45 protein-coding genes are annotated in these 55,691 nt (G+C 66.0%); 26 read left to right on the top strand and 19 right to left on the bottom strand.

From position 1 onward, the window contains the following. Nucleotides 1-64 precede the first annotated feature (64 nt). Nucleotides 65-460, bottom strand: coding sequence for a DUF6404 family protein (locus tag J8847_RS17775; RefSeq protein ID WP_211526042.1), 396 nt, complete (start codon nucleotides 458-460; stop codon nucleotides 65-67). A 156-nt stretch (nucleotides 461-616) separates the two neighbouring features. Between J8847_RS17775 and J8847_RS17770 the strand changes: the two genes are divergently transcribed. Beyond that, nucleotides 617-1,135, top strand: coding sequence for a DUF1203 domain-containing protein (locus J8847_RS17770; protein ID WP_211526041.1), 519 nt, complete (start codon nucleotides 617-619; stop codon nucleotides 1,133-1,135). On the opposite strand, the gene J8847_RS17765 is transcribed toward J8847_RS17770, so the two are convergent. The 3 genes from J8847_RS17765 to J8847_RS17755 all read right to left on the bottom strand — a co-directional run bounded on the left by J8847_RS17765 (nucleotide 1,075) and on the right by J8847_RS17755 (nucleotide 3,964). Beyond that, a complete protein-coding gene (locus J8847_RS17765) occupies nucleotides 1,075-2,118 on the bottom strand; it encodes a MerR family transcriptional regulator (RefSeq protein WP_211526040.1) in 1,044 nt (347 codons plus the stop codon). The genes J8847_RS17770 and J8847_RS17765 overlap by 61 nt on opposite strands. 94 nt (nucleotides 2,119-2,212) lie before the next feature. Further along, nucleotides 2,213-3,214 (bottom strand): peptidoglycan-binding protein, encoded by a 1,002-nt coding sequence (locus J8847_RS17760; protein ID WP_211526039.1) that lies wholly within the window; start codon nucleotides 3,212-3,214, stop codon nucleotides 2,213-2,215. A 24-nt stretch (nucleotides 3,215-3,238) separates the two neighbouring features. Beyond that, complete coding sequence (locus J8847_RS17755; RefSeq protein WP_211526038.1) at nucleotides 3,239-3,964, bottom strand: transglycosylase SLT domain-containing protein; 726 nt, start codon at nucleotides 3,962-3,964, stop codon at nucleotides 3,239-3,241. Between the two features lie 436 nt (nucleotides 3,965-4,400). On the opposite strand from J8847_RS17755, the gene J8847_RS17750 reads away from it, so the two are divergent. The 7 genes from J8847_RS17750 (at nucleotide 4,401) to J8847_RS17720 (ending at nucleotide 11,516) form a co-directional block, all read left to right on the top strand. Then, nucleotides 4,401-5,267 carry a PEP-CTERM sorting domain-containing protein gene (locus J8847_RS17750; RefSeq protein ID WP_211526037.1) on the top strand — a complete coding sequence of 289 codons (867 nt, stop codon included), beginning with the start codon at nucleotides 4,401-4,403 and terminating at the stop codon, nucleotides 5,265-5,267. Nucleotides 5,268-5,276: 9 nt separating this feature from the next. Continuing rightward, entirely contained in the window at nucleotides 5,277-5,957 is a 681-nt protein-coding gene (locus tag J8847_RS17745; protein WP_211526036.1) for a DUF6445 family protein, read from the top strand. A 32-nt stretch (nucleotides 5,958-5,989) separates the two neighbouring features. Continuing rightward, nucleotides 5,990-7,549 carry a tryptophan halogenase family protein gene (locus J8847_RS17740; protein WP_211526035.1) on the top strand — a complete coding sequence of 520 codons (1,560 nt, stop codon included), beginning with the start codon at nucleotides 5,990-5,992 and terminating at the stop codon, nucleotides 7,547-7,549. Between the two features lie 95 nt (nucleotides 7,550-7,644). Then, nucleotides 7,645-8,883 carry a bifunctional glutamate N-acetyltransferase/amino-acid acetyltransferase ArgJ gene (argJ, locus tag J8847_RS17735; RefSeq protein WP_211526034.1) on the top strand — a complete coding sequence of 413 codons (1,239 nt, stop codon included), beginning with the start codon at nucleotides 7,645-7,647 and terminating at the stop codon, nucleotides 8,881-8,883. A 16-nt stretch (nucleotides 8,884-8,899) separates the two neighbouring features. Further along, nucleotides 8,900-9,790 (top strand): ATP-binding protein, encoded by an 891-nt coding sequence (locus J8847_RS17730; RefSeq protein ID WP_211526033.1) that lies wholly within the window; start codon nucleotides 8,900-8,902, stop codon nucleotides 9,788-9,790. Further along, nucleotides 9,783-10,205 (top strand): NUDIX domain-containing protein, encoded by a 423-nt coding sequence (locus J8847_RS17725; protein WP_211526032.1) that lies wholly within the window; start codon nucleotides 9,783-9,785, stop codon nucleotides 10,203-10,205. Before J8847_RS17730 ends, J8847_RS17725 begins: the two co-directional genes overlap by 8 nt. 9 nt (nucleotides 10,206-10,214) lie before the next feature. Next, entirely contained in the window at nucleotides 10,215-11,516 is a 1,302-nt protein-coding gene (locus J8847_RS17720; RefSeq protein WP_211526031.1) for a D-amino acid dehydrogenase, read from the top strand. 182 nt (nucleotides 11,517-11,698) lie between these two features. On the opposite strand, the gene J8847_RS17715 is transcribed toward J8847_RS17720, so the two are convergent. From J8847_RS17715 to J8847_RS17695, 5 genes are all read right to left on the bottom strand, one after another. Then, nucleotides 11,699-12,079: a tautomerase family protein gene (locus tag J8847_RS17715; protein WP_211526030.1), complete on the bottom strand. Its 381-nt coding sequence runs from the start codon at nucleotides 12,077-12,079 to the stop codon at nucleotides 11,699-11,701. A gap of 84 nt (nucleotides 12,080-12,163) precedes the next feature. Further along, the gene (yacG, locus tag J8847_RS17710) at nucleotides 12,164-12,343 is read right to left on the bottom strand and encodes a DNA gyrase inhibitor YacG (protein ID WP_211526029.1); all 180 of its coding nucleotides are present in this window, start codon (nucleotides 12,341-12,343) and stop codon (nucleotides 12,164-12,166) included. 4 nt (nucleotides 12,344-12,347) lie between these two features. Then, nucleotides 12,348-13,103, bottom strand: coding sequence for a cell division protein ZapD (gene zapD / locus J8847_RS17705; RefSeq protein WP_211526028.1), 756 nt, complete (start codon nucleotides 13,101-13,103; stop codon nucleotides 12,348-12,350). Between the two features lie 87 nt (nucleotides 13,104-13,190). Next, entirely contained in the window at nucleotides 13,191-13,802 is a 612-nt protein-coding gene (coaE, locus tag J8847_RS17700) for a dephospho-CoA kinase (RefSeq protein WP_211526044.1), read from the bottom strand. A 1-nt stretch (nucleotide 13,803) separates the two neighbouring features. Continuing rightward, on the bottom strand, nucleotides 13,804-14,673 hold the full coding sequence (locus J8847_RS17695) for an A24 family peptidase (RefSeq protein ID WP_211526027.1): 870 nt from the start codon (nucleotides 14,671-14,673) through the stop codon (nucleotides 13,804-13,806). Between the two features lie 206 nt (nucleotides 14,674-14,879). On the opposite strand from J8847_RS17695, the gene J8847_RS17690 reads away from it, so the two are divergent. The 3 genes from J8847_RS17690 (at nucleotide 14,880) to J8847_RS17680 (ending at nucleotide 17,035) form a co-directional block, all read left to right on the top strand. Continuing rightward, the gene (locus tag J8847_RS17690; protein WP_211526026.1) at nucleotides 14,880-16,250 is read left to right on the top strand and encodes a hypothetical protein; all 1,371 of its coding nucleotides are present in this window, start codon (nucleotides 14,880-14,882) and stop codon (nucleotides 16,248-16,250) included. Nucleotides 16,251-16,317: 67 nt separating this feature from the next. Next, on the top strand, nucleotides 16,318-16,575 hold the full coding sequence (locus tag J8847_RS17685) for an antitoxin Xre/MbcA/ParS toxin-binding domain-containing protein (protein ID WP_229429948.1): 258 nt from the start codon (nucleotides 16,318-16,320) through the stop codon (nucleotides 16,573-16,575). Between the two features lie 316 nt (nucleotides 16,576-16,891). Beyond that, nucleotides 16,892-17,035, top strand: a complete 144-nt coding sequence (locus J8847_RS17680) for a hypothetical protein (RefSeq protein WP_211526025.1) — start codon at nucleotides 16,892-16,894, stop codon at nucleotides 17,033-17,035. Nucleotides 17,036-17,142: 107 nt separating this feature from the next. On the opposite strand, the gene J8847_RS17675 is transcribed toward J8847_RS17680, so the two are convergent. After that, the gene (locus J8847_RS17675) at nucleotides 17,143-18,342 is read right to left on the bottom strand and encodes a transposase (protein ID WP_229512969.1); all 1,200 of its coding nucleotides are present in this window, start codon (nucleotides 18,340-18,342) and stop codon (nucleotides 17,143-17,145) included. Between the two features lie 315 nt (nucleotides 18,343-18,657). Between J8847_RS17675 and J8847_RS17670 the strand changes: the two genes are divergently transcribed. From J8847_RS17670 to J8847_RS24465, 4 genes are all read left to right on the top strand, one after another. Beyond that, nucleotides 18,658-18,948 (top strand): EAL domain-containing protein, encoded by a 291-nt coding sequence (locus tag J8847_RS17670; RefSeq protein ID WP_211526024.1) that lies wholly within the window; start codon nucleotides 18,658-18,660, stop codon nucleotides 18,946-18,948. A 682-nt stretch (nucleotides 18,949-19,630) separates the two neighbouring features. Continuing rightward, nucleotides 19,631-22,255: an EAL domain-containing protein gene (locus tag J8847_RS17665; RefSeq protein WP_211526023.1), complete on the top strand. Its 2,625-nt coding sequence runs from the start codon at nucleotides 19,631-19,633 to the stop codon at nucleotides 22,253-22,255. After that, on the top strand, nucleotides 22,252-24,705 hold the full coding sequence (locus tag J8847_RS17660) for a bifunctional diguanylate cyclase/phosphodiesterase (protein WP_211526022.1): 2,454 nt from the start codon (nucleotides 22,252-22,254) through the stop codon (nucleotides 24,703-24,705). Before J8847_RS17665 ends, J8847_RS17660 begins: the two co-directional genes overlap by 4 nt. A gap of 55 nt (nucleotides 24,706-24,760) precedes the next feature. Continuing rightward, nucleotides 24,761-26,398, top strand: coding sequence for a methyl-accepting chemotaxis protein (locus tag J8847_RS24465; protein ID WP_211526021.1), 1,638 nt, complete (start codon nucleotides 24,761-24,763; stop codon nucleotides 26,396-26,398). A 1-nt stretch (nucleotide 26,399) separates the two neighbouring features. Here J8847_RS24465 and J8847_RS17650 read toward each other — a convergent pair whose 3' ends face one another. From J8847_RS17650 to uraH, 9 genes are all read right to left on the bottom strand, one after another. Next, the gene (locus tag J8847_RS17650) at nucleotides 26,400-27,635 is read right to left on the bottom strand and encodes a type II secretion system F family protein (RefSeq protein ID WP_211526020.1); all 1,236 of its coding nucleotides are present in this window, start codon (nucleotides 27,633-27,635) and stop codon (nucleotides 26,400-26,402) included. Nucleotides 27,636-27,642: 7 nt separating this feature from the next. Beyond that, the gene (gene pilB / locus J8847_RS17645; RefSeq protein WP_211526019.1) at nucleotides 27,643-29,367 is read right to left on the bottom strand and encodes a type IV-A pilus assembly ATPase PilB; all 1,725 of its coding nucleotides are present in this window, start codon (nucleotides 29,365-29,367) and stop codon (nucleotides 27,643-27,645) included. A gap of 181 nt (nucleotides 29,368-29,548) precedes the next feature. After that, nucleotides 29,549-30,844, bottom strand: a complete 1,296-nt coding sequence (locus J8847_RS17640) for an HlyC/CorC family transporter (RefSeq protein ID WP_211526018.1) — start codon at nucleotides 30,842-30,844, stop codon at nucleotides 29,549-29,551. Between the two features lie 161 nt (nucleotides 30,845-31,005). Then, nucleotides 31,006-32,571 (bottom strand): methyl-accepting chemotaxis protein, encoded by a 1,566-nt coding sequence (locus J8847_RS17635; protein WP_211526017.1) that lies wholly within the window; start codon nucleotides 32,569-32,571, stop codon nucleotides 31,006-31,008. A gap of 76 nt (nucleotides 32,572-32,647) precedes the next feature. Further along, nucleotides 32,648-33,055 (bottom strand): hypothetical protein, encoded by a 408-nt coding sequence (locus J8847_RS17630; protein ID WP_211526016.1) that lies wholly within the window; start codon nucleotides 33,053-33,055, stop codon nucleotides 32,648-32,650. A 10-nt stretch (nucleotides 33,056-33,065) separates the two neighbouring features. Then, nucleotides 33,066-34,322, bottom strand: coding sequence for a hypothetical protein (locus J8847_RS17625; protein ID WP_211526015.1), 1,257 nt, complete (start codon nucleotides 34,320-34,322; stop codon nucleotides 33,066-33,068). 196 nt (nucleotides 34,323-34,518) lie between these two features. Next, the gene (locus tag J8847_RS17620; RefSeq protein ID WP_211526014.1) at nucleotides 34,519-35,076 is read right to left on the bottom strand and encodes a ClpP family protease; all 558 of its coding nucleotides are present in this window, start codon (nucleotides 35,074-35,076) and stop codon (nucleotides 34,519-34,521) included. Nucleotides 35,077-35,125: 49 nt separating this feature from the next. Next, nucleotides 35,126-36,964, bottom strand: a complete 1,839-nt coding sequence (locus J8847_RS17615) for a DUF4153 domain-containing protein (RefSeq protein ID WP_211526013.1) — start codon at nucleotides 36,962-36,964, stop codon at nucleotides 35,126-35,128. A 68-nt stretch (nucleotides 36,965-37,032) separates the two neighbouring features. Then, entirely contained in the window at nucleotides 37,033-37,386 is a 354-nt protein-coding gene (gene uraH / locus J8847_RS17610; RefSeq protein WP_211526012.1) for a hydroxyisourate hydrolase, read from the bottom strand. 104 nt (nucleotides 37,387-37,490) lie between these two features. On the opposite strand from uraH, the gene puuE reads away from it, so the two are divergent. From puuE to J8847_RS17555, 11 genes are all read left to right on the top strand, one after another. Next, nucleotides 37,491-38,444: an allantoinase PuuE gene (gene puuE / locus J8847_RS17605; protein ID WP_211526011.1), complete on the top strand. Its 954-nt coding sequence runs from the start codon at nucleotides 37,491-37,493 to the stop codon at nucleotides 38,442-38,444. 129 nt (nucleotides 38,445-38,573) lie between these two features. Continuing rightward, nucleotides 38,574-40,049 carry a xanthine dehydrogenase small subunit gene (gene xdhA, locus J8847_RS17600; protein ID WP_211526010.1) on the top strand — a complete coding sequence of 492 codons (1,476 nt, stop codon included), beginning with the start codon at nucleotides 38,574-38,576 and terminating at the stop codon, nucleotides 40,047-40,049. Beyond that, a complete protein-coding gene (gene xdhB / locus J8847_RS17595; protein WP_211526009.1) occupies nucleotides 40,046-42,379 on the top strand; it encodes a xanthine dehydrogenase molybdopterin binding subunit in 2,334 nt (777 codons plus the stop codon). The genes xdhA and xdhB overlap by 4 nt, the downstream gene beginning before the upstream one ends. Beyond that, the gene (xdhC, locus tag J8847_RS17590) at nucleotides 42,380-43,363 is read left to right on the top strand and encodes a xanthine dehydrogenase accessory protein XdhC (RefSeq protein WP_211526008.1); all 984 of its coding nucleotides are present in this window, start codon (nucleotides 42,380-42,382) and stop codon (nucleotides 43,361-43,363) included. Next, the gene (guaD, locus tag J8847_RS17585) at nucleotides 43,363-44,673 is read left to right on the top strand and encodes a guanine deaminase (protein WP_211526007.1); all 1,311 of its coding nucleotides are present in this window, start codon (nucleotides 43,363-43,365) and stop codon (nucleotides 44,671-44,673) included. The genes xdhC and guaD overlap by 1 nt, the downstream gene beginning before the upstream one ends. A gap of 128 nt (nucleotides 44,674-44,801) precedes the next feature. Beyond that, nucleotides 44,802-46,292, top strand: coding sequence for an adenosine deaminase (locus J8847_RS17580; protein WP_211526006.1), 1,491 nt, complete (start codon nucleotides 44,802-44,804; stop codon nucleotides 46,290-46,292). A gap of 505 nt (nucleotides 46,293-46,797) precedes the next feature. Further along, nucleotides 46,798-50,214 (top strand): TonB-dependent receptor, encoded by a 3,417-nt coding sequence (locus tag J8847_RS17575; RefSeq protein ID WP_211526005.1) that lies wholly within the window; start codon nucleotides 46,798-46,800, stop codon nucleotides 50,212-50,214. Between the two features lie 114 nt (nucleotides 50,215-50,328). Then, nucleotides 50,329-52,020, top strand: coding sequence for a bifunctional UDP-sugar hydrolase/5'-nucleotidase (locus J8847_RS17570; protein ID WP_211526004.1), 1,692 nt, complete (start codon nucleotides 50,329-50,331; stop codon nucleotides 52,018-52,020). A 15-nt stretch (nucleotides 52,021-52,035) separates the two neighbouring features. Continuing rightward, on the top strand, nucleotides 52,036-53,097 hold the full coding sequence (locus J8847_RS17565) for a S1/P1 nuclease (RefSeq protein ID WP_211526003.1): 1,062 nt from the start codon (nucleotides 52,036-52,038) through the stop codon (nucleotides 53,095-53,097). A 101-nt stretch (nucleotides 53,098-53,198) separates the two neighbouring features. Beyond that, complete coding sequence (locus J8847_RS17560; RefSeq protein ID WP_211526002.1) at nucleotides 53,199-55,241, top strand: diguanylate cyclase; 2,043 nt, start codon at nucleotides 53,199-53,201, stop codon at nucleotides 55,239-55,241. Nucleotides 55,242-55,495: 254 nt separating this feature from the next. Further along, nucleotides 55,496-55,691, top strand: a 196-nt coding sequence (locus J8847_RS17555) for a Blp family class II bacteriocin (protein WP_211526001.1), incomplete at its 3' end; no start/stop codon positions are given.

Raw genomic sequence — 55,691 nt, 5'->3', positions numbered from 1 at the left:
AAAAAAGCCGCGGCCCGAATGGATGCCGCGGCAAAAGGGAAGCGGGCCCCAGGACGCTCAGGCTTCAGCGAGGCAGCGCTGTCGTCGGGGATGCATGATCTTGCGGGACGTCGCGCAGCGACTCCCAGCTCGGCAAGTTGTGCTTCAGCCGCTCGCGGCGGTACACGAAAGCCATGAACAAGCCGTAACACAGGCCGGCGCAGAGCGCCGTTGCCGTGCCCCTCAACAAGCTCGTGCCTTCACGGAACCAGACAATCGCCCACATGATCGTGCCCCAGAAAACGGCAAACCAGGCGCCGAACAAGGACGCTGCGGCGGCAAAGTCCATGAAGTGCGGAGGCCGGACCTGGATGCCCAGGTTCCACAGGAGCTGGAACGGAGGAGGGGTAAAGCGGTAGCGCTTGAGGCCGTGGCGCGACAGGACGGTGAAGGCGCGCGCTTTCTGGGTCTGGAAATCCATGGTGTCCAAGGTGGTTCGCAAGCCTCAAGCTTACCAAGCGCCTGGAGCAAGAAAATGCATGCATTGTCACCAAAAGCTATTCGATAGCAATAAGCGAGACGCCTGCGCGACCGCAATCGCCGACGATGGAAGCCTTCATTCGATCACGAGGCCATTATGTACCCGCACCTGGAATCCGCCGCGCTGCGCATCCTCTCCTTACCGCAAGACTTCGTGCGCCGCGCCCGCGCCGGCGTCGACGACCTGGGCCAGCCTGTCGAACCTCATCTCGCACAAGGAGGAGAACCGCTGCGCGACGCGCTGCGGCGCGCCGAGCCGGGCGAAGCGATCCTGCTCGCCAGCTACTGCCCCTTCACCCAGGCCGGACCCTACCGCGAATACGGCCCGGTCTTCCTGGCGGCGCAGGGAGAAGGCGCAGCGCAGCGCGCCTCCCTGCCGGTCGATGGGGAGATCCCCTACCTGGGCGCGAGCTTCGTGCTGCGCGCCTACAGCCGCGACGAGCGCATCGTCGACGCCCGCGTCAGCTCGCCCCAGGCGGCGGCCGCCGACCTGACTGCCTTCTTCGCGCGTGAGGACGTCGCCTTCGTGCTGGCCCGCTTCACCGCCTACGGCTGCTATGCGCTGCGCGTCGAGCGTTCCATGTCCGGCGGCGGCGACATCGCCTTGCGCAGGTAATCGAGCATGTCGTCGCCGATGCCGCTGCCCATGCGCAGCACGGGTTCGCTGGCGCTGGCCCGGCGGAAGGCTTCGACGGCGACCGGGTCGGTACCTACCATGTCCTGGAACATGCTCATCCAGCGCCGCGCCAGCGCCCGCGCCTCGGGGCCGCGCGCGTCGGGATCGCTCCCCATCTGCTCGCGCACCGCGCCGATCAGGCCGGGCCACTCGTGCCCGTGCTCTGCCTGGTGGCGCGCCATGCGCTCCAGGACCTCGGGCGCGAGGTAGCGCGCATACACGTCGCGCCGCAACTCGCCGATGGATGCCATCACATAGCCCATCAGTTCCGGCGAGACGCCGAACTGCTCCTGCATGGCCTGCTGTTCGCGCGCGGCCATCAGGTTGATGCGGCTGGCGAAGGCATCGTTGTGCGCGGTATCGCGCTGGAAGGCGTCCAGCCAGCGCTGGGCGAAGGACTTGGCGGCGCTCGAAGCCGGTGGAACTTGCGAACGCATCAGGCCCGTTCCCTGTTCGACCAATTGCCGCCAGTCGGCCTGCGCATCGGGATTGCTGAAAAAGGGAAGCTGCTCCAGTTCGTCCTTGGTGAAGTATTGTTCGTACACGGTCATCGTCTCCAACGTGGTGAGCCAGTCGGACAGTTCGGGCTTGGCCCCGCGCACCAGCTCGCCGCGCAGGCGCAGCAGCTGCCGGCGCATCTGCGTGGCGTCAAGGATCTGCCGGTCGACGGCGGCGAGCTGGCGCTCGACCACCGCCAGCGGCGAGGCGTCCGGACTGTCCAGGTAAAGGCCGATGTCGGCCAGGCTCATGCCGAGAACGCGCAGGGCCTGGATCTGCTGCAGCCTGGCCACGTCGTCACGGTCGTAGAGCCGGTAGCCGGCATCGGAACGCGCGGAAGGGCGGAGCAGCCCGATGCTGTCGTAATGGTGCAGCGTGCGCACAGTGAGGTGCGCGAGCGCGGCGAGTTCTCCTACTTTCAGCATGGGTCGGCTCCTTTCTTCAGCGTGGCGCCAGTGTCGACCCTCACGCGGCGTGAGGGTCAAGAGGGCGATGAACGCGAGATGATACCGCGCAGGCTTACCAGACCATCTTGTTCCAGGTGTTGTCGCCGACGATGCCGTCCGCGCCCAGGCCCTTGGAGGTCTGGAAGTTCTTGACCGCCGTGGCCGTGGCCGGGCCGAAGGCGCCGTCGACCGCGATGCCGGCGCCGCTTTCGTTCAGCTGGCTCTGCACCGCGCGCACCTTGGCGCCCGAGTCCCCCTGCTGGGTGAGGATGGTCAGCGCCGGCCAGGTCGCGTTGCCGACGATGCCGTCCGCACCCAGGCCGTGCGAGGATTGGAAGTTCTTCACCGCGGTCTGGGTGGCCGTGTCGAAGCTGGCGTTCACGGTGAGCGTATAGCCCCATTGCTGCAGCAGGTACTGGATGCTGCGCACCCGCTCGCCCGTATTGCCGTACTGGACCAGCGGCCAGGTCATGCTCGTGCCGCCGCTGCCGCTGCCCGCGACCAGCGATTTATAGCGCGGCCAGTCCCAGCCCGAACCCGGGTCGGTGTGGCTCTGGTTGGCGTAGTTGACGTGGCCCTTGACGTTGTACAGCGAGTCCGATGGCACCGCATTCCAGCCCGCGCCACCGTCGTAGACCTTCTGCGACAGCGAGCGCGAAGCCAGGATGTCGCGCGTGAGCGCGGCCGAGGCGTTGTACATGGCGCTGGTGTACCAGGTGCCGGGATCGTTGATGTAGCCCTCGTGCTCGATGCCGACAGTGTAGCCGTTCGAGGTCCCCACGTGCCATGCCTTGTCGGCCTCGCGCACCATCTGGGTCACCTGGCCGTCCGACGAACGGATGACGTAGTGGGCGCTGACGCCGGCGCTGCAGTTCTGGAACCAGGAGATCGAGCCCGCGTAGGAGCCCTGAGTGGTGTGCACGGTCACATGGCTGACGGCGGCGGTGCGGGCCGAATAATTGCAGCTGGCGGCCGGGTTCCAGATGGCGGGCGGATAGTCGGTCGAGGCGAGGGCCGGCTGTACGGACGCAGCAAGGCAGAGGCTTGCGAGCAAGCCGCGAAAGATAGTCTTCATGAGATTGTCTCCGTAGATGCTGCTTTATTTTTTATTCGGGGTGTCGGCGAAGTCGGGCGCCGAGATCTTCGGATCCGGCGTGCCGGTTTCGACCGTGATGCGGCGCGCGGACAGCTTCCTGAGCTTGTCCTTGCCGTAGATGCGCTCCATCTCGACATGGCGCTGGTTGATCTTGTACTGGTCGCTGCCGCGTCCCTGGCGGATCGCGGTATAGACCTCGTAGGAATAGATCTGCGCGATCTCGCGCTGCGGGATGCCGCTGTAGCGGGCCACGGCGTCTTCCCAGTCCTCGAGCGGGAAGGCGCGCGTCTTGCGGTTGCCGTACTGGGCGAGCAGGGCGGCGGCGGCGCGGATGTTGCTGCGGGTGTCGGAGGCGGCTTGCTCGGGCGTGACGCGGATCAGCGCCGCGCCTTGCGTCAGCGAGTGGCCGAAGTGCGGATCGTCGCGCAGTCCCATGATGCCGTAGCTGATCGGCATGCCGTGGTGCGATTCGACTTCGACCTCGGGCTCGCCGTTTTTCTTGAGTTGCCCCTTGGGCACGTGCGGGTGCCAGCGCGTCTCGGCATAGGCGATCGATTCGAGCAGCTCGACCGGGACATTGAACTCGTCGGACGCTGCCTTGAAGTACTGCTTGTACTGCTTCGCCGATACGCTCAGCTCGGCGGGTTTGCCGTCGGCGAACGCCAGCGGCGCCCCGGCAAGTCCGGCGCACAGCACGACGAGCAGCCGCGCCTTTACGGTTACCTTCATTGTTGTCTCCTGTTGTTGGTGTGGATGCCGGCCGGCGCACGGCTTGCCTGAACGGCCCGCCGAGTATATGCATGGTTTTCCGCGGGAAATCGTAAGGCTTTGATCCGCAACAAGAAAATGAACTAAGTTCAATTGTGCGCGGCTATAGCGGAAAACGTGCTTATGAACTGGGGTTAACGGCCCAAAAGCTAGAGCTATCGTTTGCACGGCCGTGCGGACAGAAATGCCGGGCGGACGGCACGCATGTCACTTTGGCAAACATGGGATTTCACAATGCGTCGTCATCGAACGACGTTTTCAGGCTCTTGCGGCAGAGAAGGGCGATCCGATGTTGTTATTGCTATTCGCCAAGGATAAATTGATATAACATCGTTAATTAAAAGTGATTAAAGTCAATCGCATTTCCTGTATAACAACATCTAAGATAACAACATCGATGGCAAAACATCTCACCGCCGCGCTTGCCCTGGCTGGCGCCGCCTCGGTCCAGGCCGCCCCGATCACCACCACCCAGACCATCAGCCTGGGAGAGCTGCTGACTTCCGGCCAGTCGGCCAATATCAGCTTCAACCTGAATTCGCAGCTGGCCCAGCTGGGCCGCGGCGCACAGGACATCCTTGAAGCCGACCTGATCGTGTACGGCTACTCGGATGCCCAGTACAACCAGAACAACGCGATGCCGTACAGCGGCTACGAGAACATTGGAACGTCGAGCCACACCGTCTACGTGCCCTATACCTATACCTACTACGTCGGCAACGGCTGTTACTACACCTGGCTCGGCAGCCGCCGGTGCGAAAGCTATTCCCCGGTGACGGGAACCGCCTACTACAGCTTCAATGTGACCGATACCTCCAGCGTGCGCTCGCGCGACATCGCCCATCGCGACACCGTGGCCGACACCATGCTGGTGGACGTTGCAGGCCAGCAGGGCAGCGACAGCGCCTCCACCACGAGTAACTCGGCAGGATCCTACGGCGCGCCGGTCTACGAGCGCACCGACGGCAGCTACCAGAACGGCTACCTCTACCGCTACGTGCGCGAGCGCGACACCTACGAAGCGATCTCGGGCGCGCTCGAAGTCGCGTTCCACCTGAATGCCGACGCGCTCAAGTCGCTCACGTCGGACGGTATCCTCGAGGCGCTGGTGTCCGCCCCGCTCGGCCAGTTCAGGCTGCAGACCGCTTCGCTGACCTATGTGACCGGCGACCCGTCCAGCGAGGTGCCGGAGCCGGGAACGCTGGGCCTGATGGCGGCGGCGGCCTTGGGCGCGGCTGCCGTGCGCCGCCGCAACAAGGCCTAAGGAGCACCGGTGTCCCTGTTCGCGCTGAATCCGGCCGCCACCCTGAGCGTCGAATGTACGCCGGCCGGCACCCAGGTGCTGGTGGTCGACGATTTCTACGCCGATCCGCAGGCGGTGCGGGCGGCTGCGCTCGCCGGCCGCTACGACGCGTCGACGGCCTACTACCCCGGCATGCACAGCGGCATCGACAGGGAAGAGACGGCCGCGCTGTTCGCTACGCTGACACGCATGTTCTCCTTGCTCGGCAACGTGCGTGCCGTGACGGACAGCATCTGGTCCGATTTCTCGATCGTTACGACACCGGCCGCTCAGATGCTGGCCAAGCAGAAGCACCCCCACGTCGATCCGGTGCCGCTCGCCGGGCTGGTCTACCTGAACGACGAGTACGAGGTCGGGACCGGTTTCTTCCGCCACCGGCCGACCGGCCTCGCCACCATGGTATCGCTCGAGGACGCGAAGCGCTACCAGGCCTGGCTGGACGAATTCGGCGAAGCGAGCCAGCCGGAAACCTATGCCGTCGGCGATGACGGTCCATGGGAGCGCGTGTACTCCCTGCGGGGCAAGTTCAACCGGCTGGTCATGTACGCGGGCAATGCCTTTCATGCGATCGACATGCGCGACGTGGCGGCTGCCCCGACCATGCGCCAGGCGCGCCTGACGCAACGCATCTTCGTCGGCGAAGTCGAGTAGCCGGCAGTATTTCTTTCTCAGTAGTTTGCACCATGATCCCCTTCAAGTCCCTCGTGATCGTCGGCGGCGGCACCGCTGGCTGGCTGGCCGCCACCTACCTGCAACGCGCCCTCGGCGCGAACCCGGCCCATCCCGTCAGCATCACCCTGATCGAATCGGAAGACATCTCCAGCATCGGTGTGGGCGAAGCGACCTTGCCATCGCTGCGCCAGACCCTGCGCACCATCGGTATTCCCGAAGCGGACCTGTTCGGACGAGCCGAAGCCACCTTGAAGAACGGCATCCGTTTCGTCGGCTGGCGCGAGGGCGGCGACGAGGCCGCGGGCGACCGCTACGACCATCCCTTCGACACGCCGATCGCCGCCGAGGGCTACTCGACCATGACGCACTGGCTGAACCTCAAGCAGCGCGGACTGATGCAGCAGCCTTTCACCGAAGTCGGGGTGGTGCAGCCGGCCCTGATGGACGCGATGCGCTCTCCCAAGCTCATGGCCTCGCCGGCGTATGACGCGCCGATCTCCTACGGCTACCACCTCGATGCGGTCCTGCTGGCGCATCTGCTGCGCGACGCGGGCATCCGCAACGGCGTGCGCCACGTCGTGGGCACGGTCGAACAGGTCGAGCTGAACGAGGCTGGCATTGCGGCGGTGCGGCTGAAGGATGGCGCGCGCCATGCCGCGGACTTCTTCATCGACTGCAGCGGCTTTTCTTCCTTGTTGCTGGGCAAGGCGCTGCAGGTGCCGTTCCAGTCCTATGGCGATACCCTGTTGTGCGACCGCGCGGTGGCCTGTCCGGTCGAGCACGAGAACCCGGGCGGCGCGCTGCGCAGCTACACGGTCTCGACCGCCCAGAAATCCGGCTGGACCTGGGACATCGACCTGCAGTCGCGCAAAGGCACCGGCTATGTCTACGCCTCGCGCTTCTGCTCGGATGACGAAGCGGCGGCTACCCTTGCCGCCTGCAACGCAGGCCGCAAGGCGATCGGCGAGCCGCGCGTGCTGCGCATGCGCGTCGGACGCCATGTCCGCGCCTGGGAAAAGAATTGCCTCGCGCTGGGCCTGTCCAGCGGCTTCATCGAACCGCTCGAGTCGACCGGCATCTACCTGATCGAGCATGCGCTGCAGCTGTGGCTCGACTACCTGCCGGTCAGGCCCGGCGCCCAGGCCGCCCGCGAGTGCTATAACGGACTGATGGCCGACCTGTACGACGAACTGCACGACTTCGTCCTGCTGCATTATGTGATTTCGCAGCGCCGCGATACGCCTTTCTGGCGCGCCTACACGGAAGAAGTGAAGCTGCCGGACCGGCTGCAGGCGCTGCTGGCCTTGTGGCGTGAAAAGCTGCCGAGTGCCACCGACATCAACCGGCATCTCTCGACCTTCGGCGCGCACAACTGGTTCTATATCCTGAGCGGCATGCGCCATCTGCCCGAGCATGGCAGCGCGCAGTCGCCCTTCATCCCGCCGGAGCACAGCCGCGCCGCGCTCGCACGCATCGAGAAGATCCGCGCCGCCGCCGTGGCGCAGTCGCCGTCGATGCGCGAGTACGCGCAGAAGATGCACGCCGCAGCGGCCAACGCCCCCCGTTCCTGAAGCCTCGGGGCCGCCCGGCTGCGGCCCCGTGCGCCCGTCATGGCGGCCACTGACGGTACAATAGCGTTTTCACCAATCTTTCCCGTGAGATCGCCATGGCCGTCAACTCCCCGCTGCCAGTCGCAGCCGACCTGAAACCCGTCAACGGCATTGAAATCGGCTACGCCGAAGCCGGCATCAAGAAGCCCAACCGCAAGGACATCCTGGTGATGAAGCTGGCGGAAGGCGCCACCGTGTCGGGCGTGTTCACCCTGAACCGCTTCTGCGCCGCGCCGGTGCAGGTCAGCAAGGCCAACCTGGAAGCCGTGAAGAACGGCGGCGCACCGATCCGCGCCCTGGTGGTCAACACCGGCAACGCCAACGCCGGCACCGGCGAGCTAGGGCTGGCCAACGCCCAGGCCACCTGCGCCGAACTGGCGGGCCTGCTCGGCCTGCAGCCGCAGCAGGTGCTGCCATTCTCCACCGGCGTGATCCTGGAACAGCTGCCGATCGAGAAGGTCAAGGCCGGCCTGCCGGCCGCCGTCGCCAAGCTCAAGGCCGACAACTGGTTCAACGCCGCCGAGGCGATCATGACCACCGACACCCAGCCGAAGGCGGCCTCGCGCACTGTCACCATCGGCGGCCACACGGTGACCCTGACCGGCATCAGCAAGGGCGCCGGCATGATCAAGCCGAACATGGCCACCATGCTCGGCTACGTCGCCTTCGACGCCAAGGTCGCCCAGCCGGTGCTGGACGAACTGGTCAAGCACGCGGCCGACCACTCGTTCAACAGCATCACCATCGACGGCGACACCTCGACCAACGATTCCTTCATGCTGATCGCCACCGGCGCTGGCGGCCTGGAGATCAAGGCCGCCAGCGGCGCCGAGTACGAGGCCCTGAAGGAAGCCGTCACCGAGATCTCGCGCAACCTGGCGCAGCAGATCATCCGCGACGGCGAAGGCGCGACCAAGTTCATGACCATCACGGTGGACGAAGGCCGCGACGTGGCCGAGTGCCGCAAGATCGCCTACGCCATCGCCCATTCGCCGCTGGTCAAGACCGCCTTCTTCGCGTCCGACCCGAACCTGGGCCGCATCCTGGCCGCGGTCGGCTATGCCGGCGTGGACGACCTCGACGTCACCAAACTCGACCTCTACCTGGACGACGTGTGGGTGGCCAAGAGCGGCGGCCGCAATCCGGACTACAAGGAAGAAGACGGCCAGCGCGTGATGAAGCAGGCCGAGATCACCGTGCGTGTGAAGCTGGCGCGCGGCGACGCCACCGCCACCGTCTGGACTTGCGACCTGTCGCACGACTACGTGTCGATCAACGCCGACTATCGTTCTTGACGGGTCGAACCGAGTAATGACACCGCTGGAACAGTTCCTGCACCGCGCCGAAGCCCTGCTGGCGCGCGTGGAGGCGGTGCTGCCGCCGCCCGTGCCGCGCGAACCGGACTGGAAGCGCAGCTTCGCCTTCCGCTGGCGCAAGCGCACCAATGGTGGGGGTAAATATTTGCAGCCGGTGCTGCACGCCTCCACCATCCGCCTCGAGGACCTGCAGCACGTGGAGGCGCAGAAGCGCCAGATCGAGCAGAACACGCGCCAGTTCGTCACGCGCCGCCCGGCCAACAACGTGCTGCTTACCGGCGCGCGCGGCACCGGCAAGTCCTCGCTGATCAAGGCCTGTTTGAACGGTTTTGCGGACCAGGGCCTGCGCCTGATCGAGGTCGACAAGGAAGACCTGGCGGACCTGCCGGACATCGTCGACCTGGTGGCGGGACGGCCGGAGCGCTTCGTGATCTTCTGCGACGACCTGTCCTTCGAAGAGGGCGAGGCGGGCTACAAGGCGCTGAAGGTGGCGCTGGACGGCAGCGTCAGCGCGCAGTCGGACAATGTCCTGATCTATGCGACCTCGAACCGGCGCCACCTGATGCCGGAAAAAATGTCGGACAACGCGGGCTACCGCCACGGCGAGGACGGCGACCTGCATCCGGGCGAGACGGTGGAAGAGAAGATCTCGCTGTCGGAGCGTTTCGGCCTGTGGCTCTCCTTCTATCCGTTCCGCCAGGACGACTACCTGGACATCGTGGGCCACTGGCTGGCCAGCTTCGGCTGCACGCCGGAACAGATCGAGGGCGCCCGTGCGCAAGCCCTGCAATGGGCCCTGCAGCGCGGTTCCCGTTCGGGCCGCGTGGCCTGGCAATTTGCGAAGGACTATGCCGGCAAACTGCCGGATCCAGAAACGAATGAGTGAAGTAAAAGCAAAGGCGCGGCCGGTGGATGTCGCGGTCGGCATCCTGATGCGTCCCAACGGCGACGTGCTGCTCGGCCAGCGGCCGGAAGGCAAGCCCTATGCGGGCTACTGGGAATTCCCGGGCGGGAAAGTCGAGGCGGGCGAGGATATCTTCGTGGCGCTGCAGCGCGAGTTCGTCGAGGAACTCGGCGTGCAGGTGATCGAAGGCGAGCCCTGGTGCTGCGTCGAGCACGTCTACGAGCACGCCCACGTGCGCCTGTATTTCTACATCTGCCGCGAGTGGGCGGGCGAGCCGCAAAGCCTGGAGGGCCAGGCCTTCGCATGGCAGGGCGCCTACAGCGTCAGCCCGCTGCTGCCGGCCACCATCCCGCTGCTCGAATGGCTCGACCGGGTGCGCTATCCCTCTCACACTTAAGGACCTGAAGTGAAAGTCATCATCCTCGGCAGTGGCGTCATCGGAACCGCATCGGCGTATTTCCTGGCCAAGGCCGGGCATGATGTCACGGTGGTCGACCGCCAGCCCGGCGCCGGCATGGAAACCAGTTTCGGCAACGCCGGCGAAATCTCGCCCGGCTACGCCACGCCCTGGGCGGGACCGGGAGTGCCGCTCAAGGCCCTCAAATGGCTGACGATGCAGCACAGCCCCCTGGTGATCCGTCCGCGCATGGACCCGGCGCAGTGGCGCTGGATCCTGCAAATGCTGGGCAACTGCAATCACCGCAGCTACCAGGTCAACAAGGGCCGCATGGTGCGCCTGGCCGAGTACAGCCGCGACGTGCTGGTCCAGCTGCGCAAGGACACCGGCATCGCCTACGATGAGCGCAGCAAGGGCACGCTGCAGCTGTTCCGCACCCAGAAACAGTTCGAGGGCTCCGCCACCGACATCGAGGTGCTGCAGCAATACGGCGTGCCCTACAAGCTGCTCGAGCCGGGCGGCTGCGAGCAGTACGAGCCGGCGCTGGCGCGGGTGAGCGGCAAGTTCGTGGGCGGCCTGCTGCTGCCGAACGACGAGACCGGGGACTGCTTCAAGTTCACCCAGGCCCTGGCGGGCATGGCGAAAGCGCTGGGCGTGAAGTTCGAGCACGAGGTCAGGATCGAGCGCCTGGTCACGGAGGGCGACCGCGTCAGCGGCGTGATCACTTCCAAGGGCGAGCTCAAGGCGGACCAGTTCGTGCTGGCGCTGGGCAGCTATTCGCCGCTGATGCTCAAGCAGATCGGCATCCACATACCCGTGTATCCGGTGAAGGGCTATTCGATCACGGTGCCGATCACGGACGCATCCGGGGCGCCGGAATCGACGGTGATGGACGAGAGCTTCAAGGTGGCGATCACGCGCCTGGGCGACCGCATCCGCGTCGGCGGCACGGCGGAGCTGAGCGGCTACGACCTGCGCCTGCACCAGGCGCGCCGCGACACGCTGGAGCATTCGGTGACCAGCCTGTTCCCGGACGGCGGCGACGTCTCGAAAGCCTCGTTCTGGTGCGGCCTGCGGCCAATGACGCCGGACGGCACGCCGGTGGTGGGGCCGACGCCGTATCGCAACCTGTTCCTCAATACGGGGCACGGGACCCTGGGGTGGACCATGGCGTGCGGGTCGGGAAGGGTGCTGGCTGACCTGCTGTCGGGAAGGCAGCCGGAGATCGGGCTGGAAGGCTTGTTCATGGATCGGTACGGGCGGCGGAACAAGCCGGTGGTGGTGCCGCAGGGGATTCGGGTTGGGGCGTGAGCCGCGCCACTGTATCCAACAACCGTTAGCCCCAAGACCGTCGTTCCGGCGAAGGCCGGAACCTAAGTTCTTCGCGTAGCCACCTGCCCTAAACGTAGCGGGTGTGCGAACAAACTTGGGTTCCGGCCTTCGCCGGAACGACGGTTTTGTGGCTGGGGGTCATATTGAAGCGGTTGCGGTCGTCAGGTATGCAGCAAGCGCCCACCCGCAAACGACCAGTTCTCCCAGCCCACCTCCTTAAAGATCACCATCACATTCTCCGGCTCCATCCCCGCGTCGCGCAGCTTGTTCATCAGTTCCGCCAGCAGCTTCTTCTTGACCTTCACGCTGCGCCCCACCGACCACAGGATCTCGATCAGCACGAAGTCGTCGTTACGCGAAGTATGCAAATCCGGATAGTCCGGCCCGAAACGGAAATCGGCGGCGTCGAGTTCGAACACGCGCTGAAACTGGTCGGTGGCGGGTACGCCCACCGCCACCAGGGCGTGGTGGGCGCTGTCGAACACGGTGTTCTTGAACTCGGCGGTCTTGGGCTTGCGGACGGTAATCGAAACGAGCGGCATGACGATCCTTTCACATTGATACGAACCAGCGCCAGGCGTGCACAGAAGGAGGAGGAAGCGATAGGCGCGCCGCGCATGCGCCCGTCAGTCGTCCGACGGCTTGTCTTGCGGGTCGGTCGGTGCGCCGCCGGGGATCGTGTACTTCTCCTCGGCCCAGGCGCCCAGGTCGATCTGCTTGCAGCGTTCGGAACAGAACGGGCGGAACTTGTTGGCCGGGATCCACTCGACCTTCTTGCCGCAGGTAGGGCAGGAAACAACAGTCATGGCACTAGAAATTACAAAGAGTTAAATCGAAAGGCACGTCTTCTTCCAGGGGCTTCGGCTTGAGGTCGCCGTCCTGGGTGGTGAAGCGTACCCACAGCATATACTTGTTGGCCGAGATTTCGGGAATTGCGCCAAGCGACTCGTCCAGGGTCAGGCGCAGCATCTGGTAGACCTTCCCCTGCAGCATCTGCTGGTAGCTGCCGGCGGTGGCGATCATCTTGACCGGGCGCCCCGAGTCGCGCAGCAGGCGCAGCACCAACGACAGCGCGTCGAACAGCGGCGCCAGCGGTGCGAACCAGTTCATGATGTCGGCATGGCGCTGCTCGGACGGGCGCTGTTGCCAGGCGTAGTAGGAGGGCAGGTCGAATTCGCAGGCGCCGCCCGGGATGATGGTGCGGCCGCGGATGCTCATCAGCCATTCGTTGTCGCGCACGTTCTGACCGGTCTTGCCCTGGCTCGCCACCAGCGCGCTGCTCACCTGGTCCAGTTCGGTCAGCACGGCGTCGAGCATCTCGGCGGCGACGGCGGGGTTGCTGCGGTAGGCCAGCAGGCTTTGCTTCTGGCGCTCGAGTTCCTGCAGCAGGTCGGACTTCAGGTCGGCGCGTCCCGCCACTTCGAGCATGTCGAAGATGGTCGCCAGCGCCACATGGTGCTGCATCGGGTGTTCCTGATGCACAAAGAACTTGAACTTCTCGTACAGGTCCTCCAGCCGCAACAACGTGCGAATCCGCTCGTTGAAAGGATATTCGTAGACGATCAAAATGACATTCCCTTGAATGTAGGCTGGCTGGCAACCCCGTGATTCTGAACCATGATGCGTAAAATTACAAATCCTGCATTGATCTTGTTACATTATCTTGCTATAGGACAGATACTGCGCATGTAAACGCTCCACCTGGGGCCGCAATTCGTCCAGTCCTTCGTCGTTATTGATGACGTCGTCGGCTGCCGCCAGCCGCTGCGCGCGGGTGACCTGGGCCGCCATGATCGCGCGCACCTGCTCGGCGCTCAGGCCGCTGCGCGTCATGACACGCGCCACTTGCGTGTCTTCGGAGCAGTCAATTGCCAGCACGCGGGTGACGCGTTCGCGCCAGGTACCCGACTCGATCAGCAGGGGCACCACGAAGATCGTATAGGTCCCGGTGGCGATGGCCGCTGCCGCCGCGGTGGCGTCCCGGATGCGCGGATGCAGGATGGCTTCCAGGCGGGCGCGGGCGGTGGCGTCGGAAAACACCAGGGCGCGCATCTTTGCCCGGTCGAGCGCGCCATCCGGCGTGGCGAACTCCTCGCCGAACTCGGCCAGCAGGGCCGGCATCGCGGCCCCGTGCGGCGCGGTCAGGGAGTGGGCGATCTGGTCGGTGTCGATCACCGAAGCGCCGAGCTCCGCGAACATGTCGGCCACGGTGGTCTTGCCGCACCCGATGCCGCCGGTGAGGCCGACCGAGAACGCCTTGTCCATCTCAGGCAACCAGGCTCTGGGTGAAGCGGCTCAGCTGCTCGCCGTAGAACAGGGCGATCAGGCCGGCGGCCGCCAGGTAGGGGCCGAAGGGGATCGGCTTGTCGCGCCCGCGCTTGGCGAACAGGATCAGGCTGATGCCGACCACGGCGCCGACGATCGAGGACAGCAGGATGATGGTCGGCAGCATGGCCCAGCCGAGCCAGGCGCCGAGGGCGGCCAGCAGCTTGAAGTCGCCGTAGCCCATGCCTTCCTTGCCGGTCACCAGCTTGAACAGCCAGTACACCGCCCACAGCACCAGGTAGCCGGCCGCCGCGCCGATCACGGCGTCCTGCAGCGGCACGAAGGTGCCGTTGATATTGACGAGCAGGCCGGCCCACAGCAGCGGATAGGTGAGGTCGTCCGGCAGCAGCTGGGTGTCGAAGTCGATGAAGGTCATCGCGATCAGCAGCCAGGCGAACAGCAGGGTCGCCAGGCCCATCGCGCCGCTGCCGAAGGTCCAGACCAGCAGGCCGGAAACGATGGCGGTGAACAGTTCGATGGCCGGGTAGCGCGCCGAGATCGGGGTCTTGCAGGAACTGCACTTGCCGCGCAGGGCCAGCCAGCTGATGACCGGGATGTTTTCCATCGCCGTGATCTGGTGGCCGCAATGGCCGCAGCGCGAGCGCGGCACCATCAGGTTGAAACGTTCCGTGTGCGGCGGCTCCTTGCCGGTCTCCGCCGCCACATAGTTGTCGGACTCGCGCTGCATCATGGCGGGAATCCGGTAGATGACCACGTTCAGGAAACTGCCGACCAGCAGTCCGAACAGGGCTGCCGCGAGCGCGGCGCCGAGGGTGGCCGGGGGCGCGAAGAAAAGGGATTCCAGGGGCATGGCGTGTCAGTCCGAAAAAAGATTCCTTACATCAACCTTATTGTAGGGGGTTTCCGTGCTTTGGCGAAGGCGAAAGGCCCGACTTTTCGCGCTGATTGTGCAGATTGCACGCGATTGTGGCGGATCATGGCCCCCGGGCGGCGCGCCGTTACGCTGAAAGGCCCCCTGGATCACAGCCCACAGCCCGCCGCTTGCCTGAATCAGCCATGGCCTCGCCGACCTTCACCTTCCTGAATCACGCCAGTTTCATGGTGCGCACCGAGTCCGCGCTGCTGCTGGCCGACCCCTGGCTGGAAGGCACGGTGCTGGACGGGGCCTGGAGCCTGGCCGATCCGTCCACCAGCAGCGCCGCCCTGATCGCCGAACTCAACAGCTGCGGCCTGCCGGTCTACGTATGGTGCTCGCGCGCCACGCCCGACCGTCTCTCGCTGCCCTTCCTGCGCAGTTTCAAGGCGGATTTTCGCGGCATCGCCACCTTCCTGTACCGCCAGGGAAGGGACTGGCGCCTGGCCGACGAGCTGCGCCGCCAGCGGCTGGCCCTGGCCGAGTGTAAAGACGGGCAGCCGCTGGCGCTGGGGAAGGACTTGCGCCTGACCGCCTTCGCCAACGGCGACGCCGACTCCTGGTGCCTGGTCCAGGCCGGCCGCCGCAGCATTCTCCACCTGGGGGAGCGGGCCCTGGGCACGCGCGCCGCCTGCGCCAGGGCCGCCGTGCAGCTGCGCCGGCGCGCTGCGCGCATCGACCTGCTGCTGTCGGGCTTCGCCGACATGGCCTGGTGCGGCAACCCGGACCAGTTCGCCCTGCGCGAGGAAGCGGCCGCGAAGGGGATCGCCCGGCTGGCGCTGCAGATCGAGGTATTCCGGCCGCGCCTGGTGGTGCCGGTGGCCGCGTTCGCGCGTTTCGCGCGCGCCGACAACGCCTGGCTCAACCATGGACGGCGCAGCCCGGCCGGGGTGGTCGACGCGCCGCAGCTGGAAACTGCGCGTCCGCTGATCCGCTTCCTTGCGCCCGGCGGCGCCATCGACCTGGAACAGGACAGCGCCGCCAGCCTAGGCGCGCGCAGCGAGGCGGCGCTGGCGCACTGGAGCGCCTGCTGGCGCGCGGCGCCGGCACCCTTGCCGCGCCCGCCAGATGCGGGCCTGGCGGAGCTGCGCGCCGCATTCCAGAAATACCGCGAGCGCGCCGGCGCCAGCCTGCACGGGCTGCCCCGCCTGCTGGAGACGGTGGGGGCGCTGCGCCCGCTGGCGATCCAGCTGGCCGATGCACGGCAGACGGTGGAACTGTCGTACCGAAGGGGCTTCCGGCTGCTGGCGCGCGATGGCCCGGCGGACGTGGCGATGTGTTCCGGCACTGCCCTCAAGCTTCTGAAGGCGGAGGACGGGTTCGACACGGCCTGGGCGGGCGGCTGCTTCTGGGAGCTGCGTCCAGGCGGTCGGCCGGCCTTCGCGCGCTTCTTCCTGCCGCAGCGGATGGCGCGGCGCGGGCTGGACCGGCGCCGGCCCCTCGCCATGGCGCGGCTCATGCTGCGCGCTGTGCTGGCCAGGATGGCGCGCGAAGTCCAGGCGGCGCTGCGCTGAGTCCGCTCCTCCATCGGGTGGAGGCGGGCGGCGCAGGTATGATGTCGCTTTTCGCTGGACGACATCCATGGCAAACGACGAACGACTTACTCCCGACGCCCTGGCTGCCCTGCGCGACCGCTTCCAGCACCAATCGCGCAAGGCCCAGGCTTATTACACCGTCATGCACGAAGTCCGCCGCATCGTCTCCGGCGACGACGCGGCGAATGCGTGGATGAACCAGTCGCTGGGCGCGTTCGAGGGCAAGACTCCGGCTGAGCTGGTCGGAGAAGGGCGCGAGCTGGAGGTCCTTGCGCATGTACGCGGCCTCAAGGCTGGCGCCTGACATGTGGGTCACCGGCGCTGGCGCCATCTGTGTGTTGGATGCGAACGCCATCGCCGTTCTTGCCGAACTGGCGACGCGTTATCAAGATGACAGGATAAGATGGTGTGCATCGGTCGCGGCGCCTGTCCAATAATTGGCAAGGAGTAAGGATGAAGCCACGACGCTTATTCCAAGGGCCAGCCGCGGCGCTGTTCATGCCGTTTCTCCTTTTCCTGGTGCTGGTCAGCCTGTGCGCCTTCATCCAATTCGAAGGACGGACATCATCGGGCCGTGTGCGCCCCTTGGCCTGCTGTACATCCCCGTCATGGTGAGCGCCATGCTGGGCGGATGGCGGCAGGCGGTCTTCGCTTCGGGCCTGTCGCTCATTGCCGCGCCCCTTTTGCTGGAACCGCAGCTCACATTTATTGTCGACCGTAAGGATGCGCAGGGCGCCGACGCCGTGTTCGCCGTGGTGTGCTGATTCACCGGCATGGTGGCGGGAGCGCTGAACGGCACGAGAGATGAAGTTAGTCATTTTCCTGACGCTGCAGGAAAGCGAGCACACCGTTCCTCCAGACTTACGCAAAGCTATCCGTAGTTGGCTTCGCGGCTAGATTCCTGCTTCACCGGGACCGGTTTCGTCCCGCGCTCGCGCGCAGAACCAGCGCCTTCCCCTCCACAGGCAGTCACGGTAGAACTTACCGCAATATGCTTCAAGTTAAGAGCCGCATTGACGTCTCGCTCGTGTGCCGTTCCGCAGCCCGGGCAGGACCAGCGGCGGATCGCCAGGCCGAGCGTTTCGAGCCGGTAGCCGCAACTCGAACATAGCTTGCTGCTCGGGTACCACCGATCCGCCACGACGAGCCGGCCGCCGCGCCAGGCAGTCTTGTATTCCAGTTGGCGGCGCAGCTCGTAGAAACTCATATCTGCGAGCGCCCGCGCCAGGCGCCCGTTGGCCAACATGCCCTGGACGTTCAAGTCCTCGATACCGATCGTGTGAAAGCGGCGCGCAATGTTAGTACTCAGCCGGTGCAAGCTGTCACGGCGGATGTTGCCGATGCAGGCATGCAGGCGCGCCAACTTCTTCTTCGCCTTGACGCGGTTGCGTGAACCTTTCACCTTGCGTGCCAGGCCGCGCGACAAGCGGCGCAGGCGCGGCAGCAGGGTGCGCAATGCCTTCGGTCCTTCGAACTTCTCGCCGGTCGACAGGGTCGCCAGCGTTGAGACCCCGAGATCCACCCCGACCTCGCCTTGGTTTTCGGCTCGCGGCAGGGACAATTCAAGGGTGTCGACGGTGATGCTGGCGTACCAGTAATCGGCCATGCGGGAAATCGAGGCCGATACAATCCGGCCGGTGAAACGCAGGGCTTCGCGCATGCGGATCCAACCCAGCTTCGGGATGCGGATCCGCTCGTCCTCGACCCGGAACTGGTCGTTGCTCAAAGCAAAACGGTCGTTACGGCCCTTGCGGCGGAAGCTGGGATAGCGGGCGCGCTTGTTAAAGAAATTATCGAAGGCGCGGCCCAGCTGCATGATCGCCATCTGGGGTGCATTCTTGGTCACTCCCAGCATCCAGGGAAACTGTTCGCGCTTGATGGTATTGAGCTGGCGTCGCAGCGCCGCTTCGGACGGCTTGGGCAGCGATGGATCAGCCTTGCAGGCTGCGTACTGTTTGCCCCACTCGGCCAGGGCCCAATTGTAGGCGAAGCGCGCCACGCCAGCCGCGCGGGAAAGGTACGTCGCCTGGACATTATTGGGATCGAGCCGGATGCGATGCGCTACGAACATTGCGCCTCCAAATGACAGCGTTGCCCGCTACCGCATTCGGCTACAGCTACATCGTGACCGATCATCGTCCCGGTAACAGCGTCGTACAGTGCGCCCGAAGACCATGGACCGGTGTTGGCGGAAGCGGATTTCCTCATAATTATGAGACCGTTTAGCCTTAGCGAAGTTCCGGATTGACGCGCTCGAGTTCAGGACGTCACCCAGCATCGGCATCAGCATGTATCCCAACGACGGCAGCGATCTCGACACCTTGATCGACACGCCGACGCGGCGATGTACCACGCCAAGAATGCCGGTCGGAATATTCAGCGCGGAATGCACCCCGCCTGCATCGAATTCGAAGTGATCGAGAGCGCCGTAATGAGCGATGTGGAAGAGGCCGCGAAGATGCTCGAGCGCCTCAGGCGCGAAGGCGTGAGCATCGCGCTCGGCAAGAAGCTGGGCATGACCGTCATCGCGGAAGGGATCGAGTCGCAGGCGGCCATCAAGCTGCTGGCCGGGATCGGGAGCGACCTCGGCCAGGGTTACTTCATCAGCAAACCCATCCGCGCCGACAGGCTGGTCGAATGGTATTACCAGGCGCATTACAAGACGCTGTCCACCTAGCGGGTGGTGCGCCAGGCTTCCACATATGGCTTCCGGTAATGAGCCATCGACAAAAACTTATCGTCGACTTGCCTGATCGATGAGTAAAGAAACAATAATCGTTACCGAAAAAACTAGATTTGAAGAATTTTTGATCTACATCAAGAGTCTTGCTTGATAGCAAAAAATCCACGCCCTACATTATTGCCTATAGTGAATTTTTGTAGACGATTTTGCAAATAATTGTGAAAGCTTGGCAAGCTTTCTCCAGGCGGATGTATTGGAAATGAGCGACTCGAGTTCGGCAACAGCTTCAGCCGCCTCCCGGCCAGTCCGGCAGGCGGCTCCTTGTCCCAACCAGGGACATGTTCTTCTCTTCGGTGTCCTGGCGCCGGCCGTGACCGGCACTGCGCCTCCAGTCTCGATGGGTTCCCTGATCCCCGGCTGGTAAGCGCGCAAGCCGGTTGGTGTAACGCCGACCGGCTTGCAGGCACCGCGCGCTTTTCCTCCAGCTTTGTACATGCCCGGCATCGCCGGGCTGCATCGCCACGCGCGCAGCACATGTGATGCCTCGGTAATGCGAGGCGTTGTCCAACGATGTCATCTCCACCCGGCCGCCAGAACGCAGCCGGGTCGTCCCTCGCACGCCCTGCGGCACGCGGGACCCGCACCACCTCGACATAGGAATAAAGGCTAATCTGGTATGGTAGACAATCTGCACCCCGCAAGCGCAACAACGGGAACCTGGCTGGACGGCGCGGTCGACACCATCGCACGCGAGATCGGGCTCGACCAGCAGGAAGTGGCCGCGCGCATGGCCTTCCTCGAACTGGGCGAACAGGATCATTCCCTCCTGCGCGACCTGCACGAGCTGGTCGACCACGACATCGAGACGTTTTCCGACAGCTTCTATGCGCATATCCTGAGCTTCGACGCATTGCGTTCCCTGGTCAGGAACGAGGATACGGTCACCCGGCTGAAGCATGCCCAGGCCGCCTATTTCCGCAGCCTGACGGCGGGCGTGTACGACGAAAACTATATCCGCGAACGCCTGCGGGTAGGATTGGTTCACCAGCGCGTCGGCCTGGAACCGAAATGGTACATCGGCGCCTACCGCAAGTACCTGGCCGAGATGAGCGACCTGCTGTGGGAACGGCACCGCGCCGAGCCGGAGCGCTTCAAGGCCGCCATCAACAGCGTTCTCAAGGTTGTATGCCTGGACATGGGCCTGGCCCTCGACACCTATGCGCATGCCGACCAGCGCAGCGTGGTCCAGCACCAGAATTACCTGGAGCAGGTGATCGACGGAATGCCGGCAGGCCTGATCGTGGTCGATGCCGCGCACCGCATCCGCTCCATGAACACGACCATGCAGGACATGCTCGGCATCCCGCAAGATGCCCTCGAATCGCTGCCGCCGCTCGAATCGCTGATCCCGGCGCCGGAGCTGTCGGAGCGCATGGCCGCGGCCCTCGCGTCCGGCGCACCCCAGGACGGCGTGGTCGTTCCCATCGATGGGCATGCCGAGGGGGTGCGTTACCTCGAATGCAATATCCGACGCACGCGCCAGGAGGACAAGCAGATCCTCCTGCTGATCTGCCAGGACATCACGTTCAAGCGCCACGCCCGCCTGCGCCTGCAGGAAAGCGAGGAATTCTTCCGGCTGACCTTCACCCAGGCCGCGGTGGGCATTGCCCTGTTGTCGCGCGAAGGCCGTTTCGTGCGGGTCAACCGCAAGCTCACCAAGATCGTCGGCTATACCGAGATCGAATTGCTGCAGCGCTTCATCCACCAGATCACGCATCCGGACGACCTGCTGGACGACCGTGTCCTGGTCCGCAAGCTCATCGACGGCGAGATCCGCGACTTCCAGCGCGAGACGCGCTACGTGGCGAAGGGCGGACGTCCGATCTGGGTGGCGGTCAGCGCATCGGCGATGCGCGAGGCCCTCAGCGGCGAGCTGCGGCTGATCGTCGCCGTGGAGGATATCTCCCGCCGGAAGCAGGCCGAGGAGGCCCTGGTGCGCATGGCCAACCACGACGTGCTGACCGGCTTGCCGAATCGCGCCCTGCTGCAGGACCGGCTGGCGCATGCGATCTCGCAGGCCCAGCGCATGCAGCGCCAGGTCGGGGTGATGTTCATCGACCTGGACCGCTTCAAGCACGTCAACGATAGTCTCGGCCACGAGGCCGGCGACCAGATGATCATCGAGATCGCGCGCAGGCTGGCGACCAGCCTGCGCGAGAGCGACACGGTGGCGCGCCAGGGCGGCGACGAGTTCGTGGTGGTGCTGCCCGACCTGGGCAGCCCGGCCGATGCCGCGCTGGTCGCGCAGAAGCTCCTGGCGGAACTGTTCCAGCCCCTGACCTTGTGCGGCACCGAGCTGTTCCCGACCGGGAGCATCGGCATCGCGATCTATCCGCGCGACGGCCAGGACTGCAATACCCTGCTCAAGGCGGCCGACAGCGCCATGTACCGGTCCAAGGCCAGCGGCGGCAACCATTTCGACTTCTATACCGCGGACATGGGCGTCCACGCCGAGGAGCACCTGCACGTCGAAGCCAGGCTGCAGCGGGCGCTGCAGCGCGGTGAATTCGCGTTGCATTACCAGCCCCAGGTCGACGCCGCCAGCGGGCGCATCATCGGCCTGGAAGCGCTGCTGCGCTGGGAAGGGGAGGGCAAGGACGGACTGTCGCCGGCGGACGTCATCCCGCTGGCGGAGGAAACCGGCCTGATCGTGCCGATCGGCGAGTGGGTGCTGGCGACGGCAATGCGCCAGCTGGCCGCCTTCCAGCGCATGGGCCTGGGAGAGCTGCGCATGAGCGTCAACGTCTCGGCACGCCAGCTGCAGCAGCAGGACATGGCGGCGCAAGTGGAAAGCCTGCTGGCGCAGACCGGCTGCGCTCCGTCTTCGCTGACCCTGGAAATCGCCGAAACCCTGCTGATGGACAGCGTTGGCACGCCGGCCGAGACCATGGCGCGGCTGTCGGAAATGGGAGTGCGGCTGGCTATCGACGACTTCTGCGCGGGCTATTCGAGCCTGGCCAACCTCAGGCGCTTCCCGATCGGCAGCCTGAAGATCGACCGCTCCTTCATCTCCGACATCGCCACCAACGACGACACCGCCGCCATCGTCAAGGCCGTGATCGCGCTGGCCGACGCGATGAAGCTGGACGTGACCGCCGTGGGCGTCGAGAGCGCTGGCCAGCAGGCGATCCTGGAAGCGCACGGATGCCGGCGCATGCAGGGCTACCGCTTCGGGCCGCCGATGGCCGCGGCCGAGATCGAAGCGCTGCTGCTGTCCCGGCAAGCGGACGTGGCCGCATGATGCCGCTCGTGCGCCGCATTCCCAGCACGACGCGCCTGCTTGTCCTGACCGGCCTGCTCGCCGTGCTGACGGCCTGGCTGGCCCAGGGCAACGCGGCCATGCTGCCCTGGTCTCCGCGCTGGTATCTTCCGGTTCACTTTGGAGCGGAGCTGTTCTCGATCGTGGTCGCGATGCTGGTCTTCGTGATCGGCGGGCACAGCGTCGACGGACGGATTCCGGCCACGGTGGCGCTGCTGTCGCCGGCCGCACTGGCGGTCGGGCTGCTCGACATCGGACACCTGCTGTCGATGCCCGGCATGCCCGGTCTCGCGCGGCCGGCGTCGGTTGCCGACGGCCTTGCGTTCTGGCTACTGGCGCGCGGCGCCGGCGCGGTGCTGCTGCTGGCGGCGGCCCTGGTCCCGCCCGGATACGCGGTCGGGCGCCGCGGCTATCGCTGGGGCGTGCTGTGCGCGCTCGCGCTGGCCGCCGGCGGCTACTGGCTGGTGCTGGCGCGTCCAGGGCTGATCCCCGCCACCTTCGTGCCCGGACAAGGCCCGAGCGCGTTCAAGGTCCATGCCGAGTACGCCCTGACGGCCCTGAACGCCTGCGCGGCCATGGTCCTGCTGGCGCGCGCGCGCCGCACGCACGCGCGCGCCGACCGCTACCTCGCGGCCGGGGCGGCGATCATGGGGCTGAGCGGCGTGAGCTTCACCCTTTACCTGGCCCCCGACGACGTGTTCAACATGGTCGGGCATGCGTACAAGGCGATTGCCTACTTGTGCCTGCACCGGGCCATCTTCGTCGATGTGGTCCAGGCGCCGTACCGCCGGCTGCGCATGTCGGAGCAATGGCTGGCGGAGAGCAGGAACGAGTTCCGCAGCCTGATGGAATGCGCGCCGGATGCAATCCTGCTGTCGGGCGCCGAGGGACGCGTGAGCATGATGAATGCGCGCGCTGAAGAGCTGTTCGGCGTCGGGCGCGCGGTGGCGGCCGGACTGCCGCTGGAGCTGCTCCTGCCGCCGGCAGAGGGAGAGGACGAGATGCGCTGCCGCCGCCTCTACGGTCCGTCCTTCCCGGCCGAGGTGAGGCGCGCGGCGACGCCGGACGGGCAGCAGATCGCCATCGTGCGCGACCTGTCGGAACGCCGCCGCCTGGAGCGCGCCCTGGTCGAGCAGCTCGCCTACGATGCGCTGACCGGGCTGCCGAACCGGCACCGCGTGCTCGAGATGCTGGGCGACGCGATCGGCGCGGCGCGCCAGGAGAGACGCACGCTGGCGGTGCTGGTGCTCGACATCGACGCGTTCAGGAAGATCAACAGCAATTATGGCTGGGCCAGCGGCGACCAGGTGCTGCACGAATGCGTGGCGCGGATCGCGCCGCGCCTGGGCACGGGAGACGCCCTCGCGCGCCAGGGGGGCAACGAGTTCATCGTCGTGCAAAAACATTCCAGCCGCGAGGCCGCGGCGGCGCTTGCCGACTCGCTGCTGGACTGCATGCGCGCGCCCTTCCTGCTGGACGGACAACGCGCCCTGCTGTCGGCCAGCGTCGGCATCGCCGTCCTGCCGCCCGGTCCCTGCACGCCCTCGCAACTGGTGCAGATGGCGCAGCTGGCGATGGCCGACGCCCGCAGCCATGGCGCGGCGCGGATCAGCTTCCACACGGCCGAAATGGCCAGGAGCATCCGCGAGCGGATCGAGCTGGAAGCCATGCTGTCCCATGCCCTCGAGCGCGGCCAGCTGGTGCTGCAGTACCAGCCGCGCATCAGCCTCGGGGGCAGCCAGGTGGTCGGAATCGAAGCCCTGGTGCGCTGGCGCCACCCGGTGCTGGGCCTGGTGCCGCCGGCCCGCTTCATTCCGCTGGCGGAAGAAACCGGCATGATCGAGGAAATCGACCTCTGGGTGCTGCGCGAAGCCTGCACCCGCGCCGCCGCATGGCATGCCGAAGGCCTGCCGCTGGGGCGGGTATCGGTCAACCTGTCGGCACGCAAGTTCCAGCAGGCCGGCCTGGCGCAGCGGGTGCGCAGGGTGCTGGAGGACAGCGGCCTCGATCCGGCGCGGCTGGAGCTCGAGATTACCGAAAGCACGGTGATGCAGGACACCGAGGATGCGGCCGCGGTGCTGCGCTCGCTGAAGGCGCTCGGCGTCACCCTGTCCATCGACGATTTCGGTACCGGCTATTCGTCGCTGAGCTACCTGAAGCGCTTCCCGCTCGACGTGCTGAAGATCGACCGCTCCTTCGTAAAGGACGTGGTCGGCGATCCCAACGACGCCGCCATCACGCGCGCCATCATCGCCCTGGCGCATGGCCTGAACCTGGAAGCGGTGGCGGAAGGGGTGGAAACGGCCGAGCAGGCGAACTTCCTGAAGGACAACGGCTGCGACGAGATCCAGGGCTATTACTACAGCCCGCCCGTATGGCCGGAACAGCTGACCCACTTCCTGTTGTCGGAATTCCAGGACCTGGCGGGCTAGGGACCGGGGACGCCGCCGCTTTCACTACTTCGATGTTTATTACGATACCAACGACATGCTAAACAACCTCACCATCAGATCGCGCCTGGTTTTCCTGACCGGCTTCCTTTCCTTCCAGCTGGTCGTCGGCGCCGTTATCGGCCTGGTCAGCCTGGGCATGGCGAACGACGCCATGCGCTCGATCTACGCGGACCGGCTGGTCCCATTGGGACAGCTGGACCGCATCATCCGCCTGCTGAACATCAACCAGATGGATGTCGCCAAGTCCATCGTGGCCGATCCGGCGGCGGCAGGCCGCAACCTGGATGAGATCGAGGCCAACATCCAGACCATTTCCAGGACCTGGGAAGCCTACATGGGCACCTACCTGACCGACGAGGAAAGGCGGCTCGCCGAGCAGTTCAGGCAGCATCGAAGCCGCTTCGTGGACGAGGGCCTGCAGCCCGCCGTGGCGGCGCTGCGCGCCGGCGACACGCAGCTGGCGACCGCGATCATGAACGGGAAAATGACCGACCTGTTCGTCCCGGTGCGCCGGAGCATCGACGCGCTGATCGAATTGCAGCTCAAGGTGGCGCACAGCGAATACGAGACCTCGCAGACGCTGTACCGCTACGTGTTCATCAGCTGCATCGCAGGTGTCGTGTTCGGCGTCGTGCTGGCGCTCGGCCTCGGCCTCTGGATTACCCGTTCGATCTCCAGGCCCCTGGACGCGGCGGTCAGGATCGCCGGCAGCGTGGCGGCGGGCGACCTGAGCCAGCGGATCGAGGTCGGGTCGGCCAACGAGATCGGCCAGCTCATGCAGGCCTTGAAGGACATGAACGGGGGACTGGCCGACATCGTGTCGCGGGTAAGGACGGGCGCCGACAGCATGGCCACCGCCTCGAACCAGATCGCGGCGGGCAACCAGGACCTGTCGTCCCGCACCGAAGAACAGGCATCCTCGCTGGAAGAGACGGCAGCCTCCATGGAAGAACTGACCTCGACGGTCAGGCAGAACGCCGACAATGCGAAGCACGCCAGCCAGCTCGCGGCCTCGGCATCCGGCATCGCGCTCCAGGGCGGCGAGGTCGTGGCGCGGGTGGTCCACACGATGGATGGCATCAGTGCGTCGTCCAGGAAGATAGGCGACATCATCGCCGTGATCGACAGCATCGCCTTCCAGACGAACATCCTCGCCCTGAATGCTGCCGTGGAAGCAGCCCGGGCCGGCGAGCAGGGCAGGGGATTCGCGGTGGTCGCGTCGGAAGTGCGGAACCTGGCCCAGCGCTCCGCCTCCGCCGCCAGGGAGATCAAGAGCCTGATCGAACACTCGGCGGAGCAGGTGGACGCCGGCGGCAGGCTGGTCGCCCAGGCGGGGGCCACCATGCAGGAGATCGTCGACAGCGTACGGCGGGTGACCGACATCATGGCCGAGATCAGCGCCGCCAGCCAGGAACAAAGCGCCGGGATCGAACAGGTCAACCGGGCCATCGCGCAGATGGACCAGGTCACCCAGCAGAATGCCGCCCTGGTCGAGGAAGCCGCCGGCGCGGCCGAGTCGCTGCAGAGCCAGGCGGCCGGCCTGTCGCAGGTGGTGAGCGTGTTCCAGCTGCATGCGGCGCCAGGCCGCCAGGAAGTCCTGGCCGCGCCGCGCTCCGGCCAGCCGGCGCGGCTGGCCATGGGCGGCGCCGCGCCGGACGCATGGCCTCGCTAGTTCAGACCACCGAACCCAGCTTGAAGATCGGCAGGTACATGGCCACCACCAGGCCGCCGATCAGCACGCCCAGGATCACCATGATCAGCGGCTCCATCAGCGAGGACAGGGCGGCCACCGCCTCGTCCACTTCGGCCTCGAAGAAGTCCGCCACCTTGCCCAGCATGGCGTCGAGCGCACCCGATTCCTCGCCGATCTGGACCATCTGGGTGACCAAGCTCGGGAACACGTCCGTGTTCTGCATCGCCATGGTCAGGCTGGTGCCGGTGCTGACCTCGGTCTGGATCTTGCGCGTGGCGTCCAGGTAGACCGCGTTGCCCGAGGCGCCGCCGACCGAGTCCAGTGCTTCCACCAGCGGCACGCCGGCCGCGAACATGGTCGACAGGGTGCGGGTCCAGCGCGCGATGGTCGCCTTGCGGACCACCGGCCCGAAGATCGGGATGCGCAGCAGGATCCGGTCCATGGCCTGCTGCATCTTAAGCGAGCGGCGCCAGGCCTGGAAGAAGAAATAGATGGTGCCGAAGATGCCGCCGAAGATCAGGTACCACCAGCTGACGAAGAATTCCGAGATCGCCATCACCATCAGGGTTGGGGCCGGCAAGTCGGCGCCGAAGCTCTGGAATACCGACTTGAAGGCCGGCACCACCCAGATCATGATCACGGCCGTGACCACGAAGGCGATCGCCAGGATCGAGATCGGGTAGGTCAGGGCCGACTTGATCTTGCTCTTCAGGGCCAGCGTCTTTTCCTTGTAGATCGCCAGACGGGTCAGGAGGTCTTCGAGAATGCCCGCCTGTTCGCCCGCGCCCACCAGGTTGCAGAACAGCGGGTCGAAATACACCGGGTACTTGCGGAAAGCGTTGTTCAGGCTGGTGCCGGTCTCGACGTCGGCGCGCAGGTCCAGGATCAGCTTGGACATCGACGGGTTGGCGTGGCCCTTGCCGACGATGTCGAAAGACTGCAGCAGCGGCACGCCGGCCTTCATCATGGTCGCCAGCTGGCGCGTGAACATGGTCAGGTCCTTGTCGGTGATCTTCTTGCCGGCGCGGTAGACCTTTTTCTTGACCTTGGTGACCATGATGCCCTGGCGGCGCAGGGTCACGTTGACGATCGCCTCGCCGCCTGCGCGCAGCTCGCCGCGCACGGTCTTGCCGGTCTTGTCCTTGCCTTCCCAGGCATAGACCTGCTCCTTGACCTGGGCGCCGGCGCGGCTGCGGGTGGGTGCGGAAGTTGCCATATGATTCCTATTCGTTGGTGCAGCCAAGCACTTCCTCGAGGCTGGTCAGTCCTTGTTTCACTTTCATCAGGCCCGAGCGGCGCAGCGAGTTCACGCCGTCCTTCTCGGCCTGTTCGGCGATCTGCATCGAGTTGCCGTGCGCCAGGATCAGCGCCTCGATGGCCGGGCTGATCGGCATGATCTGGTAGATGCCGACCCGGCCCTTGTAGCCGGAGCCCAGGCAGCGGTCGCAGCCCACCGGGCCGTAGGGTTTCCACGAGCCGTCGATGTCGCTCTCGCGGTAGCCGGCCGCCAGCAGGGCCTCATGGCCGATCTCCATCGGCTGCTTGCAGGTGCAGAGGCGGCGCGCCAGGCGCTGGGCGGTGATCATGATCACCGACGAGGCGATGTTGAACGGGGCCACGCCCATGTTCATCAGGCGCGTCAGGGTCGAGGGCGCATCGTTGGTGTGCAGGGTCGAGAACACCATGTGGCCGGTCTGGGCGGCCTTGATCGCGATGTCGGCGGTCTCCAGGTCGCGGATCTCGCCGACCATGATGATGTCCGGATCCTGGCGCAGGAAGGATTTCAGCGCCACCGGGAAGGTCAGGCCGGCCCGGTCGTTGACGTTGACCTGGTTCACGCCGGGCAGGTTGATCTCGGCCGGGTCTTCCGCGGTCGAGATGTTGATGCCCGGCTTGTTCAGCAGGTTCAGGCAGCTGTACAGCGACACCGTCTTGCCCGAGCCGGTCGGACCGGTCACCAGCACCATGCCGTAGGGGCGGGTGATGGCGTCCAGCAGCAGCGCCTTCTGGTCCGGATCGTAGCCGAGCGCGTCGATGCCCATCTGCGCCTGGGTGGCGTCGAGGATACGCATGACCGTCTTCTCGCCGAACAGGGTGGGCAGGGTGCTGACGCGGAAGTCGATGGTGCGGGTCGGCGACAGGATCAGGCGCATGCGGCCGTCCTGCGGCACGCGCTTTTCCGCGATGTCCAGGCGCGCCAGCACCTTGATGCGCGAGACCAGTTTTTCGCGGATCGACAGCGGCGGCGTGGCATGGTCGCGCAGCACGCCGTCCACGCGCATGCGGATCCGGTAATACTTTTCGTAGGGCTCGAAGTGGATGTCCGAGGCGCCCACCTGCACCGCGTCCATCAGGATCTTGTTCAGGAAGCGCACGATCGGCGCGTCCTCGACCTCGTTGGCGCCGGTGTCCACCGCCGCCGGCGCTTCCTCGTCGGCGAACTCGATGTCGGCTTCCTCGCCGGCCAGTTCGTTCAGGCTCTGCTCGGCGCTCTTGGACAGGTTGGCCAGCAGGGCCAGCAGGGCGTCGTGGGGCACGATCACCGGCTCGACCGAGGCTTCGCTCTGGAACTTGATCTGGTCCAGGGCCTGGCTGTTGGTCGGGTCGGACAGGGCCACCGACATCTTGTTGCCGCGCTTGGCCAGCGCGATCACGCGCTGCGCCTGCATCAGCTTGCTGTCGATGGCGGTGGAGGGCAGCATGTCCGGCGCGAAAGCCGACAGGTCGAGCAGCGGGTAGCCGAAGGTTTCGGAGCAGAACACGGCCAGCGAACGCGCATCGATGGCGCCGCTGGCGAGCAGGGTGTCGATGAAGGCGCACTTGTCGGCGGCCGATTTCTTTTGCAGCGTGTCCGCCTGCGCCGTGTTCAGGCGGCCCGCCTGGACCAGCGCGCGCGCCAAACCCGACAACGGCGTGCCTGTGGTCGTATTGGGGATGACTGCTGCCATAGAGAACCGTGCGGAGCCGTGGTTTTAAGGAAAACAACAAAGGCGCCGGGTGGGCACGACCCACCGGCGGACTCTCTGGATGATGCCTACAGGCATCAAATTTGTAAAGTATTTGCTGTGCATGAGATGCGTCCACGCCACGTAGACGAATTGGCACGGCTGCGCGCCCCGGCAGGATCGCTCAGAATGGCAGCAGGCGCCTTGATGCGGCTGGGCGCAGCAGTTTGACAACCTTGATGGCCTGGTTCTGCACCTGGACCACTTCGATCACGCAGGGACCGATCTTGAGCGAGATCGGCGCTTCCGGGATGTCCTGCAGCTGTTCCAGCAGCAGGCCGTTGATGGTCTTGGGGCCGTCCAGGGGCAGGGACAGGCCGAGTTGCTTGTTGATGTCGCGCAGCGGAGTACTGCCTTCCAGCAGGCATTCGCCCTTGGCGTTCCAGGCGACGGCCTCGCGCGCGCTGCCCGGCATGGAGGTGGTGAAGCTGCCGATCATTTCCTCGATGATATCGTCGAGCGTGACCAGGCCCTGCACTTCGCCGTATTCGTCGACGATGATGCCCATGCGTTCGCGCTGTTCCTGGAATTGCTGGAGCTGGTCGAGGGCGCCGGTGTCCCGGGGGATGAAATAGGGTGCGACCAGCAGTTCGCGCAGGTGGTCCGTGGTGAGCTCCTCGACTTCGCGCAGCAGGCCGACGGCCTTGCGCACGTGCAGGATGCCGACGATGCGGTTGATTTCGCCTTCGTAGACCGGCAGCTTGTTGTGGTAGCAGGTGGTCAGTTCGTCCAGGATGCTTTCGATGGGTGCGGCCAGGTTCAGGGCTTCGATCTGGGTGCGCGGGATCATGATGTCGTCGACCGTGACCGATTCCAGGTCGAACAGGTTGAGCAGGATGCTGCGGTGCTTCTGTGGGACGAAGTTGCCGCTTTCCAGCACGATGGAGCGCAATTCCTCGGGCGACAGGCGGTTCTGCGGGGCGTCTTCGCCGGTGCGGATGCGGAACAGGCGCAGCAGGGCGCGCACGAACAGGTTGACGAAGCCGACCACCGGCTTGGCCAGGCGCAGCAGGGCCTGCAGCGGCAGGCTGGTGGCCATGGCGATGGGTTCGGGATAGGTGGCGCCGATGATCTTGGGCGCCACTTCGGCGAACACGATCAGCAGGAAGGCGACCAGCGCGGCCGCGGCGGTGATCACGCTTTCCTCGTTGCCGTAGATGTCGATCGCGACCACGGTGACCAGGGCGGCGGCCATGGCATTGAGCAGGATATTGGCGATCAGGACCAGCGACAGGAAGCGGTCGGTGCGCGCCAGCAGCCACAAGGTGGTGAGGGCGCCGCGGTTGCCGCCTTCGGCCAGGTGGCGCAGGCGGTATTTATTGGACGCCATCAGGGCCGTTTCGGCCATGGCGAAGAAGGCGGACAGCAGGATCAGGATGGCGAGTGCGAGGACGAGCACCCAGAGGGGGATGGTATCCAAGGCTTACTGGGGAGTAGCGGGCAGGGGAGTTGATTCTAGGGCAAGAGTTGGGGTGGTGCAAGCGGGGGGCTCGTGGTGTGCATGGGACCCAAGTTTCTCGGAACAGCCCCAACAATAAAAAAGCCGCCTGAGAGGCGGCTTTCCATGAAGGCAAGCAGATCTCAGCGCAAGGCCAGCCGCTGCTTCCCCACATTCGCCGACAACACCGGCGCATTGTCCAGCTTGAACACCGACAAGGCCCCCGTCAGCTGCCCGGTCTGCTCGGTCAGCGATTCCGCCGCCGCCGATGCTTCCTCGACCAGCGCCGAGTTCTGCTGGGTCATTTCGTCGATGCTGGTGATCGCGCGCCCGATATCCTCGATGCCCGCGCTCTGGCGCGCGCCTGCCGCGCTGATCTCGGCCATGATGGTCTGCACCTTGCGCACCGATTCCACGATCTGGCCCATGGTCACGCCGGCTTCGTCGACCAGCGCGCTGCCGGCGTTCACCTTCGCCACCGAGTCGCCGATCAGTTCCTTGATCTCCTTGGCCGCCGCCGCGCTGCGCTGGGCCAGGTTGCGCACCTCGCCCGCCACCACGGCGAAACCGCGGCCCTGTTCGCCCGCGCGCGCCGCTTCCACGGCGGCATTCAGCGCCAGGATGTTGGTCTGGAAGGCGATGCCGTCGATCACGGAGATGATCTCGACGATCTTGTTGGCCGAAGTGTTGATGTCGCCCATGGTGCTCACCACGCCGCCGACCACCTGGCCGCCGCGGGTTGCGATATTGGTCGCCGATTCCACCAGCGAATTCGCTTCGGTCGCGTTCTGCGCGTTCTGGCGCACGGCGCCGGTCAGCTCTTCCATCGCGCGGGTGGTGCGGTCCAGGCTCGAGGCCTGCGATTCGGTGCGGCGCGCCAGGTCGGCGTTGCCGGTCGCGATCTCGCCGCTGGCGCTGGCGATGGTGTCGGCCGAAGTCTTGATCTCGGCTACCAGGGTCGCCAGGCGGGCGCGCATTTCCTTCAGCGCCACCAGCAGGCTGGCGTTGTCGCCCGCCTCAAGGCGGATGTCCATCGACAGGTCGCCCGCGGCGACCGCCTGCGCGATCTCGCGCGCATATTCCGGCTCACCGCCCAGCTGATGCCAGATGGTGCGCACCACGAACCACGACACCGCGGCCAGGCAGGCGATCACGATCAGCGCGGTCAGGATCATCGCGGTCAGCACGCGGTTGACGCTTTCCTTGCTGCTGGCGATGCCTTCGGTGAACTGGCGCTTGGCCGCTTCATTGGTGGCGGCCAGGTCCTTGTTGAGGACGGCCAGGGCCGCCTGCATCTTGCCGACGGCGGCCTGCGGGTCGCCTTGCTCCATTTCGAGCATGATGCGCGCCGACGACAGGGCGGGCGCGTAATAGGCGTCGAATTCCTTGCCCAGGCGCGCGAAGGTGTCGCGCTGGCCCGGGATCTGGCTGTACCTGTCGAGCTTGGCGCGCAGCTTGGCGGCCTGCTCACCCACCTGGGTAATCTTGTCCTTGTCGCCCTCGGCGACCGCGTCCTGCAGACCGTCGGTGACGGCGGCCACGTCCAGGGACAGGGCCTTGGAGGCATCCAGGACCGGATAGTCCACGCTCTCGGTCGTGGTGATCGAGTCCAGTGCGCCGGTCGCGATCATGGCGCTGGCGCCGGCCCCGAGGCCGAAGATAATGGCGGAGATGACGGGCAATGCCCAGATCCTGCGCTTGATGCTCATTGTTGTCTCCAGAATGCGTGACCCGCCGACCGGCACGAAGGCCGGTGGCGGGCAGTACTACCGGAAAAACTCCGGCTTATTGGGCGGTGTAGACGACCTTGACGGTCGCATCCACTGCGCTCTTGTCGATGTAGCCGATGGCCTTCGGATTGGCGGCGAGGGCCGCTTTGACGCCGGCGTTGTCGCCGGCTTCCTTCGGCATCGTGGCCTTGCCGGTGAACACCAGCTTGGACCACAGGGCCTTGGCCTGCGCCGCATCCTTGTCCGCCACTTTCTTGTAGAACTCGGCGCGGATTGGCGACGATTCCGACTGGTCGATCGGGGTCATCGCGGTCGACTTACCCAGGAAGAACTGGGCGACCTGTTCCTTGGTCATGGTCGATTCCGCCGCCTTGGCGTTCACCACGACCACCACTTCGGCCATGGCCGGCGCAGCCGCGCCGAAGGCCGTTGCCGCGATTGCGGCCAGCATGAGTTTCTTCATCGCCCGCTCCTTAGAACACGAAGTCGAGGGCGACGGCGCCCACGGTCACCGGACCGGTGAAGCCCGGCTTGGCGTTGACGAACAGGCCGGTGCCGTTCTTCGGCTTGACGCGGTCGATCTGCGCCTTCAGGGCCACCGAGCTGGCGAAGTCCCAGCGGATGCCGATGCTGTCGGTGGTCTGCTCGCCCTGGCCGACGCCGGTGTTCGGCAGGCGGCGCACGCCGGCGCCGAGCGCCTGCATGGTCGGGGTGCAGGCCGCCGGGTAGCCGGCCGGGCAAGCTGCCGGCACGGTATTGACGACGGCGCTGTCGATCTTCAGGTTGGCGTGCGAGTAGTAAGGCAGGAACTTGCCGAAGCGGTAGCCGCCCATCACGTACCACGAGGTGGTGTCGTTGATGTAGGCCTTGGTCTTGCGCTTCGCGTACTCGGTTTGCAGCACGATGTTGTTCCAGTCCATAGCCAGGCCCAGCGAGCTGAAAGTCGCTTTCTTTTCCTTGGCTTCGATCTCGTTGGCCAGGGTGACCAGCTGCGTGAAGCCGTAGCCGGCGCCGGCGGCGCGCAGGCCTCCCACCAGGGTGTTCAGCGAGGTCGAATCCTCGACGGTGACCTTGGCCTGGGCGTGGCCGGCACGCAGGATGAACGGGCCGTGTTCGGCCGACACGTTCAGGGCGGCGATCTGCTTGCCCTTGGCGTGGATGTCGCCCGACAGCGGCGACTTGACGCCGCCATAGGCCAGCTGCGAGGTCAGAGTGGTGTCGCCGAAGCTGTTCTGCCAGGTGATGTCGGCGCCGTCGATGCTGTTGAACGGCACCTGCGAGTAAATCTCTGCCGGCGGACGCAGCATCGTGTTGGCGTAGCCGACGTTGCGATAGTCGGAAATCATGAACACCGGCAGGCCGACGCGGCCCACGCGCACGCTCAGGTTGTCGTTGATGCGCGCCTTGGCGAATGCCCAGCCCAGTTCGGCGCCGTAGTGTTCTTCCGCATCCTTGCGCACCAGCACCTGGCCGGTGAAGGACAGCCAGCTGTTGACCGGCATGTCGGCCTGCAGGCCCAGGTTCGAATCGACGCCGGTGCGGACGTTGTCGGCAGCACCGCTCACCTGGTTCGGACGCGCGAATTCGGCGCGGTCTTCATTGGTCCAGGTCAGGGCGCCGGTGCCGAAACCACTGATTTTTACTGCCGGAAAACCGGAGGTCTCCTGCGCGAAGGCCGCGGGAGCGACCAGCGGGAGTGCCAGCAAGCTGGCGAGGATCTTCTTGTTCATAAAGGCTTCGTTGCGTGGGCTGCTCGTGGAAAAGAGGCGCTGACTATGGGCAGCAAAAGCGGTAAGCGCCGTGAATCATTGAAATGATTCTATCCACGCGGCAATTTTGACAGCAACAGATTTATGACAATTGGAGAGATTCCTCTACAAATTGACAACGTTCTTGTTGTTTAGTTGAAACAGGCAATTGTCAGAATTAATTCCACCAATGACAAGTCGTACCCTGGGCGGGTAGGCGGGCCTGGATGGCGTCGTGAACGATGCCGGCTTGCACCGCTTCTTCGGCGGTAAAGATGCGGGCGTTGCCGGTGAGATTGCCGCGAATGTCGGTTTCGCGGCCGGCTTCGCGAGTGGCGTCGAGGAAGATGCTGGCATAGCGCTCGGCGTCGAAGTCGAGGCAGTCGCGCCATTCGGAGACGCGCGCATGGTCGGCCGCGACCAGGCTGCCGAAGCCCCAGTGCAGGGGATGGACGAGGAAGCGCGTGCCGGGGCAGGCATAGCGTTTCTGGCCGGCCAGGAAGATCACCACGCCGACCGATTCGACGCTGCCGATGTTGTAGGTGGTAAGCGGCAGGGGCAGCGACTTCAGGAAAAAATAGAGCGCGAAGCCAGCCGTCATGTTGCCGCCTTCGGTGGACATGTGCAGTTCGATCTCGGTGGCGCCGTTCTGCAGCGCCTGCAGGCAGCAGTTGCGCACCGCGCAGGCGGAATTGTGGTTGATGGGCCCGATGAAATGAACGATGTGCAGGGACATGAACTCGCCTCGTTGGCTCTCCTGAGCGGTGAGCCAAGCATAGCAAGTTTCACTGCCGGGCCGCGTCCTGCTGGGCGGCAGGGGTGGATGGGCATGCGGATTCGCGGTCCTCGTCCGCTGCCACCGCGACCCGCTGGCCGGCGACCTCGAGATCGGACAGGCGCGGAGGCAGGGGCCGGACCTTGCCCTCGCGCATAGCCTGGCGCAAGGGGGCGCACATGGCCATGGGCGCCAGGCGGGCGAGCTTGCGCCACTTGCCGCCGGCGGTCTCGCCGAGCACCGCCGACTGCGTCCATTTGTCGTTGTCCCCGAGCAGCAGCACTTCGGTCCTGCCGTCGTTGTCGAAGTCGATCAGGAAGGCGTCGCAGCCGGCGCCCGGGTGCTCCAGGCAGTCCGGCAGATCGACCTTGTCCATCCTGGCCCATTCCGTCGCCAGGAAGGAGGGCGGCAGGCGCGTGCCCTCCGGCCAGACGCGCACATTGCTGGCCAGCCTGACGGGATCGTGCAGTTTGTCGTAAGGACCGCGCATGGCCCGGACCGCGGCGATGCGCGAGCGCAGCAGGGCCGCATCCGGGCCGGCGGCCTGGGTTTCCAGCCGGTCGAGCGCTTCGCGCCCGTAGCGGCCGCCCTGGAAGCGCAGATATGCCAAGTCGAAATCCGCCGCCGTTACCTTGCCGTCGCGCAGCCGGGCCAGCTGGTCGCTGACGGACAGGCGGCCGGGATCGGCAAGCGGCGAGAACAGCGCCAGCAGCACGGCCAGGACCACGAAGGCGGCGGCGATGTTCACTCCGGCCAGGCTGGGCAGCCAGCCCTTGCGCAGGCTGGCGGCCGCATAGCCGCCCGCGTAGCAGCTCGCCACCAGCATGCAGGCGGCCGCGATCACGCGGTCATTGCTCCAGCCGTGGTCCTGCACGCGCAGGGCCAGGGCGTAGATGGCCAGCAGGACCACGGGCACCAGCAGCAGGCTGGCGATCCTGGCCGCCAGCGCCACCGGCCGCGCCACCGGCGCTGCGCCGTTCTGCCAGGCGGCATTGATCAGGATGACGAAGGCGGCGGCCGCTCCCAGCAGTACGGCGCCGGCGCTTTTCGTCGCCCACAGGGTGTCCAGCCCGGTGAAGGGCAGGCTGCACAGGAAGCCCGCCACCAGCAGGGTAAGCACCGGCAGGATCCACGACAGCAGCACCAGCAGCAGGTTGCGGATTCCGCGCACGATCGCCGGCCGCATGTCCGTCAGGTGCATGGCGCAGGAGAAGGCGAAGGCGGTCGCGGGAATCGCGAACCACGGTTTCTGGATGGTCTCGCGCAGGAAGCCGAGCTTGACCAGCATGAACAGCGCGGCGCCCAGGTGCAGCACCAGCCAGGTGACGCCGACGAACAGGCCGCAGAACGCCAGCTGTACACCCAGTTTCCAGGCCAGCTCGAAGTAGGTGGTGTAGGAAGCGATCCTGCGCCGGTCCTGCGCCCCGGACAGCACCAGCGCATGGGCGATGAAGAAGCCCGCGATCATGAAGCCGCACAGCTCTTCCGAAGGCATGGTCGGGCGCCACTTATCCTTCTGGAAAAAAGGCAGCGGCGCGCCGAACTGGTCCCAGGCATCGTAGACGCCCAGCAGTGCGGCCAGCGCAGCGGCCGTGCCTGCCCACAGCAGCAGCTGGCGCCGCGTCAGCTGGCCGAGGCCGCTGATCAGGATCACGGGCACCAGGGCGGCCACCAGCAGCAGCGGTACGAACAGCAGGGGCCGGGTTGCCGGCCAGGCCTGGCTTTCGCCCGCCTGATAGAGCAGGTACAACACCAGGCCCTGCAGCAGGCCGATGCCGATGCGCGCCGCCGCGACACCGGAGGGCTGCGCCTGTTCGTAGGGATACTCTGCGGCTGCGCTGGGGTGCATGGGCGGGCTCCTGTTTGAATTGCGTAAATATTACGTTCATTCAAACCAGCCCGCCACTGGCAGAATGTTCAGCTGCCCCGGTAGGTCGAATAGGACCAGGGCGTCATCACCAGCGGCACATGGTAGTTCTGATCGGGGTCGAAGACGCCGAAGGCGATCGTCACCCGGTCGAGGAAGCGCGGGCTGGGCAGTTCCACGCCCTGGGCGGCGAAGTAGTCGCCGGCGTGGAATACCAGTTCGTACTGCCCGGCGCGCAGCTGGGCGCCTTCGAGCAGGGGCCCGGCGCAGCGTCCGTCCTGGTTGGTGAGTTCGCTCTTTATCAGGGTGCGGCCGCAGGAATCGACGGCATAGAGGTCGAACTTGACCCCGGCGCCGGGACGGCCGTGCGCGGTGTCGAGGACGTGGGTGGAAAGCTTGCCCATATGGCTCCTATATGTGAACGATGAACTGCCGTATGCGGGCAATCATATACCGTTGTGCTTAGCGCAATATATGATCGACGATATACCCACCTCCAGCGCTTTCCATGGACACCTACGCCAATTACCCGCGCGACCTGGCCGGCTACGGCCGCCATCCTCCCCATCCGCAATGGCCTGGCGGCGCCCGGATCGCCCTGCAGTTCGTGCTGAACTACGAAGAGGGCGGGGAGAACTGCGTGCTGCACGGCGACCCGGCCTCGGAAACCTTCCTGTCCGAGATCATCGGCGCGGCCGCCTTCCCGATGCGCCACATGAGCATGGAGTCGCTCTACGAATACGGTTCGCGCGCCGGGCTGTGGCGGGTGCTGCGCCTGTTCGAGGAGCGCGGCCTGCCGCTGACCGTGTTCGGGGTGGCGATGGCGCTCAGGCGCAACCCGGAAGCAGTGGCCGCTTTTCGCGAACTGGGCCACGAGATCGCCTGCCACGGCCTGCGCTGGATCTCCTACCAGAACGTGGACGAGGCCACCGAGCGCGCCCACATGCGCGAAGCGGTCGAGATCATCCGCGAACTGACGGGGGCGCCGCCGCTGGGCTGGTACACGGGACGCGATTCACCCAACACCCGGCGCCTGGTGGTCGAGCACGGCGGCTTCGCCTACGACGCCGACCACTACGGCGACGACCTGCCGTTGTGGCAGCGGGTCGAGCACACCGGGCCGGACGGCGCCCCGCACACCAGCCCGCACCTGGTGGTGCCCTACACCCTCGACACCAACGACATGCGCTTCGCCGCGATGCAGGGCTTCAATTCCGGCACCCAGTTCTTCGACTACCTGAAGGACGCCTTCGACGTGCTCTACGCGGAGGGCGATCCCAAGGGGCTGAACCAGCCCAAGATGCTGTCGATCGGCCTGCATTGCCGCCTGGTCGGCCGGCCGGCGCGGGCGGCGGCGCTGGCGCGTTTCCTCGACTACGTGCAGCGCCACCAGCATGTCTGGGTCGCGCGCCGCATCGATATCGCGAATCACTGGAAAAGCGTGCACCCTTACGTAGAATGAAGTGTTGCGCCTGAATAGTTGATATTTGGATTTGTTGATAAGCAATATCAGATTTTGATTATATGAAGGACGGTCGCGGATGGTAGCCTTCCGCCCTTGCGCGTTTGCCAAAGTCACTGCGAGACCAGCATGTCAGAACCGATCCGATTCTTCTACCGCGGCGCCGTCCACGAAATCCGGGACGCCGCGCCCACGCAAACCATCCTGCAGCACCTGCGGGAGGACCTGCATTGCACCGGCACCAAGGAAGGCTGCGCCGAAGGCGACTGCGGCGCCTGCACCGTGGTCATCGGTTCGCTGGAAGACGGCGAGGTCACGCTCAAGGCGGTGAATTCCTGCATCCAGTTCACGCCCACGCTCGACGGCAAGGCCTTGTTCTCGGTCGAGGACCTGCAGCAGCCCGACGGCACGCTGCACCCGGTGCAGCAGGCCCTGGTCGAATGCCACGGGTCCCAGTGCGGCTTCTGCACCCCGGGCTTCGCCATGTCGCTGTGGGGCATGTACGTCAAGCAGGAAGGAAAACGGCCTTCCCGCTGCCAGATCGACGACGCGCTCTCGGGCAACCTGTGCCGCTGCACCGGCTACCGTCCCATCATCGACGCCGCGCGCCGCATGAGCGAGCTGCCGCCGGTTGCTTTCGACCGCGCTGCCCTGGCCGAGCGCCTGAGCGGACTGCAGCGCAGCCACGGTTTTTCCTACACCGCCCACGGCCAGCGCTTCCATGTGCCGCGCACCCTGGAAGAATTGGCAGCGCTGCGCGCCGGGCACCCGGCGGCCGTGCTGCTGGCCGGCTCGACCGACGTCGGCCTGTGGGTCACCAAGCAGATGCGCGTGCTGAACGACGTGATCTACCTCGGCCAGGTCGCGGCCCTGCAGGCGGTCGAGGAAGGCGAGGGCATGCTGGAGATCGGCGCCGGCGTCAGCCTGGAAGACGCCTATGCGGCCGTGTGCCGCCACTATCCGGACGAGCTGTCCGAGCTGTGGCAACGCTTCGCCTCGCTCCCGATCCGCAATGCCGGCACCCTGGGAGGCAATGTCGCCAACGGCTCGCCCATCGGCGACTCCATGCCCTGGCTGATCGCCCTCGGCGCCCAGGTGGTGCTGGGCAGCGGCGGCGGCCAGCGCGTGCTGGCGCTGGAAGACTTCTATCTCGGCTACCAGCAGAAGGACTTGCGTCCGGGCGAATTCGTGCAGGCCGTGCGCGTGCCGCTGCCGCGCCCCGGGCTGCGCTTCCGCACCTACAAGCTGGCCAAGCGCTTCGACCAGGACATCTCGGCGGTGTGCGCGGCCTTCGCCTTCACCCTGATCGGCGACACCATCGCGAGCGCGCGCATCGCTTTTGGCGGCATGGCCGCCACGCCCAAGCGCGCCAGCACGGCGGAGGCCCTGTTGGCGGGCAAGCCGTGGACCGAGGACACGCTGCGCGCGGCCATGGCCGCGCTGGCCCAGGATTACGCGCCGCTGTCCGACATGCGCGCTTCCAGCAGCTACCGCATGCAGGCCGCCCAGAACCTGCTGCGCCGCTTCTGGTTCGAGACGCGCACCATTGACCCGCTGCCGGCAAGCAGCGTCAACGCCTTCGCGCTGGCAGGGAGTGCAGCATGAACGATACCGTCGTGCCCGAACTGAAGACCTGGAAGGAAGTGGGCCGCGCCCGCTTCCACGAATCCGCCGAGCTGCACGTGCTCGGCCAGGCCACCTATACCGACGACATTCGCGAACTCGCGGGTACCTTGCATGCCGCCCTCGGCCTGTCGGCGCGCCCGCATGCGCGCATCGCCGCCATCGACCTGGAACCGGTGCGCGCCAGCCGCGGCGTGGTCGCGGTCTTGACGGCCGGCGACATCCCCGGCACCAACGACTGCGGCCCCATCATCCACGACGATCCGATCCTGGCCGATGGGCTGGTGCAGTATGTCGGCCAGCCGATCTTCATCGTGGTCGCCGACAGCCACGACAATGCGCGCCGCGCGGCGCGCCTGGCCCAGGTCAGCTACGAAGACCTGCCGGCCATCATGACGCCGCAGGAGGCGCGCGCCGCCCGGTCCTGGGTGCTGCCGCCGATGCGCCTGGCGCGCGGCGACGCCGAACAGGCGTTTGCCGGCGCCCCCCACGTGGTCAAGGGCGAACTGTACGTGGGCGGCCAGGAGCAGTTCTACCTCGAAGGCCAGATCGCCTACGCGGTGCCGGGCGAGGACCGCGGCATGCACGTCTACTGCTCGACCCAGCACCCGAGCGAGATGCAGCACGTGGTCGCGCACGCGCTCGGCCTGCATTCGCACCACGTGACCGTGGAATGCCGGCGCATGGGCGGCGGCTTCGGCGGCAAGGAATCGCAGTCGGCCCTGTGGGCCTCCGCCGCCGCGATCGCGGCCGCGCGCCTGCGCCGTCCGGTCAAGCTGCGCGCCGACCGCGACGACGACATGCTGGTCACCGGCAAGCGCCACTGCTTCCACTACCTGTACGAAGTCGGCTACGACGAATCCGGACGCATCGTCGCCGCCAAGGTCGACATGGTCTCGCGCGCCGGCTTCTCGGCCGACCTGTCCGGGCCGGTGGCCACGCGCGCCGTCTGCCACTTCGACAACACCTATTACCTGTCCGACGTCGAGATCCGCGCCGCCTGCGGCAAGACCAACACCCAGTCGAACACCGCCTTCCGCGGCTTCGGCGGGCCGCAGGGCGCCATCGCCATCGAGTACGTGATCGACGAGATCGCACGCAGTCTCGGGCGCGACCCGCTCGACATCCGGCGCCTTAATTTCTATGGCCGCAGCGAGCGCAACGTCACGCCCTACGGCCAGGAAATCGTCGACAACGTGATCCACGAACTGGTGGCGGAGCTGGAGGGCAGCAGCGAATACCGCGCGCGCCGCGCCGCGATCCAGCAGTTCAACGCCGCCAGCCCGGTGCTCAAGAAAGGCCTGGCGCTCACGCCGGTCAAGTTCGGCATCGCGTTCAACGTGACCCACCTGAACCAGGCGGGGGCGCTGGTGCACGTGTATGTGGACGGCTCGATCCTGGTCAACCATGGCGGCACCGAGATGGGGCAGGGCATCAACACCAAGGTGATGCAGGTCGTGGCCCATGAACTGGGCGTGGACCTGGGGCGGGTGCGAGCCAGCGCCACCAATACCAGCAAGGTCGCCAACACCTCGGCCACGGCCGCCTCCACCGGCGCGGACCTGAACGGCAAGGCGGCCCAGGATGCGGCGCGCACCATCCGCGAGCGCCTGGCGGCCTTCGCGGCGCAGCAGTACGGCGGCGCGGCCAGCGAAGTGCGCTTCGCGGCCGACACCGTGTTCGTGAACGGCCTGGTGCTGCCCTTCGGCGAGCTGGTCGCCAAGGCCTACCTGGCGCGGGTGCAGCTGTGGTCGGACGGCTTCTACGCCACCCCCGGTCTGCACTGGGACCCGAAGACCATGACCGGCCATCCGTTCTCCTACTACGCCTACGGCGCGGCGGTGTCGGAAGTGGTGGTCGACACCCTCACCGGCGAATGGAAGCTGCTGCGCGCCGATGCGCTCTACGACGCCGGCCGTTCCCTGAATCCGGCGATCGACATCGGCCAGGTCGAAGGCGCCTTCATCCAGGGCATGGGCTGGCTCACCACCGAAGAGCTGTGGTGGAACGCCTCCGGCAAGCTGATGACCCACGCACCCTCGACCTACAAGATCCCGGGCGTCTCGGACTGCCCGGAAGACTTCCGCGTGCGCCTGTTCGAGAACGCCAATGTCGAGGACAGCATCCACCGCTCCAAGGCCGTGGGCGAACCGCCGCTGCTGCTGCCGTTCTCGGTGTTCTTCGCGATCCGCGACGCCATCTCGGCGGTCGGCGGGCACAAGGTCAACCCGCCTTTGAACGCACCGGCGACCTGCGAGGAGATCCTCAAGGCCATCGCCGCCGTCGAAGCGGCAGCAAGCCAGGGCGCCTGAATGGACGACTGGCTGACAGCCGCACCGGGCGTGCCCGCGGTGCTCGTGACCGTTGCGCGCGTGGAAGGCTCCGTGCCGCGCGAACCGGGCGCGCGCATGCTCGTGCAGGCGGATGGCTTCCTGGGCACCATCGGCGGCGGCCACCTGGAGCACCGCGCCCTCGACATCGCGCGCGCCATGCTGCGCGATGGACGCAATGCCTGCCTGGAACGCTTCCCGCTCGGCCCCAGCCTGGGCCAGTGCTGCGGCGGCATCGCCTACCTGGCTTTCGAGCCGGTGGACGCGGAACAGCTGGCGCTGCTGGCCGCGCGCCGCAACGAAGACAGCTGGCGCCTGGTGGCGCTCGACGGCCAGGCGCAGTGGGGCCTGTTCGACGGCCAGGGGCGCTTGCTGGCGGGCCAGGCCGGTCCGTCCTTCGCGCTTGACGCGGGCACCCACGTGCTGGTGGAGGAGGGCGGACGCCGCTGGCTGCTTGATGCCGTGCTGGCTCCGCGCGCCCACCTGATGCTGTTCGGCGCCGGCCATGTGGGCGCTGCCATCGTGCGCGCCCTGGCCGAACTGCCTTGCCGCGTGACCTGGGTCGACGAGCGCGAGGAGGAATTCCCAGCGACGGTGCCCGCCAACGTGAGCATTGAGGCGACCGACACGCCCGAAGCGCTTGTTGAAAAAGCGCCACGCGGAACCACCTTCCTGGTCATGACCCACAGCCATGCACTTGACCTGCGCCTGTCGCACGCGATACTGTCGCGCCCTTGGGACGATTGGTATGGGCTGATCGGGTCGGACACCAAGCGCCGCCAGTTCGAGCACCGCCTGCGCGAACGCGGCATCCTTGAAGCGCGCCTTGCCGCCATGGTGTGTCCCATCGGCCTGCCCGGCATTGCCGGCAAGGCGCCCGCCGTGATCGCGGCCTCTGTCGCGGCCCAGCTGCTGTCCCTGTGGGAAGCGGCCGCGCACCCTGAACCTTCTTCGGAATCCAACTGATGTCCACCGCACCGCAAAACGTGCAAGCCTACCGTGCGAGCTTGCTGCATTTTCACGCCGACCCGGCCTTCGACGAGCGCGCCCATGCCTGGCACGAGGACGGCCTGCTGGTCGTCGAAGATGGCAAGGTCAAGGCCGCCGGCGACTACGCCCGGCTCGCGGCCACCCTGCCGCCAGGGCTGGAGCCGGTCGACTACCGCGGCAAGGTGATCACGCCGGGCTTCATCGACACCCACCTGCATTACCCGCAGACCGATATGATCGCCTCGCCGGCCCCGGGCCTGCTGCCCTGGCTGGAGACCTATACCTTCCCGACCGAGCGCCGTTTCGAGGACCCGGCGCATGCGCGGTCGACCGCCGAGTTCTTCCTCGACGAGCTGCTGCGCTGCGGCACCACCACCGCCGTGGTCTACTGCACCGTTCATCCGGGTTCGGTCGACGCCTTCTTCGAGGCCAGCGAGGCGCGCGGCCTGCGCATGGTGGCCGGCAAGGTGCTGATGGACCGCCACTGCCCGGACTTCCTGCGCGACCTCGAGGGCGACCTGGGCCAGAGCGAAGCCCTGATCAACAAGTGGCACAAGCGCGGCCGCTCGCTGTACGCGATCACGCCGCGTTTCGCCCCCACCTCGACCGAGGCCCAGCTCAAGCTCACCGGCGAGCTGGCGGCCCAGTACTCGGACACCTTCATCCAGACCCACGTGTCGGAGAACAAGGACGAATGCCGCTGGGTGGGCGAGCTGTTTCCGCAGGCGCGCAGCTACCTGGACGTCTACGAGCGCTACGGCCTGATGCGCCCGCGCGCCCTGTTCGGCCACTGCATCTGGCTCGACGACGAGGACTTCGCGCGCATGGCCGCCACCGGCTCTGCTGCGGCGGTGTGCCCGACTTCCAACCTGTTCCTGGGCAGCGGCCTGTTCGACTTCGAGCGCGCGGACGGCGCCAAGGCGCTGCTCTCGCTCGGGACGGACGTGGGAGCTGGGACCTCGTTCTCGATGCTGCAGACCATGAACGAAGCCTACAAGGTGGCGCGCTTGAAGGGCAGCTACCTGCCGGCGCTGCGCATGTTCTACCTGGCCACCCTGGGCGCGGCGCGCAGCATGCGGCTGGAAGACACCATCGGCAGCTTCGCGCAAGGGAGGGAGGCGGACTTCGTGGTGCTGGATCCGAAGGCGACGCCGCTGATGGAAAGGCGCACTTCGCATTGCAATTCGCTGGAAGAGCTGCTGTTCGCGCTGGCGCTGCTGGGGGATGACCGCACGGTGGCGGCGACCTACTCGGGCGGGAACAGGGTGCACGGACGGGGTGAGTGAACTTGGCCGGGACCCGGGTTTGCGTGATCAGCGTCAGCCCAAACCCATCAATATTGCCAACCTTGAACGAAGCAGTTAGAGTTGCCGCGATCCCGGCGCCACCCGCGCCCTCCACCAGAAAGCATCATATGACCAAGAATTTGATCGCCGGCGCGATGCTGGCGCTGGCCGTCGCCGCCCAGCCGGCCCTGGCCAAGGGCCCGGCGTCGAGCGCGAACGAAACCGCCGCCGCCAGGCACTACGCTTCCCTGATCGCCGGCGAACCGAACCTGGCCGAGCTGACCCTGTTCTTCACCCAGATGCCCAAGGGCGGCGACCTGCACCACCACTACTCGGGAGCGATCTACGTCGAGCAATACATCGACTTCGTCGACAAACAGGGCTACTGCGTCAGCAAGCAGACCTACCAGATCGAGACCAGGAAGGATGTCATCGCGGCCGAGCGCGCCAAGCCGGTGTCGGAACGCACCTGCCTGACCGGCGCCGAGATCTACGCCGACGACCACACCTGGCGCGAGCTGCTGCAGCGCTGGTCGAACAAGGACTTCGGCAACCACGGCGCCTTGCAACCGCCGCCGGACCGCCTGTTCTTCCAGACCTTCGGCTTCTTCGGCCCGGTCTCGAACAGCAACTTCCGCGAGGGCCTGCAGGAACTGAAAAAGCGCGCCATCGTCGAAAACGTCGGCTACATCGAGACCATGTTCAAGTCGGCCCCCGCGCTGCCGAACGCCGACTTCGACAAGCAGGCCTTTGCCAACGCCGGCAACGACGCCGCGCTGGACGCCCAGCTGGCCGCCGCCTGGGCCGCGCTGGACAAGGACGAGGGCTTCAACAAGTCGATCGACAAGTTCGTGGACACGGTCAATGATGCCTCCGAAGGCATCGACGACGAGCGCTTCACCATGCGCTACCAGTCCTACGTGTTCCGCCTGATGAGTCCTTCGCTGGTGTTCTCGTCGATGATGGCCGCGTTCAAGTCGGACCTCGCGAGCGACAAGATCGTCGGCGTCAATATCGTCGGCCAGGAAAGCAGCCACGTCGCGATGCGCGACTACGCGCTGCACATGAAGATGTTCCGCTTCCTGCGCGCCAAGTACCCGGACGTGAAGGTCGCCATGCACGCGGGAGAGCTGGCCATGGGCGACGTGCCGCCGGAAGGCCTGAAGTTCCACATCGACCAGGCCCTGGTGGTGGCGGGCGCCCAGCGCATCGGCCACGGCCTCGACCTGGCGCACGAGACCAATGCCCCGGCGATCATGAAGAAGATGCGCGAGGACGACATCCCGGTCGAGATCAACCTGACCTCGAACGCCTTCATCAGCGGCATCGAAGGTGCGAACCATCCGATCAGCCTGTACCGTAAATACGGAGTCCCCTACGTGATCTCGACCGACGACGCCGGCGTCACCCGCCATACCCTGTCGAACGAGTACGTGCTGTTCGCCAGCCGCTACAAGCCAAGCTATGGGGAGTTGAAGAAGGCGTCGTACGACAGCATCCGCTACGCTTTCCTCCCAGTGGCGGAAAAGCAACGCTTGACCCGTCAGCTGGATCAACGATTCGCGCGTTTCGAAGCCGGGATCGCGACCCTGTCCAAGGCCGCCAAGCTGGCGCATTGAACTTTCCTACACGGTCTGGACGCCCCATCCGGACCGCCTTCCGGTTGCGCCGGATTAGTGACTTTCTGATCACTAATTATCCATAAAACAACAAATGTGGCCATCTCGCTACAAAAAATCCGGTCTCGCGGCCGGTTCAATGAATTTTTCACCAAAAAAAATTCCACGCATTTGCCGATCCGTATAATCCCGCCTTGGAATTTGCTTGAGGAAACACCTACTTTGTAGCGCAGTTACAACGGTCTCGCGAGTATTTATATCAACAAAATATAAATAAGTAAGCGAAATCGAATTTGCCCGCCGGTTGACGCTAATGCATATTGCCGAAAGTAATATGGATCAGTGTGATGTTATCCAGCTTGTAACTTCATTGTCATTTAAGAACGCTACAATCGCCGCCGCTTGTGAGCAGGCTGCCGGTCCGGAAGCAAATCAGGTTTGCAGTACTGAAAGAGGGGCCCGCCGGGTTCCCGTATATAACTATTAGTTCTTTTTGGGGTTATCGATGATCACTCAACAACAGATCCGGCTCACCAAGTTGGCGCTGGCTTTGTCGGTTGCGCTGGCGGCGGCGCCGTCGTTCGCACAGAACACCACCTCGGCCGTCAACGGCCGTGTCGCCGGCGCCGATGGCAAGCCGCTCGCCGGCGCCCAGGTGACGATCGTTCACGCTGAGTCGGGTTCTGTCAGCAATGTCACCACCGACGCCGAGGGCCGCTATGTCGCCCGCGGTCTGCGCGTGGGCGGTCCTTACACCATCACCATGACCAAGGACGGTATCGTCGAGAAGTACGACGGCGTGTACCTGCAGCTGGCCGAAACCACCACCGTCGACGGCCGCATCGGCGCGCCGGCCGCCGTGGTGACGGTGACTGGCGCAGCGCAGTCGAACAAGTTCAACAGCGCCAACATGGGTTCGGGCACCAACCTGAGCCGTGCAGACCTGGCTGCCCAGGCCTCGATTTCCCGCAGCCTGTCCGACTACGCCCGTAACGACCCGCGCCTGTCGCAGACCGACAAGGAGCGCGGCGAGATCTCGGCCGGCGGCATGAACTCGCGTTTCAACTCGATCACCGTCGACGGCGTGTCGATCAGCGACCCCTTCGGCCTGGAGGCGAACGGCCTGCCGACCGACAAGCAGCCGATCTCGATCGACGCGATCCAGTCGGTCCAGGTGAACATCTCGAACTACGACGTGACCCAGAAGGGCTATGTCGGCGCCAACATCAACGCCGTCACCAAGTCGGGCACCAACAAGTGGAGCGGCAGCGTCTACCAGGTGTTCCGTAACGACAAGCTGGCCGGCGACCGCTACAACGAAACCGACGGCACCTACTCGGCGCCGAAGCCGTTCAAGGAAACCACGACCGGCGCAACGCTCGGCGGCGCGCTGATCAAGGACAAGCTGTTCATCTTCGCCAGCGCCGAAAACACCAAGAGCTCGCGCAGCGCGCCGGAATTCGGCCCCCTGGGCAGCAGCCTGACCAACGCCGGCATCACCCCGAGCTCGATCGCCAGCCTGCAGAGCCTCGCCCAGAGCCGCTACGGCATCGACGTCGGCAGCTCCGAGGTCCCGAGCGGCTTCGAACTGGACGTCAAGGACCGCCTGGTCAAGCTCGACTGGAACATCAACGACGACCACCGCGCCAACATCCGCTGGCAGAAGACCGAGCAGTCGGAACCGCGCTTCTCGGGCTACTCGGCCACCGGCGTCTCCCTGAGCTCCTACCTGTGGAGCGACCACAAGTCCACCGAGTCGATCGTCGCCCAGGTCTTCAGCGACTGGACCCAGGACCTGTCGACCGAATTCAAGATCTCGCGCCGCGAATTCGACAAGGGCCAGACCACCAATTCCGACCTGCCGTCGATGGCCCTGCGCTTCTCCGGCCCGCTGCCGGCCGGCACCCCGAGCTCGGTCCGCACCGGTAACCGCTTCCTCAACTTCGGCACCGAGCAGAACCGCCAGTTGAACGAACTCGCGACCAAGACCTTGGACGTCTACGGCGGCGCAACCTGGCACATGGGCGACCACGAGATCAAGTTCGGCGGCGACTTCGCCAAGAACGACATCTACAACCTCTACCTGCGCCACGCCAGCGGCACCTATACCTTCGGCTGCACCAACTCGAGCGCCAGCTACACCTACTCCTTCGGTGCGGTGAACTGCTCGACTTCGCCGGCGGACGTGATCGAACGCGCCGTCCTCGAGAACTTCTCGATCGGCCGTCCGCTCGACTACATCGCCCAGGTCGCCCTGCCGGGCCGCACGCAGCGCGACGCCGCCGCGCTGTGGACGCTGAAGAATACCGGCCTGTTCGTCCAGGATACCTGGAAGGTCAACGAGCGCCTCAACCTGACCTACGGCGTGCGCTACGACCGCGCCAGCACCAACGACCGTCCGCTGCGCAACGATAAGGTTGCCGCTGCGAAGGTGGCCGGCCGCTACGGCACTACCCCGGCGACCCTGGTGCGCGAGACCGGCGGTTTTGGCCTGGACAACACCAATACCATCGACGGCGAATCGCTGATCCAGCCGCGCGTCGGCTTCAACTACCGCGTCGACGCCAAGCGCCCGACCCAGATCCGCGGCGGCATCGGCCTGTTCGGCGGCTCGGCCCTGAACGTCTGGCTGGGCAACCCGTTCGCCAACAACGGCCAGGCGGTCCAGACCTACGGCTGCGGCACCCTGACCTTCTCGGCTTGCCCGACCGTCGGCGGCACCTTCAGCGCGGACCCGGACAACCAGCGCGCGGTCGGCCCTGGCGCCGCGACCGTCGACGTGCTGATGCCTGGCTTGAGCCAGCCTTCCGCATGGAAGACCACGCTGGCGGTCGAGCATGAGCTGCCGTGGTACGGCATCGTCGCCAGCCTCGAGTACATGCGCACGGACGTCAAGACCGGCATCTACTTCCGCGACATGAACCTGGGCGCGGCGACCCGCACCGGCCCTGACGGCCGCGAGATGTTCTGGACCGAGACCGGCTACACGGCCTCCTGCGCCAACGGCACCGGCGGCTTCAACACCAGCGGCGCTTGCGTGGGCCACCGTGCGCGCGCACTGTCGAACGCCGCCTTCACCAACGTGATGGCGATCAGCGAGACCACGAAAGGCAGCGGCAACCTGGTGACCCTGGCGCTGAGCAACAGCCGCTCGAAGGGCTTGCGCTGGAACGCCGCCTACACCTACACCGAAATGACCGAGGTCAGCAACCTGAGCTCGTCGACCTCGGCCTCGAACTGGCAGGGCCGCCCGGTCTTCAACCCGAACGAAGATATCGTGGCGAACTCGTCCTACCTGGTGAAGGACCGCGTCAACGCCTCGCTGAGCTGGGACAAGGCCTTCTTCGGCAAGTACAAGACCACCTTCGGCGTGTTCTATGAAGGCCGTACCGGCAAGCCGTACAGCTGGACCTTCAACAACGACATGAACGGCGACGACGTGCGTTCGAACGACCTGATGTACATCCCGAAGGCTTTCGGTTCGGGTGAGGTGGTCTTCCGCGGCGACACTGCGACCAGCCATGTCAATGAGCAGAAGTTCTGGGATGTCGTGAACGCGAACAAGGAACTGCGCACCGCCGCCGGCGGCGTCGTGGGCCGCAACAATGCGTTCTCGCCGTGGACCAACAGCATCGACATGCGTATCAGCCAGGAAGTGCCGGGTCTGTTCGCAGGCAACAAGGGCGTGCTGGTATTCGACTTCATGAACGTTGGCAACATGATCAACAAGCGCTGGGGCCGTATCAACGAGATCGGCTTCCAGACCGCTGGCGGCAACTCGCGCAGCTTCGTTGACTACGCCGGCATGGAGAACGGCAAGTACGTCTACCAGGTCCGTGACCAGGTCGAGGACTTCCAGACCAAGCAGTCGAAGGGCGAATCGCAGTGGGCAGTCCAGGTGACCGCTCGCTACGAGTTCTGATCCTCTAGCGCGGTAATCGAGAACGGCCGGTGGCGACACCGGCCGTTTTTTTATTTGGGTGAGAACCCTGTTTTCCGGCCTGCGAAATGGCCGGCTGCATACCGAGAACATGCCATGACCGTTTCCCTGCGTGCGCCCGCACGATTTTCCGTTGTCCTCGCCGCCTGTGCGCTGGCCGGCTGCGCCAGCACCGCCGGCCAAGGCCCCGTGACCATCAACCTGGTCGCCATGAACGACTTCCACGGCAACCTCGAGGCGAGCCGCTACGTGCCGACCGGCGCCGACGGCGCCAAGGAAAAGCCGATCCGCGCCGGCGGCCTCGAAGCCGTCGCGAGCGCGCTGCAGGCCTGGCGCAAGGAAGATCCGGACCTGCTGTTCGTGTCCGCGGGCGACCTGGTGGGCGGCAGCCCGGCGCTGTCCTCGCTGTGGGCCGACGAGCCGACCATCGAGGCGATGAACATGCTGAACCTGCGCGTGAGCGCGGTCGGCAACCACGAATTCGACGCGGGCCGCAAGGAGCTGCTGCGCCAGCAGCACGGCGGCTGCGATTCGCCGCGCCCGGCCAAGGCCTGCCAGACGGGCAAGGACTTCAAGGGCGCCCGATTTACCTACCTGGCCGCCAACGTGATCGACAGCGCCACCGGCCAGCCCTTCATCCCCGCCTTCCGCATCGAGGAAGTGAAGGGCGTGAAGGTCGGCCTGGTCGGCGCGGTGCTGCAGGGCGCCGATTCCGTCGTCATGGCCTCGGGCATCGCCGGCCTCAAGTTCGGCGGCGAAGCCGAAGCGATCAACAAGGCGGTTCCCGCCATGCGCGCCCAGGGCGCAGACGTGATCGTCGCGCTGGTGCACGAAGGCGGCACCACGAAGGAAGCGCCGCTGCAGCCTGGCTGCACCGGCCTGGAAGGCGCCATCGTCGACATCGTCAGGAAGCTCGACCCGGCGATCAGGCTGGTGATCTCGGGCCACACCCACCAGGGCTTCCTGTGCCAGGTGGACGGCCGCACCGTCACCCAGGCCGCTTCCGCCGGCCACCTCTTGAGCCGCATCTCGATGAAGGTCGATCCGCGCACCGACAGCGTCACCGATCTCCAGGTCCGCAACGTCGTCATGACCCAGGACCTGTACCCGGCCGACCCCAGGATCGCGGCCTTCGTGGCCTCGGTCAAGGAACGCAGCCGCGCCGCGCTGGCGCGCCCGATCGCGACAGTGGCCGGCGCGCCGGTGCTGCGCAAGAAGAACGAGGCCGGCGAATCGGCGCTGGGCGGCGTGATCGCCGACGCCGTGCTGGCCGCCACCCGCGGCCAGGGCGCCCGGATCGGATTCATGAACGAAGGCGGCATCCGCAAGGATCTGGAGGCGGGCGAGGACAAGGTGGCCAGCTTCGGCCAGACCCAGGCCGTGCTCCCCTTCGGCAATACGCTGGTGGTGATGGACCTGAGCGGCGCCCAGCTGCGCAATCTGCTGGAACAGCAATGGGCGCGCCCGGCCGCCTCCGACACCTCGATGCTGCAGGTGTCGCAGGGCTTCAGCTACCAGTGGGACGCCAGGCGCCCGATCGGCAGCCGCGTGGTCCCGGGCAGCATCAGGCTGGACGGCGTGGCAATCGAGGACGGCAAGACCTACCGCGTGGTCGCCAACAACTTCCTGGCCGAAGGCGGCGACAACTTCCCGGAATTCGCCAAAGGGACCAGGCGCGTCGAGACCGGCCTGCTGGACCTGGACGCCTTCACCGACTACCTGAAAAAGAACGAAGGGCAGGGCGCCGCGCTGGCTCCCACCGCACCACGCATCATCAAGGCACAATAAACCGATCGGAATATCATGAAAAAACTCGCATGCGTCCTGGCGCTGACCAGCGCCTTCGCCTCCTTCGACGCCGCGGCCTGGGGCCGCGACGGCCACCGCGCCGTGGGCGCGATCGCCGACAAGCTGCTGAAGGGCAGCTACGCCCAGAAGCAGATCGCCGCGCTGCTGCAGCCGGGCGAATCGCTCGAATCGATCGCCAACTGGGCGGACTGCGTGAAGGGCACCTACTGCGGCCCGCAGACCGCGGAGATGGTCGAGTACGTGAACGGCAACCCGAAGCACAGCGAGTACCACTACACCGACGTGCCCTTCCAGCTGGAGAAGTACCATGACCACGGCGTGGGCACCTCGGAAGTCGACATCGTGCAGACCCTCAAGCAGTGCATCGCGGTCCTGCAGGGCAAGACCGACCCCAGCCTCAACCCGCACAAGTTTACCAAGCGCCAGGCCCTGATCCTGCTGGCCCACTTCGCCGGCGACATCCACCAGCCGCTGCACGTGGGCGCGGCCTTCGTCAGCAAGGACGGCAAGTTCGTGGTGCCCAAGACCCACGCCGAAGTCGACGAGGCCACCATCTTCGATTCGCGCGGCGGCAACAACCTGCTGCTGGACGACGCCAGGATCGCCGAACTGGCCGCCGGCCTGATCCCGCCGGGCGACCCGGCGCCGGTCAAGGAAGGCGTGCCGAAGGCGCTGACCAAGCCCTTCCACTCCTATTGGGACAGCACCACGGTCGATTACGCCTTCCGCCGCATCCAGGTCAAGTCCCCTGAGCAATTCGCGCAGGCCGCCATCGCCGGCAACCCCCAGGTCGCCACGGCCAAGGGCGACCCGATGACCTGGCCCTACCAGTGGGCGGACGACGCGCTGGTGGTGTCCAAGCTGGCCTATGCCGGGGTGGCGCCGGGCAAGCTGACTCCGCAGACCAGCAAGAAGGGCGAGACCTACTATACCTTCGCGCTGGAAGTGCCGGCCAACTACCCGGTGCCCAGCTCGGCGGTCGCCAAGACCCAGCTGATCAAGGGCGGGTATAACCTGGCGGCGCTGCTGCAGGCGATCTTCCCCGAGCAGGGCTGATGGTGGGCCTGGCCGGCGGAATTTCCTGTTGGCTACAAAATGCCGGGCGAACCTGCCCGGCGCTAGAATGTGTGCGGGACAATTTTGGCTCGCACGCTTGCATGTTTTCTCTTCCCTCCCTGCCTTTGCTGCATCCGCGCCGCGTGCTGCCGGCCTTGTTGTCGGCCGTCTTGCTGTGCGCCAGCGGGCTCGCCGCGGCGGAGCCCGTGAGGGTGGTGCTCGACGACCTCGACCGGCATGGCTACGCGTCGCCGCTGCTCGGCATCCAGCGCCTGCAGGCGGCCGAGGACCGGCCCGATGCCGGCGCGCCCGTGGCGCAGCAGCTCCGCTACCACGTCACGCTGGCCCAGCTCGCTGTGCACGGCGAGCACAAGCCTGAGCTCGCGAGCGCCCTCAAGCAGCTGGAGCGACTGGCTGAAAGCGGGCGCTGCACACCCTGCGGCTCCTACCTGCTGGCCTTGCGTATCGGACAAGCGGACCTGGCCAACCAGCGCGCGGCCATTCAGCCCTTGCTGGACCGGCTGGCGGCGCTGCCGCCCTCCAGCGACCTGCGTTTCGAGGCCTTGCGCCTGGGAGCGCTGTCGCGCGCGCGCATGCTGTTGGGGGAGGATGCGGCGGCGCTGAGCCTGGGCCTGCAGGCGGTCGAAACGGCGGAGCGTGCCCGCCTGCCGGCCTCGGAGGCGCGCTTGCTGAATGCGCTGGCAAGCGTGCATTTCGCGCGTGACGACATGGCCAGCGCACTGCGCGTGGTCGACGACAGCTACGCGATCGCGGAGCGCATCGGCTTTCGCTTCGCGATGGCGCAGGCCGGCATCAATCGGAGCTATGCCTATGGCACGCTCAAGCAACCCGCCAGGGAATTCCAGGCCCTGCTCGACGTGCTGCGTATCACGAAGGACACGCCCGGCGCCGAAGCGCTCGAGCAGATCGCGCACTCCAATCTCTCCGCCTACCACATCCACCGCGGCGAGTACGCGCAGGCGATCGCCGCGACCCAGGAAGCGGAACGGCTGGCCCGCCAGGTGGGTGACGACATCGGCCTGGCCTTCGCCCTGAGCAACCGCGGCAGCGCCCTGGCGCGCAGCGGCCGGGTCGACGAGGGCATCGCGCTGATGCGGCAGGGGATGGCCGTTGCCGAGAAGGCGGGCGGCCGGCGCGAAGTGGTGGACCTGCTGTCCGAGCAGGCGAACGTGCTGGAACGCGCGGGCCGCCACCGCGACGCCCTGGCCGCGCTCAGGCGCGTGGTCGAGCTGTCCGGCGCCATCACGTCCGCTGAACGCGAGAAAGCGGTGCTCGAGCTGCAGGAAAAATTCTCCGCCGAGCGCAAGAACCGCGAGATCGAACGCCTGTCGCTCCAGAACGCCCGCGCGCAGGCGGAAGTGGCGGCCCACGCATGGCGCCAGCGCCTGTGGGTGGCGCTGGCGCTGGTCCTGCTGCTGTCGGCGGTGCTGCTGGTGCTGTGGCTGCGCGAGGCGCGCCGCCGCAACCGGGCGCTCCTGGTCGACAATGCCGCCCTGGCATCGCAGTCCGTGCACGACCCGCTCACCGGCGTCTTCAACCGCCGCCACTTCGAGCAGCTGATGGCGCAGCAGGAAGCCACCGTCCACGGGCGCTCGCGCGACCGTCACTACCAGGCGGCGGTCGGGCTGCTCCTGCTGGACGTCGATTTCTTCAAGCGCATCAACGATACCTGGGGGCACGCCGCCGGCGACGCGGTGCTGAAGGAAGTCGCCGCGCGCCTGAGCGCCCTGGTGCGCGAGCAGGATGCGGTGGTGCGCTGGGGCGGCGAGGAATTCGTGCTGGTGCTGCCCGGCACCTCGCCCGAAGGACTGCCGGTGATCGCCGCCAAGGCGCTCAGCGCACTGGGCCGCGAGCCGGTGATCCACGAGGGGCGCGAGATTCCCGTGCGCGCCTCGGCCGGCGCCATCGCCTGGCCGGCCTGGCCGGGCCAGGACTGGATGGATGCGGTGCATGTGGCCGACCTGGCGCTCTACCTGTCGAAGTCGGGCGGCCGCAACCGCGCCACCTGCTTCATGGGCGTGCGCGAAGGGATGGACCCAGGTCGCGTGCACGGCGACCTCGCCGGCGCGGCAGCAGCAGGGGAGGTCGACTTGCAGGTCGTGCCCGGCTGGTCCGCGGAATAAGATCTTCCGCAATCCAGGCGGCTGCATTCTTGCAGCCATGGAGGCTTAATTCGGCGCTCCAGGCAGCTTCACGTCAAATATGCATGCGCTCCGAATAAAATTAATTCTCGTGACATATAATCGTCTTGTCTTGCTCGACTGATTAATGGATTTTGTTAGTATTGCTCCCGGCGAATAAACACCGATGAGTGTGTGTGCCGAAAATACTGGCCAGAAAACTGGCGATTCAAATCATTATAAAAATGGAGTAGACAATGCGTGTAATGTCGGAGATGGAAATGCAATCGGTGTCGGGCGGCGTGGATAGCTGCAGCTCGAGCGAATTCGTTAAAGAAGGCTTGGCCGGCGCAATCGTCGGTGGTTCGGTCAGCTGGTGGACCGGCACCGGCATCATCGCCGGCGCCGCGATCGGCGGCGCCGCAGGCATCGTCGGCCAGAGCGTCAAGTGCG

This window comes from Massilia sp. AB1 (assembly GCF_018119385.1).
Taxonomy (GTDB): Bacteria; Pseudomonadota; Gammaproteobacteria; order Burkholderiales; family Burkholderiaceae_D; genus Telluria.
Note: the sequence above shows the minus strand (reverse complement) of the source record. Positions and strands in the feature narration are given on the sequence as shown.

What these genes read in the sequence shown, in the direction of transcription:
- J8847_RS17775 (WP_211526042.1), bottom strand. Translation starts at nt 460, where the DNA reads ATGGATTTCCAGACCCAGAAAGCGCGCGCCTTCACCGTCCTGTCGCGC.
- J8847_RS17770 (WP_211526041.1), top strand. Translation starts at nt 617, where the DNA reads ATGTACCCGCACCTGGAATCCGCCGCGCTGCGCATCCTCTCCTTACCG.
- J8847_RS17765 (WP_211526040.1), bottom strand. Translation starts at nt 2,118, where the DNA reads ATGCTGAAAGTAGGAGAACTCGCCGCGCTCGCGCACCTCACTGTGCGC.
- J8847_RS17760 (WP_211526039.1), bottom strand. Translation starts at nt 3,214, where the DNA reads ATGAAGACTATCTTTCGCGGCTTGCTCGCAAGCCTCTGCCTTGCTGCG.
- J8847_RS17755 (WP_211526038.1), bottom strand. Translation starts at nt 3,964, where the DNA reads ATGAAGGTAACCGTAAAGGCGCGGCTGCTCGTCGTGCTGTGCGCCGGA.
- J8847_RS17750 (WP_211526037.1), top strand. Translation starts at nt 4,401, where the DNA reads ATGGCAAAACATCTCACCGCCGCGCTTGCCCTGGCTGGCGCCGCCTCG.
- J8847_RS17740 (WP_211526035.1), top strand. Translation starts at nt 5,990, where the DNA reads ATGATCCCCTTCAAGTCCCTCGTGATCGTCGGCGGCGGCACCGCTGGC.
- argJ (WP_211526034.1), top strand. Translation starts at nt 7,645, where the DNA reads ATGGCCGTCAACTCCCCGCTGCCAGTCGCAGCCGACCTGAAACCCGTC.
- J8847_RS17730 (WP_211526033.1), top strand. Translation starts at nt 8,900, where the DNA reads ATGACACCGCTGGAACAGTTCCTGCACCGCGCCGAAGCCCTGCTGGCG.
- J8847_RS17725 (WP_211526032.1), top strand. Translation starts at nt 9,783, where the DNA reads ATGAGTGAAGTAAAAGCAAAGGCGCGGCCGGTGGATGTCGCGGTCGGC.
- J8847_RS17715 (WP_211526030.1), bottom strand. Translation starts at nt 12,079, where the DNA reads ATGCCGCTCGTTTCGATTACCGTCCGCAAGCCCAAGACCGCCGAGTTC.
- yacG (WP_211526029.1), bottom strand. Translation starts at nt 12,343, where the DNA reads ATGACTGTTGTTTCCTGCCCTACCTGCGGCAAGAAGGTCGAGTGGATC.
- coaE (WP_211526044.1), bottom strand. Translation starts at nt 13,802, where the DNA reads ATGGACAAGGCGTTCTCGGTCGGCCTCACCGGCGGCATCGGGTGCGGC.
- J8847_RS17695 (WP_211526027.1), bottom strand. Translation starts at nt 14,673, where the DNA reads ATGCCCCTGGAATCCCTTTTCTTCGCGCCCCCGGCCACCCTCGGCGCC.
- J8847_RS17690 (WP_211526026.1), top strand. Translation starts at nt 14,880, where the DNA reads ATGGCCTCGCCGACCTTCACCTTCCTGAATCACGCCAGTTTCATGGTG.
- J8847_RS17685 (WP_229429948.1), top strand. Translation starts at nt 16,318, where the DNA reads ATGGCAAACGACGAACGACTTACTCCCGACGCCCTGGCTGCCCTGCGC.
- J8847_RS17680 (WP_211526025.1), top strand. Translation starts at nt 16,892, where the DNA reads ATGCTGGGCGGATGGCGGCAGGCGGTCTTCGCTTCGGGCCTGTCGCTC.
- J8847_RS17675 (WP_229512969.1), bottom strand. Translation starts at nt 18,342, where the DNA reads ATGTTCGTAGCGCATCGCATCCGGCTCGATCCCAATAATGTCCAGGCG.
- J8847_RS17670 (WP_211526024.1), top strand. Translation starts at nt 18,658, where the DNA reads ATGCACCCCGCCTGCATCGAATTCGAAGTGATCGAGAGCGCCGTAATG.
- J8847_RS17665 (WP_211526023.1), top strand. Translation starts at nt 19,631, where the DNA reads ATGGTAGACAATCTGCACCCCGCAAGCGCAACAACGGGAACCTGGCTG.
- J8847_RS17660 (WP_211526022.1), top strand. Translation starts at nt 22,252, where the DNA reads ATGATGCCGCTCGTGCGCCGCATTCCCAGCACGACGCGCCTGCTTGTC.
- J8847_RS24465 (WP_211526021.1), top strand. Translation starts at nt 24,761, where the DNA reads ATGCTAAACAACCTCACCATCAGATCGCGCCTGGTTTTCCTGACCGGC.
- J8847_RS17650 (WP_211526020.1), bottom strand. Translation starts at nt 27,635, where the DNA reads ATGGCAACTTCCGCACCCACCCGCAGCCGCGCCGGCGCCCAGGTCAAG.
- pilB (WP_211526019.1), bottom strand. Translation starts at nt 29,367, where the DNA reads ATGGCAGCAGTCATCCCCAATACGACCACAGGCACGCCGTTGTCGGGT.
- J8847_RS17635 (WP_211526017.1), bottom strand. Translation starts at nt 32,571, where the DNA reads ATGAGCATCAAGCGCAGGATCTGGGCATTGCCCGTCATCTCCGCCATT.
- J8847_RS17630 (WP_211526016.1), bottom strand. Translation starts at nt 33,055, where the DNA reads ATGAAGAAACTCATGCTGGCCGCAATCGCGGCAACGGCCTTCGGCGCG.
- J8847_RS17625 (WP_211526015.1), bottom strand. Translation starts at nt 34,322, where the DNA reads ATGAACAAGAAGATCCTCGCCAGCTTGCTGGCACTCCCGCTGGTCGCT.
- J8847_RS17620 (WP_211526014.1), bottom strand. Translation starts at nt 35,076, where the DNA reads ATGTCCCTGCACATCGTTCATTTCATCGGGCCCATCAACCACAATTCC.
- J8847_RS17615 (WP_211526013.1), bottom strand. Translation starts at nt 36,964, where the DNA reads ATGCACCCCAGCGCAGCCGCAGAGTATCCCTACGAACAGGCGCAGCCC.
- uraH (WP_211526012.1), bottom strand. Translation starts at nt 37,386, where the DNA reads ATGGGCAAGCTTTCCACCCACGTCCTCGACACCGCGCACGGCCGTCCC.
- puuE (WP_211526011.1), top strand. Translation starts at nt 37,491, where the DNA reads ATGGACACCTACGCCAATTACCCGCGCGACCTGGCCGGCTACGGCCGC.
- xdhA (WP_211526010.1), top strand. Translation starts at nt 38,574, where the DNA reads ATGTCAGAACCGATCCGATTCTTCTACCGCGGCGCCGTCCACGAAATC.
- xdhB (WP_211526009.1), top strand. Translation starts at nt 40,046, where the DNA reads ATGAACGATACCGTCGTGCCCGAACTGAAGACCTGGAAGGAAGTGGGC.
- xdhC (WP_211526008.1), top strand. Translation starts at nt 42,380, where the DNA reads ATGGACGACTGGCTGACAGCCGCACCGGGCGTGCCCGCGGTGCTCGTG.
- guaD (WP_211526007.1), top strand. Translation starts at nt 43,363, where the DNA reads ATGTCCACCGCACCGCAAAACGTGCAAGCCTACCGTGCGAGCTTGCTG.
- J8847_RS17580 (WP_211526006.1), top strand. Translation starts at nt 44,802, where the DNA reads ATGACCAAGAATTTGATCGCCGGCGCGATGCTGGCGCTGGCCGTCGCC.
- J8847_RS17575 (WP_211526005.1), top strand. Translation starts at nt 46,798, where the DNA reads ATGATCACTCAACAACAGATCCGGCTCACCAAGTTGGCGCTGGCTTTG.
- J8847_RS17570 (WP_211526004.1), top strand. Translation starts at nt 50,329, where the DNA reads ATGACCGTTTCCCTGCGTGCGCCCGCACGATTTTCCGTTGTCCTCGCC.
- J8847_RS17565 (WP_211526003.1), top strand. Translation starts at nt 52,036, where the DNA reads ATGAAAAAACTCGCATGCGTCCTGGCGCTGACCAGCGCCTTCGCCTCC.
- J8847_RS17560 (WP_211526002.1), top strand. Translation starts at nt 53,199, where the DNA reads ATGTTTTCTCTTCCCTCCCTGCCTTTGCTGCATCCGCGCCGCGTGCTG.